Genomic DNA, 57144 nt, shown 5'->3' on the forward strand with positions numbered 1-57144 from the left:
GTGTCCGCACAGGTGTCATCCCAGGACTCGGGGAGGTACAGGCGCCAGTTCAACGGACAGGATGCCGCATCGGTGGCAGCGTGCAGGGACACAGCGATCTGGCAGTTGCCGATCTTCCCCAACGTCCCCGAATATTGGCGTGCGACCCCGGGCGAGGAAGTGCCTTCCTTGGCGAACCCGGTATCGTCAATGACCCACGCCTGAGGGGCGATCAAAGGGATCGCCAGGCCCGCGATCTTGGCTCGGACCGGCTCCACCTCCCACGTCGAGGAAGCCGTGAACTGCTGAAGCTGTTGATGGTCGATGCCCAGGCGCTCGGCCATGGGCTGCAAGGACTTGCGCTGTCCATCGAGCATCAACCCGCGCAGGTACAGACTGGATTTCTCCCGCTGGTCCTTCCTCAACAGGGAAGCAAACATCTCGGCGACAAAGCCCTCAAGCTCCTCTCGCAGCGCCGCGACCTGATCCTGCCTCATACAACAAAATTAACAGATCCCACACAAAATTAAAAGGCCCCCGCACAAGACCTAACAAAGTACTACTAGGCCTCTAACAGCCTCAACCACCGCTTAAACTACGACGGCGGCACCCAATTTGGGTGCCGCCGTCGTACGTTAATCCGTGGCCTGGTTAGTGGGCCAGGGAGCCGCCTCGTCCGCGGCTCAGCGGGAAGCCGCCGGAGTTTTTCACAATGTCAGACTCGTCGCCGACGATGTGCGCCTTGACAAGGTTGGTGGTGCCGGCCTTTCCGGGAGGGGAACCGGCTGCGATGACAACCATGTCGCCCTCGGAAACCAGGCCCTTCTCCAGCAGCGTCAGGTCAACCTGTGCGGTCATGGCGTCAGTGTGCTCCACCATGGGCACCAGCACGGGGATGATGCCCCAAGTCAGCGCCAGCTGGTTGCGCACACTCTCATCCGGGGTGAACGCAAAGACCGTCTTGGACGGGCGCAGTCGCGAGAGGCGCCGTGCCGAGTCACCGGACTGGGTGAACGTGGCGATGTACTTCGCGTCCAGCTGCTGGGCAATCTGCACAGCTGCCGCCGTAATGACGCCGCCGCGGGTCTTCGGCTCCGTGCCGAGGCCGGGAATGCGTGTGAGGCCGTCCTTTTCGGTGGCCTCGATGATGCGGGCCATGGTCTGGACCGTCTCGATCGGGAATGCGCCGACGCTGGTCTCGCCGGAGAGCATGACGGCGTCCGCACCGTCGAGCACGGCGTTGGCGCAGTCGGAGGCCTCGGCGCGCGTGGGGCGCGGGCTTTCGATCATCGATTCGAGCACCTGCGTTGCCACGATGACGGGCTTGGCCCAGCGGCGTGCCATTTCAACACAACGCTTCTGCACCAGCGGCACATCTTCCAAGGGCAGTTCCACGCCGAGGTCGCCACGGGCCACCATGATGGCGTCGAATGCGTTGACAATGGCTTCGAGGTTCTCCACAGCCTGCGGCTTCTCGATCTTGGCGATGACGGGCGCGCGGCGTCCTTCCTCGTCCATGATCTGGTGCACGCGCTCAATATCTGCTGCGTCACGCACAAACGACAGGGCAATCAGGTCCGCGCCACAGGCTAGGGCCCAGCGCAGGTCATCTTCGTCTTTTTCGCTCAGTGCAGGCACGTTCACGGCAACACCAGGCAGGTTGATGCCCTTGTTGTTGGACACCCTGCCCGGAACCGTCACGACCGTGACAACCTTCACGTCGTCAACAGCCGTGGCCTGAACTGAAACCTTGCCGTCGTCGATCAGCATGATGTCGCCAACCTTGACGTCCTCGGTCAGTGACTTCAGCGTGGTGGAGCAGATGTCCTTGGTGCCGGGGACGTCTTCGGTGGTGATGGTGAAGACATCGCCCACGGCCAGGTCGTAACCTTCGCCATTGGCGAAGCGGCCCAAGCGGATCTTCGGGCCCTGCAGGTCCGCCATAATGGCGACCGGCTGGCCCAGTTCAGCAGCGGCACGGCGAACGTTGTCATACGTGTTCTGGTGCACGGTGTAGTCGCCGTGGCTCATGTTCATGCGGGCAACGTTCACACCCGCTTCCAGTACAGCCAAAGTCTTCTCATAGCTGGCGATTGCCGGGCCGAAAGTCGCAACGATTTTTGCGCGTCTCAAAGTACCTACCTCATGTGTGTTTAACAGTAGAAATGTCTAGGGTCTGCCCCCAGCTTATCGTCTTGGCGCTAAACACTGATAGCTGAGTCGCTGGGTGAGACGGGCGCCGGCAGGAACGTCTCCCCCATCAGGAACTTGTCCACCGCCGCAGCACACGCCCGCCCTTCCGCTATGGCCCATACAATCAACGACTGTCCACGCCCGGCATCCCCTGCCGCAAACACGCCGGCACGCCTCGTCATGTAATACCCGTCACGCTCAACATTGGCGCGCGCGTCCCGCTTGACGGGCAGCTGATGCGTCAACTCGGCAGTCTCCGGACCCGTGAAGCCCAGCGCCAGCAGCACCAGATCCGCAGGAATGATCCGCTCCGTCCCTTCCCGCGGCACACGGCGCCCGTCAACGTACTCCGTCTCGGCAATCTTCAGCCCGGTCAGCACGCCGTTCTCGCCCAGGAACTCCACGGTGGAGGCAAGGTAGGTGCGCTCACCGCCTTCCTCATGTGCGCTGGCCACCTCAAACAGGTTCGGGAACGTGGGCCACGGCTGGCCCGCCGTGCGTTCCACCGGCGGCTGCATGCCAATGGCCAGCGTGGTGACGGACGCCGCCTTGTGGCGGTGCGCCGTGCCGAGGCAGTCGGCGCCGGTGTCGCCGCCGCCCAGGATGACCACGTGCTTGCCGCGGGCATCGATCTGCCCCTCTGCTCCACCCACCAGAGCATCGCCGGCCACCGCCTTGTTCGACTGCACCAAGTAATCCATGGCGAAGTGCACCCCGCTCAGCGAGCGGCCGGGGATGGGCAAATCACGCGGCACAGTCGCCCCCGTGCACACCACGACGGCGTCATAGCGCCTGCGCAGCTCCTCCCACCCGATGTCCTTGCCCACTTCGACGCCGGTGCGGAATCGCGTGCCCTCGGCCGTCATTTGCTCCACGCGCCGGTCCACACTCTCCTTCTCCAGCTTGAAATCGGGGATGCCGTAGCGCAGCAGCCCGCCAATCCTGTCCGCGCGCTCATACACGGCCACCGTGTGCCCGGTGCGGGTGAGCTGCTGGGCCGCTGCCAGCCCGGCCGGGCCTGAACCGACGATGGCGACCGTCTTGCCGGTGAGCCTGGCTGGCGGCAGCGGGTGGACCCAATCCTGATCGAAGGCCTCATCGATGATGGAGACCTCCACCTGCTTGATGGTCACGGCGGGCTGATTGATGCCCAGCACGCACGCCGTTTCACAGGGCGCCGGGCAGAGCCGCCCGGTCCACTCGGGGAAGTTATTCGTGGAGTGCAGGCGCTCAATGGCCTCCTGGCCCTTGTCCCGCCACGTGAGGTCGTTCCACTCGGGGATGAGATTTCCCAACGGGCAGCCCTGGTGGCAGAACGGCACGCCACAGTCCATGCAGCGTCCAGCCTGGCCCTGGAGCACGCCCTTGTCCTGGCGCTCATAGACTTCCTTCCAGTCCATGATGCGCACCGGCACGGGGCGCCGGGTCTGCGTGATGCGTTCGCGGTTCTTCAAGAAACCCTGCGGATCAGCCACCGGTGACCTCCAAAATCTTCTGCCAGACGGTTGCCCCGTCCGGATCCTCGCCCAACTCGGCTGCTGCCAAGCGGGTTTCCAAAACTGCTGCATAGTCGCGCGGCAAAACCTTCGTGAACCGTTCCATCGCTGCGGGGAAGTCGGCCAGCAGGGCACCCGCAACCTCCGAGCCCGTCTCTTCGGCGTGCAGGCGCAAAAGCGCGTTGATCATGTCCGTGTCGACGTCGTCGGGCTTCAACAAGGACAGCTCGCCGGATTCCAGGGCACCCTTGTTGACCAGGGTGGGGTCGAGGTCCAGGACGTAGGCTGTGCCACCGGACATGCCGGCGCCGAAGTTGCGGCCGGTGGGCCCTAGAATCAAAGCTTGCCCGCCGGTCATGTACTCGCAGCCGTGATCGCCGATGCCTTCGACGACGGCCGTGGCGCCGGAGTTGCGCACCAGGAACCGCTCCCCCACGAGGCCGCGCAGGAACATTTCCCCGCTGGTGGCGCCGTAGCCGATCACGTTGCCGGCGATGACGTTTTCCGCGGCGGCGAAGCTGTTCTGCCGATCCGGGCGCACCGTGATCCGGCCGCCGGACAGTCCCTTGCCCACGTAGTCGTTGGCGTCGCCGAGCAGGCGCAACGTGATGCCGGCCGGTAGGAACGCGCCGAGCGACTGCCCGGCCTGGCCGGTCAGGGTCACGTCGATGGTGTCCGGGCCGAGCACGTCGATGCCGAATTTCTTCGTCACATGGTGACCCAACATGGTGCCCACCGACCGGTCCGTGTTGACCACGGGAACGCTGATGATGACCGGTGTGCGGTCGCTGAACGCGTCGGCGCTCATGGTGATCAGCTGCTGGTCGAAGTGCTTTTCGAGCTCGTGGTTCTGCGCCTTCATGTTCCGCACGGGAGCGGTAGCCGGAACGCCGGCATCGGACAGGATCGGGGACAGGTCTAGGCCCGCCGTCTTCCAATGGTTCACCGCATCGTGGACATCGAGCAATTGCGACTGCCCCACCGCCTCCTCCAGCGACCTGAAGCCAAGCTGTGCAAGAATTTCGCGTACCTCCTCTGCCAGGAATTCGAAGAAGTTCACCACAAATTCCGGCTTGCCGCTGAAGCGCTGGCGCAGTTCCGGGTTCTGCGTGGCGACACCCACCGGGCACGTGTCCAGATGGCACACGCGCATCATGACGCAGCCGGACACCACCAGCGGGGCCGTGGCGAAACCGTATTCCTCGGCGCCGAGCAGCGCGGCAATAACCACGTCGCGGCCCGTCTTCAGCTGCCCATCCACCTGCACCACCACCCGCTCGCGGAGCCCGTTCAGGCGCAGCGTCTGCTGGGTTTCGGCCAGTCCCAGCTCCCATGGCATGCCGGCATGCTTGAGCGAGTTCAGCGGGCTGGCGCCGGTGCCGCCGTCGTGCCCGGAAACCAGTACGACGTCGGCCTTGGCCTTGGTCACGCCGGCGGCCACTGTGCCGATGCCCATCTCGGAGACGAGCTTGACGTGGACGCGGGCGCTGGGGTTGGCCCGCTTGCAGTCGTAGATGAGCTGGGCCAGGTCCTCGATGGAGTAGATGTCATGGTGCGGCGGCGGGGAGATCAGGCCCACGCCCGGGGTGGAGTGCCGGGTTTCTGCGATCCACGGATAGACCTTCTTGGCCAGCAGCTGGCCGCCCTCCCCCGGTTTGGCGCCCTGGGCCATCTTGATCTGGATGTCCTGCGCCTTCGTCAGGTACAGGCTGGTGACGCCGAAGCGGCCCGAGGCCACCTGCTTGATGGCGCTGCACCGCTCCGGGTCAAGGAGGCGTTCAACGTCCTCGCCACCCTCACCCGTGTTGGACTTGGCACCGAGCCGGTTCATGGCGATGGCGAGCGTCTGGTGGGCTTCGGCCGAGATGGAGCCGTAGCTCATGGCGCCGGTGGAGAAGCGCTTGACGATGCTGCTGACAGGCTCCACCTCCTCCAGCGGGACGGGTGGGCGCTGGCCATCCTTGAATGCGAGCAGGCCGCGGAACGTCATGAGCTTGTTGGCCTGGTCGTCGATCCCCTGCGTGTACTTCTTGAAGATGTCGTAGCGGCGTTCCCGGGTGGCGTGCTGGAGGCGGAAGACGGTGTCCGGGTTGAACAGATGAGGTTCGCCGTCGCGGCGCCACTGGTATTCGCCGCCGCCCAGCAGGGGGCGGTGCGGAACGTCCACGCCGTCCACGGGGTAGGCCAGGATGTGCCGTGCCGAGACCTCCTTGGCGATGACCTCCAGCCCCACGCCGCCGAGCTGGCTGACGGTGCCTGAGAAGTACTCATCCACCAAGTCCTGGGATAGTCCCAACGCTTCGAACGTTTGCGCGCCGCAGTAGGAGGACACGGTGGAGATGCCCATCTTGGACATGATCTTCAAAACGCCCTTGCCCAGGCCCTTGATGAGGTGGTGGACACCCTCCTCGGGGGTGACGCCGGTGACGTCGCCGTTGCGGATCAGTTCCTCCACGCTCTCCATGGCCAGGTAGGGGTTGATGGCTGCCGCGCCGTAGCCCACCAGCACGGCGACATGATGGACTTCGCGGACGTCTCCGGCCTCCACTACGAGGGAGACCTTCGTGCGGTTGGCGCTGCGCAGCAGGTGGTGGTGCACGGCGCTCAGGAGCAACAGCGACGGGATGGGCGCCCACACGGCTGAGGAGTCCCTGTCGGAGAGCACCACGTACTGGACGCCACGGTTGATGGCTCCGGAAACCTGCTCACAGATTTCGGTGAGGCGGGAGCGCAAGGCGCCCTCTCCGCCGTCGACCTTGTATAAGCCGCGCACCTTCATGGCGATGTGATTGCCCTCGGAATCCTCCATGTTGGCGATCTTGGCGAGGTCGTCGTTGTCGATCACGGGGAAGGTCAGTGCGAGCTGCGGGGCCTTGACTTTGCTGCGTGAGAGCAGGTTGCCCTGGGGGCCGATGGTGGTGTTGAGCGAGGTGACGAGTTCCTCGCGGATGGCGTCCAACGGAGGGTTGGTGACCTGGGCGAACTGCTGTACGAAGTAGTCAAAGAGCAGGCGCGGGCGCTTGGACAACACGGCGACGGGCGTGTCGGTTCCCATGGCGCCGATGGGTTCGGCACCGGTTTTGGCCATCGGGCCGAGCAGGATCCGCAGTTCTTCGGTGGTGTAGCCGAAGGTGCGCTGGCGGTGGACCACCGAGGCACTGGTGTGGACCACGTGCTCACGCTCGGGCAGCTCCGCGAGCCGGATGGTGTTTTCCTTCGCCCACGACGCGTAGGGGTTGGCTGCTGCCGCCTGGTTCTTGACGTCCTCGTCGCTGACGATCACACCCTTGTCCGTGTCCACCAGGAACATGGTGCCGGGGGCCACGCGCCCCTTCTGCACGATGCTGACAGGGTCCAGTTCCAGCACGCCGACCTCCGAGGCCAGCACCACCAGGCCGTCGTCGGCCACCCAGTAGCGGGCCGGGCGCAGGCCGTTGCGGTCCAGGGTTGCCCCGACGAGTGTGCCGTCGGTGAAGGAGACGGCGGCCGGACCATCCCACGGCTCCATGAGCAGGGAGTTGTATTCGTAAAAGGCCTTGCGTGCCGGGTCCATGGTGGCGTGGTTTTCCCAGGCTTCCGGGATCATCATCATGACGGCTTCGGTGATGGGGCGCCCGGAGATCCACAGCAGCTCGGCAACCTCGTCGAAGGACGCCGAATCCGAGGCGCCCGGCGTGCAGATCGGGAACAGCTCCTCCGGTGTGTCGCCGAGGAGGCGGTGCGCCATGGTGGACTGGCGGGCGCGCATCCAGTTGCGGTTGCCCTTGACGGTATTTATTTCACCGTTGTGGGCAATGGCGCGGAACGGCTGGGCCAGCGGCCAGGACGGGAACGTGTTCGTGGAGAAGCGGGAGTGGACCACGGCCAGCTTGGTGGCAAAGCGCGGGTCTGAGAGGTCCGGGTAGAACGGTTCCAGCTGCGCAGTGGTCAGCATGCCCTTGTAGACGATGGTCTTGGAGGAGAACGACGGGAAGTACACGCCGAACTTTTGCTGGGCGCGCTTGCGGAGCCTGAAGGCCTTGGCGTCAAGCTCATTGGCCTGGGTTGGTTCCAAGGGCGTTTCCGGCTCGGTTGCCAAAGCCACGAACAGTTGGCTGAAGTGCGGCATGCAGGCCCGTGCACTGGCGCCCACCAACTCGGCAACCACGGGAACCTCGCGCCAACCGAGGACCATCAGGCCCTCTGCTTCGGCAAGTGCTTCCAGGCCGGCTTTTGCCGTGGCGAGTCCTGGCTTGTCTGCGGGCAGGAACGCCGTGCCCGTGGCGTAGGTGCCTAGCGCGGGAAGATCAAAGGCAGTGGCGGCGCGGAAGAACTCATCCGGGAGCTGGGTCAGGATGCCTGCGCCGTCTCCTGTTCCCTCGTCGGCTCCGACGGCGCCACGGTGTTCGAGGTTGCGCAGTGCCACGAGGGCCTTTTGCACAATGTCATGCCCTGGGGTACCGCGCAGTGTGGCCACGACGGCCAGGCCACAGGCGTCCTTTTCGTTTTCGGGACGGTACAGGCCGGCCTGTGCAGGCATTGAGGCAAAGCGGGTGAAGGGCGAGATGGCCTGCGGCTGGTGTGGGTCGCTTGCATGTGTTCCAGTCACGACTGTGAGGTCCTTCCCCTGGTGGATGAATTGAGTGGGGACGGCGTCGGCCCGTGATGGTTGGGACAGAGGTCCGTCTCAACCGAATGATTGCTGCTTGCCTTCGTTTCTAGAACTGTTCCCCAGTAGTGCATCTGCACAATGACAGTAACTTTCACTGGAGGAACGTCTTTCAAGGCGTGCTTTACTCTATAACCACGGCTCGGAGTGGAGTGCGCGAATCTTACAATATGAACTGATATGAATGATCAGTAATAAATTCACATATATGAGCGCCTCAACCTCCCTATCTACCGGCTTCTAGGCGCCGCTTCCATGGTCCTCCTACCCATAAACGCACTTTGTCCGCTCATGCGTAGGCTGGGAAGCACGCATAAGGAGCCAAGATGCGGTTATGCGGCAGGGTGCAAGAAAAGGGTGGTCCCGGATATCCGGGACCACCCTTTTCTTGCGCCTCAACGCACTTCTTGAACCGAGGAGTCAGGCCTGTGTGTCGTTGGTATCCTTCGTGCCGTGATCGACCGTCGTGGTGCCTTTATTGTGGGATTTCGAATGCTTGCTGTCCGCGTCTCCGGCGGAAGCGGCATCCTCGGAAACTGCAACCACGGGAGCGGGTTCGGGCCCGGCCAGGTACACCGATTCGTCATCCTTGCCGCGGCGGGCGTAGGTGATGACTAGGAACAGGATCAAGGCTGCTACAAATACGATGATGCTAGTCCACACGTTCAGGCGGGTAGTGATGCCAAAGAACGTGATCTGCTCGGCGGCGTCGATCCGCAGCATTTCGATCCAGACGCGCCCTGCCGTATAAATCATGGCGTAGAGCAGGAACAGGCGGCCGCTGCGTAGGCGGAACTTCCGGTCAATGAGCAACAGGGCTGCCACTCCGAGCAGATTCCAGACGCACTCGTAGAGGAAGGTGGGGTGGAACAACGTGTCGGGGCTGAACCCTGTCGGCACAAACTGGGGTGAAACACTCAGGCCCCATGGCAGTGTGGTTGGCCCACCAAAGAGTTCCTGGTTGAAGTAGTTGCCCCAGCGGCCAATGGCCTGGGCCAGCAAGATGCCCGGTGCTGCGGCGTCGATAAATGCTGAAATCTTCACACCCGCGCGTCGGCAGCCAATCCAGGCGCCGACGACGCCGAGCACCACGGCACCCCAAATCCCCAATCCACCGAGCCAAATTTGCGGGATGAGGGCCAGGTTGCCCGTGCCGTCATATCCCGGACCGAAGTACAGATCGGGCGAGGAGAACACGTGATACAGACGGCCGCCAATGATGCCAAAGGGAATGGCCCAGATGGCGATGTCCCAGATGGACCCTTCGGGCCCGCCCCGACGCTTCCAACGGCGGTCCGTCAGCCAGATCGCGGCGATGATGCCCAACAGTATGCACAGCGCATAGGCGTGAATGCGCAGAGGCCCAATGTCAAAGCCGGACCAGGTTGGCGCCGGAATGGCAGCCCCCAAAGCCCCGACTAGGGCTTGTGGTGCGAGTGCAGAAATCACAGAGTGGCCTCTGCATCCGCCGGAGCGTCAAAGCCCGAGCTCAGTTCCTTGGCCAGGGCACCAACTGCTTCAACTCCGCCGTCGCGCAACGCAGCAACAAGCGCCGTACCAACAATGACACCGTCGGCGTAGGCAGCAATTTCGCGCACATGCTTGGCCTGTGAAACACCCAGGCCAACGCACGCACGTTCCGCTCCCGCGGCATGAGCTGCCGCCACGACCGATTCAGCCGCACTCGAAACAGATGAACGCGCGCCCGTGACGCCCATGACGGACACGGCATAGACAAAACCGCGGGTAGCCCTGACAGTCATGTCCACACGTTCCGGCGTTGACGACGGCGCCACCAGGAATACCCGGTCCAGGCCATACTTATCAGATGCGGCGAACCACTCGGCTGCCTCGTCCGGAATCAAGTCCGGAGTGATCAGGCCAGCGCCGCCAGCCTCGGCAAGCCTGCGGGCAAACTCATCCACGCCCAGGCGCATCACAGGGTTCCAGTACGTCATCACCATGACGGCGGCATCCGTTTCAGCCGTGATGGCAGCCACGATATCAAAGACGTCGGTCACGTGAAACCCATTGGCCAGCGCCTCGACTGTGGCCGCTTGGATGACCGCGCCGTCCATGACCGGATCAGAATAGGGAATCCCGATCTCAATAATGTCGGCACCGTTGCGGGCCACCGCGATGGCTGCATCAATGGAGGCCTGCTTGTTCGGGAAACCGGCAGGCAGGTAGGCTATCAGGGCTTTGCGCCCCGCGGCCTTGGCTTTGTCAATGGCAGCGGCCGACTTGCTTTCAAAAACTGCCGGTGCGGCGCCGACTTTAGTGCTCTCACTCATGGCTGGAATCCTTCGTGTTGCTGTCTGCACTGTCGACGCCCGCACTACCGGCGCCCGCTGCGTGGGCATGGCCCTTGGCGTTTCGGGTGGAAAGGGTGGTGCCCTTCACGTGCCCGTCTTCATCCAACATGCCAAACCAGTCGGCGGCGGTTTCCACGTCCTTGTCACCGCGACCGGAAAGGTTCACGATGATGACCACATCTTCCGGCTTCTCGGCGTCAGCCACGAGCCGGTGGCCAACCTTCAAGGCGCCAGCCAAAGCGTGCGAGGACTCGATGGCTGGAATGATGCCTTCGGTGCGGCACAGCAGTTTGAACGCATCCATGGCTTCAGTGTCGGTAATGGGCTCATAGGTGACCCGCCCGATGTCATGCAGGTAGGAGTGCTCCGGGCCGACGCCCGGGTAGTCAAGCCCTGCCGAGATGGAGTGCGACTCGATGGTCTGCCCATCCTCGTCCTGCATCAGGTAGGAGCGCGCGCCGTGCAGCACGCCGGGGCGGCCCAGGGTGATGGTGGCTGCGTGGCGGCCGGTGTCGACGCCGTCGCCGCCTGCCTCAAAGCCGTACATCTTCACTGAGGCGTCATCGAGAAAACCGTGGAACAGGCCGATGGCGTTAGAGCCACCGCCAATGCAGGCGCATACGGCGTCGGGCAGGCGGCCTACCTGGTCAAGGATCTGGCCGCGGGCTTCCTGTCCAATGACTTCGTGGAAGAACCGCACCATGGCCGGGAACGGGTGTGCCCCAGACACGGTTCCCAGCATGTAGTGGGTGTTTTCCACGTTCGCCACCCAGTCGCGCAGGGCGTCATTGATGGCGTCCTTAAGCGTCTGTGAACCGTTTGTCACGGGCACCACGGTGGCACCGAGAAGTTGCATGCGCGCCACATTCAAAGCTTGGCGGCGGCAGTCCTCAGCACCCATGTACACAACGCACTCCAGGCCCAGCAGGGCTGCTGCGGTGGCACTGGCCACGCCGTGCTGCCCGGCTCCGGTCTCGGCGATGATGCGGGTCTTGCCCATGCGCTTGGCCAGCAGGGCCTGGCCCAGGACGTTGTTGATTTTGTGGGACCCGGTGTGGTTCAGGTCCTCGCGTTTGAGGAAGATGCGGGCTCCGCCGGCGTGCTCACTGAAACGCTTGGCCTCCGTCAACAGGGAAGGCCGGCCCGAGTAATTCGTGTTCAGATCAGCGATCTCGGCGAGGAAATCCGGGTCGAGCTTCGCCTTTTCAAAGGTCTCTTCAAGCTCATCCAGCGCCGCAATGAGCGACTCCGGCATCCACCGCCCTCCGTAGCTGCCAAAATACGGCCCGGGGGCGTGCCGCAGCGAATGCTCCGGTGCCGAGCCGGCTGGGACGCCGCCCTGCAGGAATGCTGTTGCCGGATCCACCATGTCGGCGGGATCCTGAGACGAAGCTGCTGGCACATGGGCCATCAGTTCCACCGTCCTGTTCTTCAATAGTTGTGCACTAATTTATCTGTGGGCGAGCCGTCTCGGGGCAGAAACGCCTCTTGCGATGAAAAAAAGCTTGCACGCTGACGTGCAAGCCCTTCTTTAGCGCGGGTTGTTTTCCAGCGCCCCAGCTGCCTTGAATTCGCCAATCCGCTCCTGCGGCGTTGAGTCCTTCACCAGAGCTTCGCCCACCAAGATGGCGTGGGCCCCATGACTGCTGTAATGCCGAACGTCGTCGACGTCCCGGACGCCGGACTCCGCCACCACAATGGGCCCGGCGGGAATGCCTCCAGCCAACGCAGCAAACACGCCCCGGTCCACGTCGAGTGTTTTCAAGTTGCGCACGTTGATGCCGATGATTTTGGCGCCAACGGCCACGGCACGCCCAATTTCCTCCGCGGTGTGGGTTTCAACGATCGCGTTCATGCCCAGCTGGTGGGTCAAGTCAAGAAAGCTGCGCAACTGCTCGTCATCCAACGCGGCGACGATCAGCAGGACCACGTCCGCACCGTGGGCACGGGCTTCCCAGATCATGTACTCGTCGCACGTGAAATCCTTACGCAGCACGGGGATGTCCACGGCTGCCCGCACAGCGTCCAAGTCCGCCAGGGAACCACTGAAGCGCCGTTCCTCGGTCAGGACGCTGATAACGGAAGCTCCGCCGTCGCGGTATTGCACTGCAAGAGCTGCAGGATCGGTGATCCCGGCAAGATCCCCCTTGGAGGGGCTGCGGCGCTTCACCTCGGCGATGACCTTCAGGTCCCCGCGCACGGCGGCATCCCCGCCCAGAGCCGCCCAAGCGTCGAGCGCCGGAGCTGCCAGACGGGCACGGTCCTGAACTTCAGCCAAGCTCACCAGTTGCTGGCGCGCATGCATGTCCTCCCGGACACCGGCAATGATGTCCAGCAAAACACTCATTATTAGTGGCCGTCGTTCTTCAGCTTGCTGCCGCCCACGCCGTAGCCTGCGTACTTCATGATGCCGCCGAGGATGAGGCCGATCGCAATGATGCCCACACCGCCGATCCAGAACAACAGGGTTGCACTTTCGCCGATGAGGAAGGCGATGCAACCGACGATGGTTCCAACCAGCATGACTGCCACGGCGGTCCATGCTGCCGGGCTGTTGCCGTGACCCAATTCAATGCTGTGGTCGACGGGCCCTTGCACGGTAACGTCTACGGACGACTTGTTGCTCATGGTGAATCTCCCTATTAAACGCGGATACTGAAATACATTCTGCCATTAGTTGCCCAAGTACGCGTAAAGCCATTGCACTCCTTGGACTCGTGCCGTGATTAAGCCGTGGGGTCTTCCCCGCGGCTGAGCTGGTCCCAGCGGTCAATCTCGTCCACCGGCTCGGCCGGGCCGCCCACCTGGGCCTCTTTGGCGGCGTCGTACTTGGTGCGCACATTCCAGGACCGGCCGAAGAACAGGACCAGTAGCGACACCACTGCCAACACGAGTGCGGCCACCACGGCCAGCACTGGAAAGCCCGTGGTGGTGGCGTTGGAGCCTTGGCCTTCGATGCCTGTTGCGGCACCCACCTCGGACATGGCCGCCGCCACCGGATTGGTCAGCACTCCGAGGACGACGGCGACAATCCCCGCTGCGCTCAGGAACATGATCAACGCTGTGACTACTCGGGCGATTTTCCCGGCGATGCTCGTGGCCAGGGCGCCTGCCAGGGCCACCAGTGCCAGCGCGGAGACAGCCACGGCGGCCTTGCTGCCGGGAATGTTGAGTTCGTTTTGGCCCACCTCGCCCTGAGCGATGGACACGTGGATCCAGGTTTGAGTCGTGGTGCCAAAAACGGCCAGCGCAGCCAGGACGGACAGCAGGATCAACGTGGACTTGCGTTGCCAGAACGGCACGGTCTTGGCCATGGTGTGCGGCGCGTCGGGTGTGTTGGGGATCAGCGTGCTCATGCCGTGCCACCAGCGTTCTCTGCCAGGGCGCGCAACGAGGCCGCTGCATACACTGCCCGAAGCGGGGCTGCCGCCTTGTTGACTGTTTCAAGTGCCTCAGATTCATTGACAGAATCGGCCACAATGCCGCCGCCAGCTTGAACGTAGGCTTTGCCTTCGCGCAGCAGTGCCGAGCGGATGGCAATGGCCATGTCCATGTCACCGGCAAAATCCAGGTAGCCGACCACTCCGCCGTAGATGCCGCGGCGGTGCGGTTCAAGCTCATCCAACAGGCGTAGCGCGCGGGGCTTGGGTGCACCGGACAACGTGCCTGCTGGAAAGGTTGCCGCCAGGACGTCGTAGGCGCTCTTGCCGGGGCTGAGCGTGCCCACCACTGTGGAGACAAGGTGCATGATGTGGCTGAAGCGCTCAACCTCCATGAACTGGGTGACGTCCACCGTGCCCGGTTCGCACACCTTGGAGATGTCGTTGCGGGAAAGGTCAACGAGCATGAGGTGCTCCGAGCGTTCCTTGCTATCTGCCAGCAGGTCCTTGGCTAGCAGTTTGTCTTCCTCCGTGGTGGCACCGCGCGGGCGCGATCCTGCAATGGGGTGCGTAATGACTTCATTGCCCAGGACTGTGACAAGTGCTTCCGGGGAGGAACCCACAATGGAGTACGGCTGGCCGGCCGCGTCCTCGAAGCTGTACAGATACATGTAGGGGCTGGGATTCGTGTTGCGCAGTACCCGGTACACGTCCAGGGCCGTGGCCTCGCACGCCATTTCAAAGCGACGTGAGACCACCACCTGGAACACTTCGCCGTCAACAATGGCCACCTTGGCAAGGTCAATGGCCTTCAAGTATTCGTCGCGGTCCCAGCGTTCCTCGACGCTGTCGGCAAAACTGGCGGCCGGAACGTCAAGGACGGACATGGGCTGCGCCACCGGTGTGCGCAGCTTCTCCACCATGGCGTGTACCCTGGCCACCGCGTCATACCAGGCACCGTCGATGTTCTCATCCGTGCCGTTGGCGTTGATGGCGTTGGCGATCAGCAACACCGTGCCTTCGTTGTTGTCATGCACGGCCATGTCCGCCACCAGATTCAACGCCAGTTCAGGCAGCTTCAAGTCATCAACAGGAGGGGATGGCAACTTCTCCCAGTGCCGCACCGACTCCCAACCAACGAAGCCCACCAGGCCGGAGGTGAAGGGCGGCAGGCCCTCGAAACGTTCGGTGGCCAGCAGCTTCAGCGTGGCCTCCATCGCATCCACCGGGTTGCCTGCCAAGGGAACGCCCACAGGAGGCTCCCCCTGCCAGAACGCCCCGCCGTCGTCCGTGGTCAACGTGGCGCTGGAGCGCACGCCGATGAACGAGTAGCGTGACCAGACGCCGCCCACGGCCGCGGATTCCATCAAAAACGTGCCGGGGGCCTCGGCGGCCAGGCAGCGGTACAGGCCGATGGGGGTTTGCGCGTCGGCGAGGACCTTCAGGTGGACGGGGACCACGCGGCGGGTGCGGGCCAATTCCCGGAATTCCGCCAGCGTGGGGGTGATGACACCTAGATCTTGCATGGAATGTGTGGCCTTCTTCAGTCAAGCGGGTGAACAAGTCTTGGGGGTGGGGCGGGGGCGGGGCTTATTCTCCGCGGCTGCCCACGACCGCTGCGAGCTCGCGGTCATCGAAGCACGTGTGGGTGCCGGTGTGGCAGGCGGCGCCGACTTGGTCCACGGTGATCAGCAGGGCGTCGCCGTCGCAGTCGAGGGCCACCGATTTCACGAACTGGAAGTGGCCGGAGGTGTCTCCCTTGCGCCAATATTCCTGCCGTGATCGCGAGTAGAACGTCACCCGGCCGGAGGTGAGTGTCCGGCGCAACGATTCGTTGTCCATCCATCCGAGCATGAGGACTTCCTTGGAGTCGAACTGCTGGATGATGGCGGCCACGAGGCCTGCCCCGTCGTGTTTGAGCATCGCCAAGACATCCGCCGGCAACTCTAGGGACGGCTGGGGGCTGAAAATTTCGGGCACTGGCTGGGGTTCTGGGCTTTGCTGCATCACTGCCAATTCTAGTGCCAGATGCCGCCGTGACGGGCATTCGTAGTGGGTGTGTGGGGCAAATCGCGCGGCTGTTGCGAAGATCGCGTGCCTTTGCGGCGGTTCCGGCTCCCGTCCGCGGCCAATACATGCTAATTTCACAAGTGATGCAATTTGTAGAACCATCCCGTGAAGTACTCGCCGAGACCCTGCTGGCAGCCGGTCCCGGTGCTCCCACATTGTGCGAAGGATGGCGCACCCAGGAACTGGCCGCGCACCTTTACCTGCGCGAACACAACCCCCGCGTCGGCTTGGGCATGGTCCTGAAGCCCTGGCGCAAGGCGACCGATAAGGCCATCGCTGCCCTCGCCGCTGAGTCAAGCACACCCGCGGCGTTCGCCGAACTTGTGGAGAAGTTCCGTGCAGGCCCGCCCAAGATGTCGCTGTTTGCCTGGAAGCCGATCGACCGCACAGCAAACCTCATCGAATTCTTCGTCCACACCGAGGACGTCCGCCGCGCCACCGACCGCTGGGCGCCCCGGGCACTGGATGCCGACTACTCCGAGGCTCTCTGGGCTGAACTGGTCAAGCGCGCAGCTATTTTGTACCGCAGCGTCGACTTGGGCATCGTGCTGGTCGATCCCCAAGGGCCCCGCCACGTGGCCAAGCGCGCACCCGTCTCGGTGGCCATCATCGGCGAACCCGGGGAGCTGGCCATGCACGCCAACGGCCGCACCGGCCAAGCCCTCGTGACGTTCGAAGGCCAACCCGACGCCGTCGCACTGCTGCAAACCGCAGTGGTCGGCCTCTGAGCACCCTCTCCTACCGACGCTCCCGCACGTTCGGGGTCTCTCTGCCACACCCTCCCGCACCTTTCGGCCACCGGTGTTACACGCTCCTGCAGTTTCAGGGCACCAAACATAAACGCTCCTGCGCTTCCCATTGGATGACCCTTCAGAGCGCAAAAGCGTCGCGAGAATCACCCCAGAAAGTGCAGGAGCGTCGGTAGGTAAAGGCCCGAAAGTGCAGGAGCGTTGGGCTAGCGGACTTCGTAACCGGCGTCGCGGATGGCCTTCTTGACGTCGGCGATGGCGCTGTCCGGGCCAAAGTGGAACACTGACGCAGCCAGCACCGCGTTGGCGCCTGCTGCTACGGCCGGCGGGAAGTGCTCGGGCTTGCCGGCTCCTCCCGAGGCGATGATGGGGATGTGCACGGCCGCGCGGACAAGGCGGATCAGCTCTAGGTCGAAGCCTTCCTTCGTCCCGTCCGCGTCGATCGAATTCAACAGGATCTCCCCCACACCACGGTCGGCCGCTTCCTTGGCCCACTCAATGGCGTCCATTCCGGTGCCTTTGCGCCCGCCGTGCGTGGTCACTTCAAAGCCCGACGGCGTCACAGCACCCTGGGTGCGCCGCGCGTCAACGCTGAGCACGAGAACCTGGGAACCGAAACGCCGGGTGATCTCGTCGATGACGGCAGGGCGCGCGATCGCTGCCGTATTAATGGAAGCCTTGTCGGCACCATAGCGCAGCAGCTTGTCGACGTCGGACACCTCGCGCACTCCCCCGCCCACCGTAAGCGGGATGAAGATCTGCTCGGCTGCCCGGGAGACGACGTCGAAGGTGGTCTCCCGGTTTCCGGACGACGCCGTCACGTCAAGGAACGTCAGCTCATCCGCCCCGGCACGGTCGTAACGCTGTGCCAGCTCAACTGGATCACCGGCGTCGCGCAGGTTCTGGAATTTGACGCCCTTGACCACGCGGCCGGCATCGACGTCAAGGCAGGGGATGACCCTAATGGCAACACTCATGGCTGGCCCTAGATCCTGCAGGCGTGGATGCTGCTGACGAGGATGGCGCGGGCGCCGAGCTCATACAGTTCATCCATGATCCGGTTGGTGTCCTTGGCCGAGACCATGGAGCGCACGGCGACCCAGTCCGAGTCGCGCAACGGGGAAACGGTGGGCGATTCCAGCCCCGGGGTGAGCGCGGTGGCCTGGTCCATGAGCGACTTCGGCACGTCGTAGTCCAGCAGCACGTACTGGCGGGCGACGAGGACACTGTGCAGGCGGCGGATCAGAACTTCGACGCCGGCGGGCGGGGTCACGCCGCGGCGACCAATGAGCAGGGCCTCAGATTTCAAGATGGGCTCGCCAAAAATCTCCATACCAGCGGCCTTGAGTGTGCTGCCGGTTTCCACGACGTCGGCAATGGCGTCTGCGACACCGAGGCGGACCGAGGATTCCACGGCCCCGTCAAGACGGACAACTTGGGCATTGATGCCCAACTCAGTCAGGTATTCGCGCAGCAGCACGTCGTAGCTGGTGGCCAGGCGCTTGCCTTCCAACTCGGCGGCGCTGCTGAAGTGGCCCACCGGGCCGGCGAAGCGGAAGGTGGAGATGGCAAAACCGAGCGGCAGCAGCTCGTCGGCGTCGACCTTTGCATCGAGCAGCAGGTCGCGGCCGGTGATTCCGACGTCGAGCGTGCCAGCACCGACGTAGACGGCGATGTCACGGGGACGGAGGAAAAAGAATTCGACATTGTTTTCAGGGTCTACCATGACCAGCTCGCGGGAATCGCGGCGCTGGCGGTAGCCGGCCTCCGCCAACATCGCTGAAGCGGCTTCGGACAGGGCACCCTTGTTGGGGACGGCAACACGCAGCATAAGGAAAAGTTCTTTCAGATCGTATATAGCAATAGGTTTGGGCATTTTGTGCAATGCCAGTTCAGGGTTGGTCAAGCAGCCACGGCGTGTGGCTAGAGATGCTTGTAGACGTCCTGAAGGGTCAAACCCTTGGCGATCATCATGACCTGCAGGTGGTAGAACAGCTGGGAAATCTCCTCGGCGCAGGCCTCGTCCGACTCATACTCGGCGGCCATCCACACCTCGGCGGCTTCCTCAACCACTTTCTTGCCGATGCCGTGAATGCCGGATTCAAGTTCGATCACGGTACGGGAGCCAGCGGGCCGGGCTGCGGCTTTCTCGCTGAGCTCATCAAAAAGGGATTCGAAGGTCTTCACGCTGACCACCTTACTTGCTTCGACACTGCTTTGAGGATTTTGAGACAAGGCGTGTCCAGCATGTGAACAGATCTGGGAAGCAGATTTAGGGCCCGGGCGCCTGAAACCGCGCATGCGCCACATGCCCGCGCCCGCCCCTTAAGACCGCCGTTGCGCATCAGCTGGATTGCGGTCGAGGGACGTGAACGAGGTCGAAGCGCGGGCACTCGGCTAGCACCCAAGCCAGTCGTTGTTGTTCCGGACACTGCGCCATTCAGGCACAAACGCATCTTGCCTGCTCGTGCGCCTATGCTGGCGTGCAAGCAGACAAGATGCGCCGGATCGTTAGAGATAAATGCCCGGAACATGCAGGAGCGTCCGGTTGTAACGGCCGGAAGCTGCAGGAGCGTTGGTAGGTGGGGGCGGTATATTCCCTCCCCTGGCCTTCAATCAGGGTTTAGACGTCCAGTGCTGCCAGGGTCAGGGCTGTGGACAGGGCTGCCGTGATGGCTTCGTGGCCCTTGTCTTCAACCGAACCCGGCAGGCCGGCGCGGGCGATGCCCTGCTCCTCGGTGTCGCACGTCAGCACGCCAAAGCCGATCGGCTTGCCGCTGCGCACACTGACGTCGGTCAGGCCCATGGTTGCCGCCTGGCACACGTACTCAAAGTGGGGTGTGCCGCCGCGAATGACCACGCCCAGTGCCACCACCACATCGAACTTCGCGGACAATCGGGCTGCCGCCACGGGAAGCTCAAAACTGCCGGGGACACGCACCACCACAGGATTCTCAACACCCGCGTCAGCCGCGCCGCGCATGGCTCCGGCCAGCAGTCCGTCCATGATTTGGGTGTGCCAGCTGGCCGCCACGATGGCAACCTTCATACCGGCTGCCCGTGACTTTTCTTCCGTGCCAAATCCAATGCCTGGTGCTCCGTGGCCGCTCATGCTGTGTGTCCTTTCGTCGATGATGGAGTGGTGTCAGTTTTCGGCGCTGTGTTCGTCGGCGCGGTGTCCGACGGCGTTGTGATGGAGAGCGCATGGTGCATGCGGTCCCGCTTGGTTTTCAGGTAGCGCAGGTTTTCGGCCCGGGCAGGAACCTCGGTGGGGACCACCTTGACCACGTCAATGCCATGGCCCAGAAGTTGTTCCTGTTTCAACGGGTTGTTGCTCAGCAGCGCAATGCGCAGCAGGCCCAGCGAACGCAGGATTCCGGCTGCGGCCGCGTAGTCGCGCCCGTCAACGGGCAGCCCCAATTGTTCATTGGCTTCGACGGTGTCCGCGCCGGCTTCCTGCAGGCTGTAGGCGCGCATCTTATTGGCCAAGCCGATACCGCGGCCTTCGTGACCGCGTAGGTACACCAAGGTTCCGCCGCGGCGGTGGATCACTTCTAGTGCGAAGTCCAGCTGTTCGCCGCAATCGCAGCGGTAGGAACCGAAGACGTCCCCTGTCAGGCACTCCGAGTGCAGACGCACCAGCGGAACGTATTCCTCCCCTGCCAGCCCAGTCTCCCCCGCAACGGCAGCAGCATCTGCTGACTCACCGGGTGCGCTGAGGCTCAAATGTTCTGCACCCGTGGCAGAGACCACCCACGCCTGGGCTTCGAAGGTGCCAAAGCGGGTGGGCAACTGCACCACGGGGCCGCCCGTCACGGCAGGCTGCTCACCGCTCATGCCGACATCCCGTCCAGCCCAGTGGCTTCCGGCCCGGCAGCGTCTAACCCGGCAGCGTCCAGCCCAGCCACGTGCGCTACGAGATCAGCGATGGAAACCAGTACCAAACCATGTTCGTTAGCGAAGTCGCGCAGGCTGTGGAGGCGCATCATCTCCCCGGAGTCATCGACGACTTCGGCGATCACCGCAACAGGTTCACAGCCTGCCAATCTGCACAGTTCAACTGACGCTTCGGTGTGACCCGGGCGTTGGCGCACTCCCCCGGCCACCGCGCGAAGGGGGAATATGTGCCCGGGGCGGGTGACGGCGTCGGGCATGGACAACGGGTTGGCCAAGATGGTGGCAGTCAGCGAGCGATCGGTGGCGCTGATGCCGGTGCTGACCCCGAACGCCGCATCGCAGCTGACGGTGTAGGCGGTGCCTTTAGCGTCCTGGTTGTGCGCGACCATGGGCGGCAAGGCCAGGCGATCGGCGTGGGCGTCATCCATGGGGATGCAGACCACCCCGGAGCTGTGCCGGATGGTCCAGCCCATGAGTGCGGGGGTGCTATATTGGGCGGCGAAGATGATGTCGCCCTCGTTCTCGCGGTCTTCGTCGTCGACCACAAGCACGGCCTCCCCGCGCCCCATGGCGGCAATGGCCATGTTGATGGGGTCCAGGAGCGTTTCGGGGATGATGGTTTCACTCATGTCCGGCATCCTTCAATGTGGAGAATTCCAGCAGGCGCTCAGCGTATTTGGCCAGCACGTCAACCTCCAGGTTCACCGCGCCGCCCACCGCCTTCGCGCCCAAACCGGTCTTGGCCAGGGTGACGGGGATGAGCCCCACCTCAAACCACTGCTGCGCTTCGGCGGCCGGGCTGACGGCGGTGACCGTGAGCGAGACGCCGTCAATGGCGATGGAGCCCTTTTCGGCGATGTAGCGTGACAGTTCCGTGGGGACGGCAAAACGCAGCCGCTCCCACTTGCTCTGGTTTTCACGCTCCAACAGCGAGCCTGTGCCGTCCACATGTCCCTGTACAACGTGCCCGTCAAGGCGCCCGCCGGCAGGAACGCAGCGTTCAAGGTTCACCGTGTCCCCGCTGGAAAGTTCGCCGGTGGTGGTGCGCACAAGGGTCTCGCCCATGACGTCAACTTCCACCGTGCCGCGCTCGAGCCGCACTGCTGTGAGGCACACGCCATTGACCGCCAGCGAGCCGCCCAGCTCAAGGCCGCCCAGTACGTCTCCGGCGTTGAGCACCAGCACGGCGCTGTCGGACTCCGGGTGCAGGTCAACGCGCTGCACTGTGCCGCGTCCTTCAATGATTCCGGTAAACATTTCTATCCTCTTTCTGTGCTGGCGGCGGCAGCGGAACCGGCAGCATCGCCGGCATCCTTCGCTGCGGCCTTGGCCGGCATAAGCGTCAATTTCAAGTCCGGCCCCAGCACTTCAACTGGTCCGGTGGTGGTCCCGTCCCACTCCCAGCGCTGCGCCTCGGCAAGCGTGCCGATGCCCAGGTCCGTCAGCGCAGGGATGCCGGCGCCGAGCAGTGTGGGGGCCAAATACACCACAAGTTCATCCACGAGGCCCTTCGCCAGGAACGCTCCGCTGATCATCGACCCACCTTCGATCATCAGGTGGCCCACTCCGCGCTCCTGCAGTTCACGCACGACGGCGGCAGGGTCGTGGGTGTGCAGGGCCAGGAAGTCTTCGTCCCCCAGGCGGTCTGGGCTGCTCGGGGTGCCTGATGCGCCGCGGACAGCCGCATCGGCAGCAATTTCGCGCAAGCCCATGACCACCCGCAAGGGTTGGTGGTGTGTGTCAGAACCGTCGGCGGCACGCGCGGTAAGGCGCGGGTTGTCCGCCATGACGGTTCCGGTGCCCACCACAATGGCATCTACGCGGGCACGCAGGTCGTGAGAGTCCTGGCGGGATTCCTTCGAGGTGATCCATTGGCTGGTGCCATCCACGGCAGCAATCCTGCCGTCCACTGTTTGCGCCAGGCGGGCGGTGATGAAAGGACGTTTTTCACGCACGGCCACAAACCACTGCCGGTTCAGGTCTTCGGCTTCTGCAGCCATGAGTCCCATGCGGACATTGATGCCTTCATTGTGGAGGACTTCGGCGCCTCCTGAGGCCGGCTGATGCGGGTCCCTGACAGCAAACACCACATTGCCAATACCGGCGTCAAGAATGGCCTGCGTGCAGGGACCTGTGCGGCCCACATGGTTGCACGGTTCGAGTGTCACAATGAGCGTGGCGGCGGAAAGGTCCCGTTTGACTCCGGTCCCCAGCAGGCGGTTGATAACGTCCGTTTCTGCGTGGGGAGTGCCTGCGCCACGGTGGTAGCCGATGGCAAGGAACGTGCCGTCGGCGTCGATAATGGCAGCACCCACCAGCGGGTTGGCCCCGCGAACACCCTGCCTGGCGGCAGATAATGCCGTTTCCATGCCGAGAGTTTCGGCTGCGGTGAAGTGCCCTAAGTCATGGCCGAAGGGTCCGGAATTCATGAAGCCTGAGTCCATGGAATTGAATTTCACAGTTTTGCCTCTTTCTTGCCCGCAGTGGTGTGAGTGCCCACTGTTTCAGTGCCCACGGTGCCAGTTCCCACGGTGATATCGGGGAAGGTGGTGTCCACTGACACAGTGCGGGCTTGGACGTCGCTAGTGTGCCGCACCCTCCACCAGACGAAGAATCCGGTCAGCGTGAAGGCCCCGTAGAAGATGTACATGAAGGCGGAGGCGTAGTAGCCGGCGCTAAACAGCAACGGCACGCCCACCAAGTCCACAGCGACCCAGATCAGCCAGAACTCAACCCAACCCTTGGCCATGCCATAGGTGGCCAGCAACGAGCCCATGAAGATCCAGGCGTCAGCCCAGACAGGTTCGTAGGAGCCCATGAGCCGGAAAATGGGGGTGAGGATGGCGGTGCCACCCACCATGGCTGCGAGTAGGAGCCAGCGTGCCTTGGCCCCGGCCCACTGAGGTTCGACCGCCTGGCCCACGTGCGCGCCGTCGTCGTCCTTCTTGTGCCGGGTCTGGTTCCAGCGCTGCCAACCATAGATGGAGACGGCGATGAACATGATTTGGCGGCCGGCCTGGCCCAGCAGGTTCACACGGTCCGGGGAGCCGAAGACGGTGCCCATGAAGACGGTGAAAAGCAGGAGGTTGCCGACTATGCCCACCGGCCAAGCCCAGATTTTGCGGCGCATGCCGCCGAGGGCGCTGGCGAGCCCAAAAAGATTGCCTATGACTTCTCGCCATAAAATGAATCCGCCACCGGCGAATTCAAGTTTGGCTTCAAAGAGCCATCGCAGAACGTCCATCGTTACCCTTGCCCTTTCGAGACCGCGATGGCTCCGGGGGTAACGTACAGCGGCGCGCAGGGTACAAGGACGGGCGAAAAGCAGGAACGCTTCTGCCACACCCCTGACCTGGCGGCCAAGACTGTTCGTGCTTCTCCCATCCAGACTTTAACTGTCGGTTCCGGAATTTCACCAGATCAACCGAACGCGTCCTGCTGTTGCCAGCTGGCTGCGTGCGGGTCGCGGACTATAACCGCCGGTTCGGAATTACACCGACCCCGGAGCACGTAAAAAAACATTTTTGGATCCGACGATTGCCGGAACCACTTTCATTATGGCACCCAATGCGCCGGCATGCTAAATCTTATCGGCACTGCCCTCAAGTAGATGCTGAATCCGGCGCGTCTCAGGCGCTGCGGTGAGATCCGAAATCCGCCGTACCCGCATTTTCAGCTCCATGGAAAAAAGCTTCAACGGCCAGATCCACAACCCTACATCTGGGCCACACCACCAGACGCCAGCGAGTTCCCATCCGCAGAGGGGCCCGCCGCTGCCTAGTGTGTTTTACTAGCCTGCAGGTTATCAAAAGTGACTGTCGCGGGGTTTGGTGCCCCGCTGGTGCTGAGGTAGGTGTATATACCAATGGCTCCTGGCGCTTGCAAGGCCGCAGTAGAATCGGTGGAATTGAGCTGCCAAGTGGCCGGTTCTACCGTGCCGGTCTTCCAAACTTTGGCTGAGATGGTAGTCGGAGAGCTGCCGGTGACTTGGAGACGCAGCTGGAGCTTGTCCCCGCTGACCAAGCTCAAACCTGGGACGGTGACAGTCTTCAGCAAAGTATCGGTGTTCAACTGTAAGTGCAACTGCACGTATCCCGTTGAGCTGGCGACAACCCGGGCCCCGTATGAGGACGTACCGACCCGCCGTCCGATCAGCCCAGCGTAGACACTGCTGACCGTGGGCCGGTTGACACCGACGGTGGCTTGGACGTCCGTGTCACTGGAAGAAACCGCATTGAGATAGGCGTAATTGTTCTTTTTGGCCAAGCCTGTAATCGCAGCGGCACCGCCGTTGACGGAGTAGCTGTTGGTCGCTCCGGTAACACTCCACGCCCCTCCAATCTCGGCGCTGCCGAAGCCGGAGGCAACGGAACGACTAAAGCTGTCTGTCGCTAAAATCTTGCCATCCGGGGGCGTGATGGCAGCCACCGTTACCTGGTGGGTGATAGTGCCTTTGGCTCCCTGGTCGTCGGTGACGGTCAATGCGACGTTGTAGCTACCGGCTTTAGCATAGGCGTGAGAGACTGTCGGGCCGGATCCGGTGCCCCCGTCACCAAACGTCCATGCGTAGGAAACAATCGTCCCGTCCGGATCTTTTGACGCTGAACCGTCAAAATCAGCAACCAGCGCGTCTGTGCTGTTCGTGAAAGCAGCCACTGGAGACAAGTTGGGCACTTGGCCGCCACCGCCTCCGGACGTGGTTGCAGTGGCCGTAAGGTCGAAGCTGATGTCCTTAGTTCCGTGGTAATTCAGGTGTGATTCAGCTGCGATAGTATTGGTTCCATTTACCAAGAGTGACACTGGGACCTCAAACACCGCTGGGTTCGCGAGGGCGACCGGATTTTTTGTGGACGAAGTGGCGTAGGTGTTGATCGTCACAGGACCCGCCGGCATATTGCTCCGGCCCACTTCAGAGCCGTTGACGAAGACGACGACTCCATCATCGGCGAGGACGCTGAAGGATAGTTTCGTCACGGCGGAAACCGATTCCACAGTAAATTTTTTCACGAAGTAGGCGGCTAGAGGCCGACTACTGGTGGCCCCACTGACGTCAATATTTGTGCCAAGCCCGGTGGAACCGAATCCGAGCACACCGGGGCCTGACCCCCAAGTCGACACGTCATACCCGGGATTTTTCCACGCCAGATCCGGAGCGGATTGGGCAAAGCGCCAACTCCAACTCGACTTCGCAGGGACGACGACACTTTCCACTCCCGGAACGGAGGTGACTGTCACAGAAGCAGTTTTCGACGCCGTACCACCCTGACTATCGGTGACCAGGAGAGTGACCGAATAAGTACCGGCGGCTGCATACTCATGCGACGGCGCGATTCCGCTGCCCGCCGTTCCGTCTCCAAAAGTCCATTTGTATCCAGCTACACCCCCAGCTCCTGAGGACCCAGCGGCGTTAAACGTTCCAGAGAGACCCTTGGTCGTGGCGGTAAACGCTGCCACTGGCGCTACGACGCTCCCGAACGTTACCCGTTGAACGGAAAGAACTTCGGCAGAACTAACGACCTTCACCTTCAGCCATTCGGCCCCGTTAGGACCGCCCCGGACGGTGAATCGAGAAAGGTTGGGGACCGCAGCCGTGATGCCGTAGTACGCCAACCATTTTGAGGCGGCCAGAGGCTTATCGCTGGCGAAAGTGTGGGTATCTCCGTTGAACAAGTACACGGGCTTGCCATATGCCAAAGCTTCAGCGGCAATAACCTTCACCAACTGGCCGTAGGCAGTGATATTCGGTGTCCCGGTGAACATGTCTGCCTGCGTCATCAGAACCACGGCCCTGCTGTTGTTCGTCTTCGCTGTGGCAAAAACGCTGCGGATGAGTGAAATATCCGCGGCGGTTCTGGCAACCACTTCTGCCTTCTGTTCAGGTGTGACAGCAGTGTTGCCGCTCCACCATCCCAGCCCATTCGACGGGCCAACAATATGGACCATGCCAACAGTGATGTCTTGCTGTTGCAACAGTACGTTTTCCGGATAGCCTGGCTGTGCAGTGACGTCCACCGGGTTCTGACCAAGACTGCGGCCCGGTTGGGGGAAGAAAACTTGGCGTATAGCGGCCAGACGGTTCAAGGGATTAGCCGCCCCAACGGATGCATCAGAGCAATCACTCCACTCATTGTCACCGGGCGTATAAAGGAGTGGATCCGAAAATAGGTCGAAGTTGGACTTGATGGTGGAATAGTACGAATCGGAGCAGTTGGGCGGTCCGCCGATATCCCCCAGATGACCCACCATCTGCACATCGGGATCGGCATTGATCTGCCCAATGCGCTGCGGAAACACGGACAACTGTGCGGCTCCGTACGGCATATCACCGATTACGGCAAAGCTGAACGGTGAAGCAGCCGCGACCGGTGCAGCCAGCACGGGTGTGAGGGCCAAAGCAAATATTGCCCCCGTGAGGACCGAAGCAAGCCTGCGTTTCACGCTGTCTCCTAAAAGTTGGTTGGCCAACCTATGAGACCTGCTTGCCAGGGAACGAATCTATGCCAACCGTGCCGCACACCCTCCCAAAGCCAATTCCTACCACACGCCGGTAACGGAACTCTACTAGCCACTCGAATATCTGTCCACGGATGTCACCGCTCAAATATCTTCGAGGCTTTTCTATCAAGGCCATGGGCGATTCAACGGAAGGCCAGCTGCCCCTTGGCGCGCAGCGCATCGATGGCCTCGGCCGGAGACGGCTTGCCGTACACGGCGGAGCCCGCCACGAAAACGTTGGCCCCGGCTTCTGCCGCGCGGGTGATGGTCTCCTCCGTGATGCCGCCATCCACCTGAATGGCCACGTTGATGCCGCTGCCTTCTATGGCGGCGAGGGCGCGGCGGATCTTGGGCAGCGTGACGTCCAGGAACGCCTGGCCGCCGAAGCCGGGCTCAACCGTCATGATCAACAGCATGTCCAGTTCGGTGAGCATGTCCAGGTACGGTTCCACCGGCGTGGCCGGGCGCAGTGCCATGCCGGCCTTGGATCCCCTGGCCCGCAATTCCCTGGCCAGCTTGATGGGAGCGTCGGAAGCCTCCACATGGAACGTCACCGAAGCGAGCCCGGCGTCCGCGTAGAGCGGCGCCCAGCGGTCGACGTCGGCAATCATCAGGTGCGCGTCCAACGGCACGGCGCTGACTTGCTGAATCCGCTCCACCACCGGCAGCCCAATCGTCAAATTGGGCACAAAGTGGTTATCCATGACGTCGACGTGCACTGCGTCGGCATTCGCAATGCGGTCCAGTTCAGCCTCAAGGTTGACGAAGTCCGCCGACAGGATGCTGGGGTTGATGCAACAGGCAAGTGAAGAGCTGGTCATGGTGAACCTCATCTTTGTGCTTGGGGTTGGGTACTGGGAGTTGCGGCTAAGTGCTAAAGCATCAGTTCTTGCGGATCAGGGCCAGGAACATGGCGTCGCTATGGTGGATGTGTGGCCACAGCTGCGCCATTTTCTCGTGTCCGGGAATGGTCGAGGTGGCGTTGCCGGCGTGCAGGTTGCCACTGAGGCTGACAGAATCCAGGACGCTTCCGGCGTCGAGCAGTTCCACGTCGTCGCGTTTACGCAGCGAGTCATCGACGACGGCGATCGTCTCAGCGACGTGGGGCGAGCACGTCACATACGCCACCACTCCCCCGGGTTTGACGGCGGCCAAGGCTGAGTCGAGCAGTTCACGCTGCAACCGGCCCAGTTCGCCCACGTCGGAGAGTTGGCGGCGCCACCGGGACTCGGGACGACGGCGCAAGGCTCCCAGTCCGGTGCAGGGCGCATCGACCAGAATCCGGTCAAAAGCGTCGGGGTGCTCGCGGCCAATGTCGCGGCCGTCGCCGGTGCGCACGGTCCAAGTGTCTTCCGGCACGGCGCCGAGGGCTTGCGAGACCAGCTTCGCACGGTGCGCAGAGGGCTCGTTGGCAAGAATCCAGGCACCCTTTTGCGCGGCCAGTGCTGCCAGCAGGGCAGCCTTGCCACCGGGGCCGGCGCACAGATCAAGCCAGCGCTCTTCGCCCTCGTCCCCGTCGGTGGCACCCAGGTCGGTGGCAATTTCGACGGCGGCCAGTGCGCGGGCCACCAGCTGGGAGCCTGCGTCCTGAACGCGGACGGAACCGTCACGCACGCTCTCCAGCCGGCTCAGGTCCCCGCCGGAGGACAGCGCTGAGTCAGCCACCAGTTCGCCAGGGGTGAAGCCGGCCTCGAAGGCCTCGGACAAGTCGCCCAGGCCGGGCAGCGCCACCAAGTTCACCACGGGAGCCTGGTTGTCAGCCTCCAGCAGCGCGGTGATTTCGGAAATATCACGGCCGTGGGCCACCAGCGCCTGGCGCATGGCACGCACAATCCACTCGGGATGAGAGTGCTCGATCGAGGCAATCTTCACCTCGTCGGTCAGGCCCTCCGTCAGTTCCTCGAGCCACTGCGGAAGTTCCTTCGCCGCCACCTTGCGCAGCACGGCGTTGACAAGCCCGGAGGGTCCGGCACCGATGACGGCACGCGCCAGCCCCACCGTCTGGTCCAAGGCGGCGTGTGTTGGCACGCGCATGGCCATCAGCTGGTGCGCGCCAATGCGCAATGCATCCAGGATGGCCGGATCCAACTCGCTCAGCGGGCGGTCCACGCACTTGGCCAAGATTGCGTCGTAAGTGCCCTGGGCTCGCAGCGCACCGTAGGTCAGTTCCGTGGCAAAGCCTGCGTCGCGGCGGTCAAGACCGTGGCGCCGGATGCGGGTGGGCAGCACGAGGTTCGCGTAGGCATCATCGCCGGAGACGGCGCGCAACACCTCAAAGGCGACTAGGCGTGCCGGGTCGGCAACGCGTGTGCGTTGGCCGGGGGCCGTATCCGTCCTGTTCCGGCCGGTACTTCGATTGCGTTCACGCCCCGCAGCGTCCCGGCGCTTCACACCGCCGGAGTTCCCCGGCTGGCCCGACTGGTCCCGCTGTCCCGACTGCTGGTTTTGGTGGCTCGAACGTCCGCCTTGCTCGCTGGTCATTCAAACACCACATCTTCCTTGTTGGCCAGGCCGCGGGCCCAGTCCGTTGCTTTCATAAGTTTTTTGCCGGCTGGCTGGACATCCACCAGTTCAACGGAGTGTGAGCCGGTCCCCACCAGAACGGCTTTCCCGTCGACGCGAAGGCGGGCCGGTTCAAGGTCCATGACGTCGGTACGCAGCTGCACTGGTCCCAGCTTGAAACGCTGCCCGCCGAGCATGGTCCATGCTCCGGGCTCGGTGGTGACGCCGCGGATGCGCCGGGAAATGGCCAGCGCGGGGTTGTCCCAGTGCACGTGGCCGTCCTCAAGAGTCAGTTTGGGCGCCAGGGAGACTTCCCCTTGCTGCGGCACTCCGCTGAGGGCGCCGGCGGCAAGGCCGTCAATGGTCTGCACCAGCAGCATGGCGCCGCTGTGCGACAGCCGTTCTAGCAGCACGGCACCGGTGTCCGTGGGGCGGATGCTCTCCGTCAAAGTGCCGAAGACGGGTCCCGTGTCGAGGCCCTGTTCCAGCAGGAACGTGGACGCACCGGTGATTTCATCGCCGTTGATCACCGAATGTTGCACAGGCGCGGCGCCACGCCAGGCTGGCAGCAGCGAGAAGTGCAGGTTGATCCAACCGTGCGCCGGAATGCGCAGCGCGCTTTCGGGGACGAGCGCCCCGTACGCTACGATCGCCGCTACATCAGGTGCCGCTGCGGCAATGGCGGCGGCAGCCTCGGCGTCGACCTTGTTTGCCTTGATTACGGGCAGTCCCAGCTCGGCGGCGCGCGCAGCCACGGGCGACGGCGTGAGGATGCGTTTACGGCCCAGCGGCGCGTCGGGGCGGGTCAGCACAGCGACGATCTGGTGCCCGGCAGCCCGCAACGCTTCAAGGGAGGGCAGCGCAACAGCTGGTGTCCCGGCAAACAGCACCCTCATTGGGCGGCCCCTGCACCAAAGGCCGAGCCGACGGTGAGGGCGCGCTTGGCCACGGTTCCGGCCGTCACGTCCTGATAGTTCGCCATGCGGATGGCACGCAGGGCTTCCTTGCGGTCTTCGCCTTCCAACCGGTCAACGTACAACGTGCCGTTCAGGTGGTCTGTTTCATGCTGGAAGCATTTGGCCAAGGTGCCGGCGGCTTCCATGTCGATGGGGTTATTGTCCATGTCGACTCCGGTGATTCGCACCCAGCGGTGCCGCGCAACGTGGAAGCCCAGGCCGGGAACCGACAGGCAGCCCTCGGGCTCGGCCGGGGCGAAGTCGTCGCTGGCGACTAGGACGGGGTTGATGATATGCCCTTGCGCACCGTCCACGGAGTACGTGAAGATGCGTTTGTTCACCCCGATTTGCGGTGCTGCCAAGCCGGCACCGCGGACATCGACCATGGTTTCGCGCATGTCCTCAATGAGCTTGGCCAGTTCAGGGCCAAAAACCGTCACCTCTTCGGCGACGGTTCTCAGGACAGGGTCGCCAATGATGCGAATGCTCAGGATGGCCATGGGTGGGCACCTCACTTTGGTGTTGTTACTCGAGTGTCATTGCTTGGGTGTTGTTGCGGACCGGTTCCGGTGCGCTAAAACAACTGGTTCTTCAAGTCTAGTTGGCTGCCGGTGCGGCCGGTGGCGCAATATCGAGCAATGGCGCTCCTGCAGCCGAGGCATCCAATGAGGTTTGCCACACCCGCCGCAGCGACGCGAACTTAAACCAGTGCGCCTTCAGGACCTGCGGGTTGGCCCGGAGCGTGCGCACTTCAGTCTCCCCGATGGCCACACCCAGCAGGATGGGGTCCTGACCGTACTTCCATGCTTCCCATGTGCCAGCTGCTTCGTCCACGATGGACTCCTCGGCCTTCATTCCCGCCACCAGTTGCATGACTACCTTGGCGTCGAGGCTTTTCACCTGGCCGTTGCGGTCCGTGCCCTTGGTCTTGTAGTCGATGATGCACAGTTTCCCGCCAATGGTCGCCACCAGGTCAAGCGTGCCGGCATAGCCCACGGATTCATTCCACACAGTGATTTCAGGGGCCAGCGGCTGGACGTCGTACTGCTTCCACCAGTCATCGAAGCGCAGCGCAAAGTCACCTTCACGGTTTTCATTAAGCGCTTCGAGCGCTTCGGGCACTTGGTGCGGCCGGCCCAGGGCCCGCAAAGCCACCTGTTCGCAGTAGTTATGGACTCTATCGCCGCGGGCGGCCGCGGCGTCCCTGAACTGTTCGGCAGCGTTGGAGCTGTCGCGCACCACGGTGCGTAGTTGGCCGGGGTTGCCAATGGCAGCACCCAGGTCGGGGTGGTTCGCCACGGCCGTCGCCGCCATGTAGCCGATCCAGCCGTCCAGGGAGTTGGCCTGCTGACCAATGACGGTGGTGATGGAAGGAACCTTGGGCGGGTCTTGGAGGGAACGGGCGTACATGCGCCCCAATTCGGTGCTGTGTGCCAATGCTGGTGCGCTCATGCCTCCACTATTCCACTACCGTCGGACGCGGCGCAGCAGCGCCGCGGTGAACTGTGGATAAGCACCCCAATACGCTGCGTCGGGGTCCCTCAAGTCGTGTTAACGTCCAAAGGCACCCTTCAAGGGTGCCTTTGTCATGGTGGGCGATACTGGGATCGAACCAGTGACCTCTTCCGTGTCAGGGAAGCGCGCTACCGCTGCGCCAATCGCCCAATGCCTAGCTGGCTAATTTTTCTTGCCTGCGTAAGTATTGCACAAAACTGCCGGAATCCGTGGTGGATTCCGGCAGTTCGTGTTGTTCGGAGCGGTCGACGAGATTCGAACTCGCGACATCCACCTTGGCAAGGTGGTGCTCTACCAGCTGAGCTACGACCGCAATGTGATGCTGTACTACAGTAACTGACTTTCATCAGTTGAATGAACTGCCAAGTTCATTCGTGGGCGATACTGGGATCGAACCAGTGACCTCTTCCGTGTCAGGGAAGCGCGCTACCGCTGCGCCAATCGCCCAAAGGCACTCTGCTGAATAACAGCACAATACTTTTGGTTCAGTCAAAATGGAGGTGGGAACGGGATTCGAACCCGTGTGCACGGATTTGCAGTCCGTTGCCTCGCCTCTCGGCCACCCCACCGTGAATGCTGAACGGTGTCCTACGAGCGGTTGACGAGATTCGAACTCGCGACATCCACCTTGGCAAGGTGGTGCTCTACCAGCTGAGCTACAACCGCAGAAGTAACATTTTCCTAGCCGTTCGCGTTTCCGCTTCGGTAGTCCGTGTTGCTGCGGTGAAAACATTACCTGAGCTTTTTCCCAAACACCAAATCGGCCACGTCTCGGCGTGGTTTGCCTGGCTTCCGGAGGGCCGAAATCATTGAATTGACAAGGATTTCACGTTTACCCTTCGAATTACATCGCTGTCATTTAGAGCTCGTTTCGTGCCGTTTTCTCGACTTTCGGCAGAAACTGATGCTGAGGCGCTCGTCACATTCCCCATTTTGATGCACGACGCCGGCCACTCCCCGGGCATTTTTCGGCACCTTGACTCTCGGCCGGGTCATACTCAAAAGGGGCGATTATGAGTGGACGGCAGTTTGGGCTATTGTTTTGAACGCACCAAGGAACTGACATGGTCTGCGAAGCGGATCGTATGGAGTGACAGTTGGGCGATTGGCGCAGTGGTAGCGCGTTCCGTTCACACCGGAGAGGTCACTGGTTCGAACCCAGTATCGCCCACCAAGAGGAAAGCCCCTTTGATCAGCACAAACGCTGGCCAGAGGGGCTTTTTTTGTTTTCGTGCACAGGGCCCGTCAGCTGGGCCTGTCAACGGCCGGCGAGGTTTCTGGCGATGTGTTGGGCGAAGGCTGCCATCCAGTGACGAAAGAACTCAGCCGTGTGCGGATCTGCCACGGCCCCATCGTCGGCGATGAGCCCGTCCGTGAACTTGATGTACCCCTCCGGCTGTCCCATCGATGGTGCGTCCAGGAAAGCGAGAATATTTTTCAGGTGCTGCTGTGCCATGGCCGTTCCCAGCCCTCGGGAGGCGCCGATCGTTGCTACGGGCTTTCCCTTGAAAATGTTCTCTCCCGCTGGCCTGCTCCCCCAGTCAATGGCATTCTTCAGTGCACCCGGAATGGACCTGTTGTACTCGGGCGTGACAAAAAGTACGGCGTCCACGTTGGCTATGGATGCCTTGAAGGCAGCCGCCTCCGAACGATACGCGGTGTCAAGGTCTCGGTTGTAGAGGGGAAGGTTGGCGTACTCAATTTCAACCAGTTCAAGTTCTGTCGGTGCTAAAGCCACAAGGGCGTTGGCGAGTTTGCGGTTGATTGATTGCTTTGACAGGCTTCCCACGAAGTATCCAACACGGTAAGTCATGGCAGGACCCGTCCCTTCTCTAGCTGGCCCGCTGGGGCCGGTGTATGCATCTACAAGAACAGCAGCCGCGGGGCAGGAATTCCCGGGTGGATGTTGATGCAACTGCCACGCAGATCGCCGACACGATTCGTGGAAACGCCACGTGTCGACACCCCTGAACCCGCTCAGTATGCTTAGGGCCGTGACCGACGGGCAGAGAACACCGAATTACACCCCCGATCCGCGTCGCTGGCGGGTCCTGATGGTCCTCGTCGTCGCGCTTTTTATGTCATTGATCGACGTGAGTATTGTCAACGTGGCACTGCCCTCGATCCAGACAGGGCTCAACGCCTCCCATTCCGAGTTGCAGTGGGTGCTTTCCGGCTACGCGCTGACGTTCGGAATAGGCCTGGTCTCCGCAGGCCGGGCAGGGGATCTGTTTGGGCGCGGCCCCTTGTTCATCATCGGTGTTGCATTATTTACACTCAGTTCCGCCGCAGCAGGAATTTCGCCCGACGCCCTCTGGCTGAACATCTCCCGTGCCGTGCAGGGCATAGCTGCGGGTCTTTTCAACCCGCAGACGATCGGCATGATCCAACAGTATTTCCGCGGGGCAGAGCGGGGTCGCGCTTTCGGTGTCTTCGGTGGCGTGGTAGGTGTCTCGGTAGCCGCGGGGCCAATCCTTGGTGGTCTGCTCATCCACTCGTTTGGGGTGGCCGAAGGCTGGCGGTGGGTGTTCTTCGTGAACCTCCCGGTGGGCGCCCTCGCCGTCGTGCTTGCCTTCCTGTGGCTTCCCAAACCGTTGCTGAACAGCAACCGGCAACGCGATCCCGCGCTGCCGGAACCCGCGCTGGCCGACCCAAGCATTCCAAAGCAGAGCCGGGACCTGGACATGGTGGGCGCGGTCCTTTTGGGGCTGGCGGTGGTTGCTGTTCTCTTCCCCTTCCTTCAGCCGCGGGAATCGCCATTGGTCTGGGCGGTCCTCTTGGCCGGCGTCGCGCTCCTGGGAGTGTGGCTGTGGTGGGAGCGCCGTTACAAACGTGTCGGCAAGAGCCCCATGGTTGATCTGGCGATCTTTCAGGTGAAGAGCTTCGCCAATGGAACACTGCTCGTGAGCTTGTACTTTCTTGGCATGACAAGTGTTTGGGTGCTGGTCGCGCTGTACTTTCAGGAGGGGCTCGGCCACACCGCGTTGGCCAGTGGGATGGTCGGGTTGCCAAGTGCCATCGCCTCGGGCATCGCGGCACTGTGGGGCGGACGCAAGGTCGCCACCTATGGACGGAAGGTCGTCATCGGCGGCTTGTATGTAGGTTTGTTCGGACTCGCCGCCAGCATTCTCGTGGTGTGGCTGCATGCCGTCGGCGCGGCCAGTGAATGGTGGCTGCTGCTGAGCCTTTCCTTCGTTGGGGTGGCACAGGGTTCTGTGATCAGCCCCAACCAGGCACTCACCTTGGCTGAGGTACCGCTGGAATACGCGGGCAGCTCTGGCGGGATCATGCAGACCGGGCAGCGCATCGGAACCTCAGTGGGCATCGCCGTGATCACTGCGCTGGCCTTCACAGTGTTGGGCTTCAGTAGTTGGGCTGTCGCTTTGATCGCCGGGTTCACGGCAATCTTTGTGGTGCTGATCCTTGCACTGGTTGTGGGCTATGCGGACATGCGCTCACGCCACGTGGGCGACACCCCCCTGCCGTGACGGCGGACCGCATGTGCCGGCTGACCACACCAAGTCAGTGGGCGATCTTCAGCCCAACAATGCAGCCCACCAGGCCCAGCAGAAGCAGGATCTTCACCAGTGAAACCGTTTCCGTGCCCGTGAACATGGCATAGCCAACTGTCAACGCCGCCCCAACTCCCACCCACACGGCGTAGGAGGTTCCAACTGGCAGGGTTCGCATGGCCCAGGCCAAGCCGAGCATGCTGGCCACAATGGCGACGACGAACACGATGCTGGGACCAACTTTGGTCAAGCCCTCACTTCTTCCCAATGCCGTGGCCCACACGGCCTCCACCATGCCCGAAAGAATCAAAACGACCCACGCCATGAAAACCATCTCCTTGACGCCGTCTTGTCGCTGACCGGGTACGGCGCACCTCGTCCGGGTGCCATGTGGCAATGAATAGTGTCCCACATGGGAACTAACCTGCGGCAGACTCACAGAGAATTTGCCTTGACAATAAAGACGCGGCAACTATGCTGTAAAAAGTTGGGGCGCACAGACCCCAGGAGTGAAGGGAGGTGCCTGTTGTCTATTTTTGACGATATCAAGGGCAAGGCCGAAGGATTGATCGACGGACATGAAGACGCCATCAAGGGTGGTGTTGAAAAGGCCGGTGACTTTGTTGATTCAAAGACCGGTGACAAGTTCAAGGATCAGATCGATGGAGCTCAAAAAGCTGCGTCCGACTATGTAGACGGCGCACGAAAGTAGTTCCCCTTCGCTCTTGTCCAGAGCGTCAAAGAAGGCGCCGGTCCCGTCGTGAAGACGGCACCGGCGCCTTTTCGCTTTAACCTCGCCTTGGCTGTGGCAACTGTGGCCGGGAGTTAATCAGCCCACGGGCTGCGCAGCGGCCGCTTCCGCCGCTTCCTGTGCTTCACGGGCCAGGGCGGTCAGCCGCGACACAGCGCGGAAGTACTTCTTTTGATAGCCGCCGGTCATCATCTCATCGGTGAACAGTTGGTCAAGCGGCGCTCCACTGGCCAGAATCGGCACATCCCTGTCGTAGAGCCTGTCAGCAAGCACCACAAAGCGCAGGGCAACGGCCTGCTCGGTGATGGTGGCAACGTTGCGCCACACCACGGCGTCGATCCCGTCAAGCATCTGCCGATAGCGTGAGGGGTGGACGCCGGCCAGGTGGTCCACCAGTGTGCCAAAGTCGTCCACGGCCACCGTCTGGTTCCCAAAGTCGGCTCGCATGCGCGCATCGAGGTCGCTATTGGCCACAGGTTTCGGCGGGGTGGGCAATCCACGGTGGCGGAAGTCTTCACCGTCAATGTGCAAAATCTCGAACTGGTCTGCCAGGACCTGAATTTCACGCTGGAAGTCGACGGCGGCAAAACGCCCGTCTCCCAAGGAGCCCGGCAACGTGTTGGAGGTCGCCGCCAGCTTCACACCGGCGTCGGCCAATTCACGCATCAACCGCGACATCAGCACCGTGTCACCCGGATCATCGAGTTCAAACTCGTCGATGCACACCAGCTTGTACTGGCTCAAAGCCTCCACCGTCTTGCGGAAGGACAGTGCGCCAACCAGGTTGGTGTACTCCACGAACGTGCCAATGGCCTTGGGCCCCTCCACCTCATGCCACAGTGAGGACAGCAGGTGGGTCTTGCCCACGCCAAACCCGCCATCAAGATAAACCCCGGCCCGTTTGCCTGCCGCGGAGCCCTTAGCCGATCCCTTGGATTTGCCGCCAAAGAACCGACGCAGCCCGCCTGCCGGTTTCGCCGCCGTGCCAGCGGCAAAGTCCTGCAACAAAGTCACTGCTTGGGCTTGTGAGGGCTGGTTCGGGTCCGGCCGGTACGTGTCAAAGGAAACTTCGCCAAAGCGCGGGGAGGGGACAAAACCCTGCAGCAGTTCCTCCACCGAGACTGCCGGGCGGCGGGTGGACAATTGTTCAACTTGTACCAAGGACGATTCCGATCATAAAAATTCTTCTAGCAGTGCATGCCGGGCACAGCACGCGGCTCATGGAGACAACAATACCCACGCCATATTGCGTTGCGTTAACGCCGAAGGAAGTAAACAGGTGCCCAACTCGTTACGCTGATAGATAAGGAATAGCTGCTGCACCCTGTATTTTCGCGGCGGCACGCCATTCTGCACCTCACGGTCACGGAACAGTCCCGGAATTACCCGGGATGGCCCCAGCCTGAGCAGTTTACGAGAAAGGGCATCATGCCTGTTGCAGTTGAATCGAATGAAAAGTTTGCAGCCTACGCCCACCCGGAGCGGTTGGTTTCCACCCAGTGGCTCGCCGAGGCCATTGCCAGCGGCGCCACTTCCAACGGCAGCCTCGTTGTCGTGGAATCCGATGAGGACGTGTTGCTCTACGAGACCGGCCACATCCCTGGGGCGGTAAAAATCGACTGGCACACAGACCTGAACGACGACGTTACCCGGGACTACATTGACGGCGCCGCTTTCGCGTTGCTCGCCGCGGCCAAGGGCATCTCCCGCGACACCACCGTTGTGGTTTACGGAGACAAGTCCAACTGGTGGGCTGCCTACGCGCTGTGGGTGTTCACGTTGTTCGGCCACGAAGATGTTCGCCTGCTCGACGGCGGCCGCGACAAGTGGATTGCCGAGGGCCGCGAGCTGACCACCGACGCCACGGCCGTCACTCCCTCCGCCGGCTACCCGGTGGTGGAGCGCAATGACGCCCCCATCCGCGCCTACAAGGAAGACGTCCTTGCCCACTTCGGCAAGCCGCTGATCGACGTGCGCTCCACCGAGGAGTACACCGGGGAACGCACCCACATGCCCGCCTACCCCCAGGAAGGCACGCTTCGCGGCGGCCACATTCCCACAGCTGCTTCCATCCCGTGGGCCCGGGCGGCAGCCGACGACGGCACCTACCGCACACGTGAAGAACTCGAAGCCCTGTACCTGGGTGAAGCCGGACTGGTTGAAGGGGACGACGTCGTGGCCTACTGCCGCATTGGCGAGCGTTCCAGCCACACGTGGTTCGCGCTGAAGTACCTGCTCGGCTTCGACACCGTCCGCAACTACGACGGCTCATGGACCGAATGGGGCAACGCAGTACGTGTCCCCATCGCCGTCGGCACCGAACGCGGCGAAGTACCCGGCAAGAACTAGTCCCCACGCCCTCCCCATGGGCGCGTGGGCCCAACAGCTTCCGGGGCCCTCGAAGCTGTGGGCCCACCACGCCCGGGGCCCAAATTTTCCTCTGTTTTACCTTCCATCGAAAAGAAACGTACGCTTTAGCTGATGACTACTTCACAAGCACTTCCCCCCACATTGGCTGAGATCGTCAACGATTTCCAAGAACTGGAAGAACGCGACCGCCTGACGCTGCTGCTGGAATTTTCCCGTTCCCTTCCACCGCTGCCTGAGCGGCTCACCAATCATCCCGAGTTGCTCGAACGCGTGCTGGAATGCCAGTCGCCGTTGTTCCTGACAGTCGAATCGGAAAAGACGGAGAACGGCGAAGTCGTTCGGCTCTACTTCCAAGCGCCCCCCGAGGCACCCACCACGCGCGGCTTCGCATCGGTATTGTTCGAAGGCCTTGACGGATTGACGGCGGAGGAAATCCTCGCCGTCCCCGATGACATGCCGAACCAATTGGGCCTGACCCGGGCCATCTCGCCCCTGCGCATGCGCGGCATGAGTGCCATGCTTGGCCGCGTGAAGCGCAAGATCAATAGCGGCCTCCGCCCGGCTGCGTAGTTCGTCCGATGGCTAAGAAACCAGCAGCGGGGGCAAGCACCCCTGCAACTGTTGCGCTGACAGCCGCCAACGTTGCCTTTACACCCCACAGCTATGCGCACGACCCCGCCGCCACGAGCTATGGCATGGAGGCGGCCACGGTTTTGGGCATCGACCCTGAACGTGTGTTCAAGACACTTGTGGCGGACGTTGGAGGCTCGCTGGCGGTGGCGATCGTGCCTGTCAACGGCACCCTGGACCTCAAAGCACTCGCCCACGCGCTGGGACACAAAAAAGCTGCCATGGCCGATCCTGCCCTGGCGCAGCGGCGCACCGGCTACGTGCTCGGCGGCATCTCCCCGCTGGGCCAGCGCCAGCAATCCCCCACTGTCCTAGACGCATCGGCACTGGATCACGAGACCATCTTTGTCTCCGGCGGGCGGAGGGGATTCGACGTCGAACTGTCCCCCACCGACCTCATTGCCCTGACCCAGGCCACGACGGCGAAGATCGGCCACCCTGCCTGAGTCCGCAGGGGTGGCCCCGCCCGCTACTCCCTTGGCAGCCCGTGCCTGCCGAGCCGTGGCCGCAGCCAGCACTCCACCACGTTCTCCCAGCGCACCGGATCAACGTTCCATTCCTTGGTGTGGCCGGCCTTGCTGAACGGTTCAAACGTGACCATCTCGGGATTGCGCTTCGCCAGTTCAGCCGTCGGCTCGTAGGGGACAAAGTCGTCGTCAATGCTGTGCAGGATCAACGACGGCGTGCGCAGCTCGACAGCGCGGGACACCCAGTCCATGCTCTTGAAGTTGACCGGAGCCGCCAGTCCGGTGATCCGCTGCCCCAGCGGGTGCGTCAGCATGAGCTGGGCGTAGCGGCCAATGTAGTCCGGCATGCGGTTCAGCTGTGCCTGGTGGGCCAGCACATTCACCCAGTTGATGACGGGCGCATCCAACACCAGCGCCAGCACGTGCTTGCGGTTGCGGGCCTGATCAGCCGTCTGCAGGCTGATGGCCCCACCCATGGAGAAGCCAAACAGCACCACGTCCTTGGCGCCGCGGGCAATGGCGAAATCGATGGCGGCTTCCACATCGGCCCACTCAGTGACCCCCAACCCATACCGGCCGTCGGGCGCGGCGGGGGCGTCGCCGTCGTTCCTGTAGGACATCAACAGCGCGTTCATGCCCAGACGGTGTGCCGTGGGGACGGCGCGCAGGCCCTCGGTGCGGGTGGCGCCGCGGCCGTGGACCATGATGGCCCACGTGTGTCCGGGATTCCGGGCCGGCAGCAGCCAGGCAGGCGCCGGGCCCACGGGCAGATCCAACGTGACATCTTCGTAGCGCAGGCCTGCTTCTTCCGGGTTCGCGTACAGGCTCCCGGTCCACCAGCCGGACGTGGCGGTGCGCAGGTCCCCGCCGTGGACGGCCACCACTTCACGGGTGACGCTGCCTTCGCGGGGGACGTAGGAAATGATGGGGCCAATGATGGCATGGGCGCGGCTGTCATTGAAGTACAGCCCGTAGGTGCCGTCAATGATGGTGTCGGCGGTGGCTTCCAGCACTACCTGGAGCCTGGGCCCGTCGGGGATGACCGCCAGAATAGCGAGGTCGTCCACGCGCTGTTTCTCCGGTGTGACCACGCGCCGGGCAAAGTATGCGGCGAGCCCCGCGGTGGCCGTCACCACCGCAAGTGAGCCCACTCCTGCTGCTGCGGCGCCCAAGACACCCCACTTGAGCCAAACATTTGACGGTTGTTCAGAGGTAGCCATGCTCCTATTCTGCCCACCAGCGTGGGGCCACGTCGAGCGGCACACCGGCGGAACCTGCAACATTCTTTGCACAACTTTTCCAGCACATCGCGCCGCGCCGCAGTGCTTCCGGCGTGTTGGAGCTTATGCTGGTGCCATGAGCGACGCCATCATCATTTTGACCGAAGAACCGCTAACCGCCGTTGACGTGGCTAACATCACCGATCTGTACGGCCCTGACGACGACGTTGAGCTGGTGCTGTTGGTTCCTGCCGACACGAAGCGCAACCTCTTTGTCGACGTCATTGACCAGTTGACGATGCTTGACCTGCCAGGAGCGCTGCGCGAAATGCGCGAGAAGCCCGACGCCGAGACCGTCCGCGCCGAGGCGAGCGAGATTTTGGCGACGTCCTTGGCCGTGCTTGAGTCCGTCGGGGCGAACGCCACAGGGGCAGTTGCCGAGGGCAACGCCGTTGCCTCCCTCGTGGCAAAGGTCGGGGAGATGGAGGCACGCCAGGCTGTGGTGGTGACCCGCCCGCACGCTGTTGCCGACACGTTCCGCCAGGACTGGGCACATCAGGCGCAACGCAAGCTGGGGCTTCCCGTTTTGCATTTGTACTCCGATTCGGGATTTATTGGCGACTCCTGAGCGTTGTGGAAAGTATGACAACTTCTGAAACCCCTGCTGCCCCGTCCGTCGTCAAGCCCGATGCCCAATGGCGTGAAGAGCTCAGTGCCGCCGAGTACAAGGTGCTGCGCAAGGCCGGCACCGAAAGGCCCTTCACCGGCGAATATTGGGACTCCACCCAGGAAGGCGTGTACGAGTGCCGGGCCTGCGGCGCCGAATTGTTCAGTTCACGGGAAAAGTTCTCCTCCCATTGCGGCTGGCCCTCCTTCTTTGCCCCGCTTGCGGACGGTACCGTGCGCTACCTGCATGACAACACGATGGGCATGAAGCGCGTAGAGGTGCGCTGCACCGCGTGTGACTCCCACTTGGGTCACCTCTTCGAAGGCGAAGGCTATGACACTCCCACGGATGAGCGCTTTTGCATCAACTCCATCTGTCTGACACTGCGGGAAGGCCCACGGGAACTGTCGTCCGAGGCTCCTGACAAGCACTGAGCACGAGAGTTTCTTATGCTCAACCGTCTTTGACATTAGTTTTCCTTTCTCATTGCTACGCTGAAATCAAGGCCGCAGGCATGCCCTGCCGGCTCAACGAAGCAAGGAGGACGCAATGAGCATCACCATGGAAAACACTGGCACGGCCAGCACCTTTGACTACACCACTCTGGCCCAGGACCCCGCATGGTTGGGGTTGAAGAACGCTGCGACACTCCTGTCGGAGCTGCAGGTCAAGGACGGTTCCGTGCCCGAACCCGCTGACCACTCCGCGGCCACCGCTTATATTGAGACCATTCAAGCCTCCATCATGGAACTGGCCCAGTATTTCGAGCATGACCGCGGGTATCTGGATCTGCTGGTTGCCGACTTCAGCAAATGGGTTGGCGCCGGGTTGGGCGTGCCGGACTTCCTTGACTCGCTCATGGCCTTCACCCCGCAGCAACACCGCGTCGACGGACTGGGCCACTTGGTGGTCTTCCCCATGTATACGCAGAACGGATCCACCTCCCGCCACGTCGAAGCAGTTCTGGTGGAGGCTATCTGGCCCGAGTTCATCGGTGAACTCGAAGCGGGAAGCTACTCCAACAAGCTGTTCGTGCCGCTGCGCTTCATCGATTTCACCCCCGGATATCACAGCAACTCCGCGGTTTTGTTCCCGGAGAGCGTGGCCGTGCGTGAAACACCCAGCTTCACGTGGGGCGCCATCTTCCAAGACCGCGAAGCCGCCAGGTTCCGCCGCGTGGTCCGGGAGGCGGCCAAAGTGACCCGGCTCGACTTGCCGGCAGACGCACTCGAACTGCTGGACAGCCAGGCCTTGGCCGAGGAAACCTTTGTCATGTGGGATCTGATCCACGACCGCACACACATGCGCGGGGACCTGCCCTTTGACCCGTTCATGATCAAGCAGCGCATGCCGTACTTCCTGTACTCGCTGGAGGAGTTGCGGTGTGATCTGACCGCGTTCCGCGAATCCGTCGCCGTCGAGAAGGACGAAAAGGCCTCCCCCGACGCCCGCAAGCACGCGAAGCTCGTCCAGTACGCCGTCATCTTTGACCGGATCTTCCGCTTTGCCATCACCGGTACCCGGGTGCGCAACTACGACGGCCTGGGCGGTCAGCTGCTGTTCGCCTGGCTGCACCAGCACCACGTCCTGCACTGGACGGACACCAAGCTGAGCATTGACTGGGCCAACGTGCCGGAAGTTGTGATTGCGCTCGGCCACGAGATTGAGGACCTCTACTGGCGCTCCATCGACCGTCCCAAGCTGGCGCACTGGCTGGCTGCCTATGATCTGGTCTCCGCCACGCTCACGCCCAACCCCGCATCCACCTGGGCCAAGGGGTCTGACGCCCTGCCGTTGATGGGACCGATGCGTGAAATCACGGATCAGGTCATGGATGACGAATTCCCGCTCTCCATGTTCTACGAGGCGCTGAACAAGAAGATGACGGCAGTGATTGAGTCCACGGCCGGAATCACCGGTGCCAGCGCATCCGTAAATTAGGACGGCAACTGGAAGTGGGTACTGTAGGGAACATGACTGATTCTTCCTTGGCAGCTCCCCTGGTGCTGGTGGCCGGCGGCAGCAGTGCCGCCGGCATTGCCGTGGCCCGCGAGCTGCTTTCTACTGGCATGCGTGTGCTCACCGTAGGGTCCGACGCCGGACGCATCACGGCGGCGGCGCAGTCCACCGGCGGTGCCGTCCCCCTGGTGTGCGACTTGGCGGACCGCGAGGCGGTTGGGGAGCTCGCCGCGAAGATCCGCACAGACTTTGGGCCCCTTGACGGGCTCATCCATCTGGTGGGCGGCTGGCGCGGAGGTACTGGCATCACTGGGCAGAGCGACGCCGACTGGGATTTCCTGCACACCTTGGGGATGACCACGCTGCGCAACACGAGCCGGGAGTTCTACGACGATTTAGCAGCCTCGCCCGTGGGCCGGCTGGCGATCGTCTCCTCGGCCGCCGTCACGGCACCCACTGCGGACAACGCCAACTACGCCAGCGTGAAAGCCGCTGCCGAAAGCTGGGTCCAGTCCGTGGCCCAAGGGTTCGGGGGCCAGGCTGGGAGTTCCAGTGCCGCCGTCGTCCTCGTGGTGAAGGCACTGGTGGATCCGGCGATGCGCGAACGCTCTCCCGAACGCCGCTTCCCCGGCTTCACGGACGTGGCGGAGCTGGGACGTTCTGCGGCGGGCTTGTTTGCCCGGCCAGCCAGTGAACTCAACGGCGCTCGGCTCATACTTGACCAACTACCAAAGAAGCAAGGCGAACAGTGACCAACGGCAGCACCCCCACCACACAGGACACCGCACCCAACTCGGCACTCGACTCGGCGCAGCACTCGATCACGTTGCACGACCCCACACTGATCAGCTTTGCCTCGGACAACTATTCCGGCGTGCATCCGGAAGTCCTCGCAGCCCTGGCTGCGGCCAATGGCGGGCACCAGGTGGCATACGGCGGCGACGACTACACGGCCCACTTGCAGCAGGAGATGTGCCAGCTGTTCGGCAAGGACGTGGAGGTGTTTCCCGTCTTCAACGGCACGGGTGCGAACGTACTGGCCCTGCAGTCGCTACTGCCGCGCTGGGGGGCTGTGGTGTGTGCCGGGACCGCTCACATCAACATGGACGAAAATGGCGCGCCCGAGCGGGTGGGCGGCATGAAGCTGCTGCCGGTCGCCACGCCGAATGGGAAATTGACGCCGGAGCTCATTGACAAGGAGGCCTGGGGTTTCGGCGATGAACACCGCGCCCAGCCGCTGGCCGTCTCCATCACCCAGACCACCGAGTTGGGCACCTGCTACACACCGGAGGAAGTGCGCGCCATCTGCGATCACGCGCATTCGCTCGGCATGAAAGTGCACATGGACGGCGCGCGGCTGGCCAATGCCGCCGCGTTCCTGGGTGTTCCGGTGCGGGAGTTCACCTCCGACGCCGGTGTGGACGTGTTGTCCTTTGGCGGCACGAAGAACGGGGTCATCTTTGGTGAGGCGGTGGTGGCGCTGAATCCGGCCGCCACGGATGGCTTGATCTTCCTGCGCAAGATGAACATGCAGCTGTCCTCGAAGATGCGTTTCATCTCCGCCCAGCTGCTGGCCTTACTGTCGGACGGGCTGTGGCTGCGCTCGGCCGGGCACGCGAATGCGATGGCCGCCACGCTGCGCGCCGCCGTGGAGTCCCTGCCCGGTGTCCATTGCACGCAGCCCACCGAATCCAACGGTGTTTTTGCCGTGCTGCCCGAGGGCGTCGCGGAGCGGTTGCGCACGAAGTTTCGCTTCTACGACTGGGATGAGGCAGCACGCGAGGTGCGTTGGATGTGCTCTTTCGACACGCAGGAGTCGGACATTTCCGCGTTTGTGGCAGCCTTGCAGGCCGAGCTGGCGGCTTAGGCCCGTCAGCGGGTGCGGCGCGCCTGCCACGCTTTGTCCCGGCGGAGTCATAGCCTGCCAGTGTGACTGTCATGCAGCAGCTTCCCGCTGAATTCCAACTGGCCTTGGCCTCGCTGCGTGCTGCCAGTGTCCGCAGCGAGATCATGCTGGCGGAAGTTCCGGCCCCAGCCAGGCTTGCCCCCTATGGTGTGGCGTTGGGTGCGGAAATCATGGTTGACGGCGAAGAAGTGGCCACTGGACGCTTCATTCTGCTCCACGATCCGCATGGGTCCCCACTCTGGGACGGCACGTTCCGCATCGTAACCTACGTCCGTGCACAGCTGGAAGCTGACATGGGCAACGACTCCCTACTGGGCAACGTCGCCTGGGCGTGGCTCGTTGAGGCGCTGGAGGAACAGCGCGCCGGCTATACGAGCGCCGGCGGAACGGCCACCCGGGTCCTATCGGAAAGTTACGGCACGCTCGCCGCCCGCCCCGACGCCATCGACATTGAGCTGCGCGCCTCCTGGACTCCCACGGACACCTCGGTCCGCCCACACTTGGAGGCGTGGGCCAACATTGTGTGCACTTTTGCCGGGTTACCACCCGTGCCAGACGGCGTGACCTTGCTTCCGCATCGGCGCACCAGGGGCCATTGAGGCTTTTGCCTACTTCCATTCACGACGGCGCTGCTGGCTGTTCGGTAGACTAGGGGCATCATGACCAATGCAGAAACAAGCTCACACAGCCGCGTCAGGGACAAAATGTCCACCCAGTACAGCGGCCACAGCCCGGCCTCCAGCACCGCGAACAGTGCCGCACCAGGCAATTCAGCCGGCAGTTCAGCGGGCACCACCACCGATGTGGCCTCCACCCCGCTGACGTCCGTGGTCATTGACGGCCAGCACGTGGAACTGGGAGATCTGCCCGAAATCGTCGAGCTGAACATGCCCCAGGACGGGATCCCCGCCGTCGTGGAAACCGAGCCTGCCCTCAAACGGTGTGCGGCCGCTCTTGCAGAGGGCAGCGGCCCGGCAGCTGTGGACACTGAGCGGGCATCCGGCTTCCGCTACGGCCAGCGCGCCATGCTGGTGCAAATCCGCCGCGAAGGTGCCGGCACGTGGCTCATCGACCCCGAAGCGTTTTCCGACCTGAAGATCATTGATGATGCCCTGCGCGGAGTCGAATGGATTTTGCACGCAGCCAGCCAGGACCTGCCCTGCCTAGCCGGCGTCGGCATGTGGCCCGACAAGCTTTTTGACACGGAACTTGCTGCCCGCTTGGCCGGCCTGCCGCGTGTTGGTTTGGGCGCCGTCGTGGAGTCCCTGCTGGGCTACCACTTGGCCAAGGAGCATTCCGCGGCCGACTGGTCCACCCGCCCTCTGCCCGAGCCGTGGCTGCGCTACGCCGCCCTGGATGTTGAAGTCCTGGTGGATCTGGAAGAAGAACTCGTGGCCCTGCTGCACAACGATGGAAAGCTTGACTACGCAGCGCAGGAGTTCCAGCATCTTGTCGATTCAGGGGTACCGGCGCCGCGCGTTGACCCCTGGCGGCGCACCTCCGGCTCACACACCATCCGCAACCGCACCCAGTTGGCGGCCGTGCGGGAACTGTGGCAGACCCGCGAAAAGCTGGCTGAACACCGAGACATCGCCCCGGGCCGGCTCATCCCGGACTCCGCGATCGTGGCCGCAGCCAAGGGCATGCCATCCACTGTTCCGGCTCTGCTGGCGCTCTCCGGTTTCCATGGCCGCTCCGCCAAGCGCGACGCCCCCAAGTGGCTGCACGCCATACAAACGGCCAAGAACGTCACCGAACCGCCGCCGCTGCAGGTTGCCAGCAATGCCCCGCCGCCGCCACGCGTCTGGGCCGAGCGGGACGTCGAAGCTGCCGCCCGCTATGCCACCGCGCGTGCGCGTTTGGGCGAGCTGGCCGAGGAACTCAATATCCCCGGGGAAAACATCCTCACGCCGGACTTCCTGCGCCGCGTGTGCTGGCGGCCGCCGTCGGACATCACCAAGGAAACGGTGTCCGCCCAGCTGGCCGAACTGGGCGCACGCTCGTGGCAGATCGAAATCACCGCTCCCATGCTGACCGAGGCACTGGCACATCCTGATCCGCTGCCGCCGAAGGAGCCCAAGGAGCCCAAGGGATAGCAGCACAGCCGTGCGATGAGGGAAGATGCAAGGAAGCACTCTGCTTTTGACCTCTAAGTTACTCATGAGTAACATGAGGTGTGACACAGTCGTCCGCCGAGCCCTTGGGCGCAACGACACCGGTTGTTTGCACTTGAGGAGCGTAACGTGAGTCAGAATCGCCAAGTTAGGGACGTCGTCTTCGTGGACGGCGTCCGCACACCGTTTGGACGGGCCGGGGAAAAAGGCATCTATGCCGACACCCGCGCCGACGACCTTGTGGTCAAATGCATCCGTGAGCTCATGCGCCGCAACCCGCAGCTTCCGGCCGAACGCATTGATGAGGTGGCCATCGCCGCCACCACCCAGACCGGTGACCAGGGCTTGACCATTGGACGCACCGCAGCACTTCTGGCGGGACTCCCCCAGTCGGTCCCCGGCTTCGCGATCGACCGGATGTGTGCCGGCGCCATGACTGCCGTGACCACCACGGCGTCGGGCATCGGCTTTGGCGCGTACGACGTCGTCATCGCTGGCGGTGTGGAGCACATGGGTCACCATCCCATGGGATCAGGTGCCGATCCCAACCCGCGCTTCATGTCCGAACGTATTGTGGACCCGGCCGCCCTCAATATGGGCAACACGGCCGAGAATCTGCACGACCGCTTTCCGGCCATCACGAAGGACCGCACCGACGCGTACGCCGTCGCGAGCCAGGCCAAACTGGCCGCTGCCTACCAGAACGGGCAGATCCAGCCCGATCTGGTCCCCATCGCCACACTGAAGCCTGGCCACGGATGGACCGTGAACACGGTGGATGAGCCGCCGCGTCCCGGCACTTCGCTGGACGACCTGACCGCACTGCGCACCCCTTTCCGCGCCCACGGGCGGGTCACAGCGGGCAATGCTGCCGGCTTGAACGACGGCGCAACTGTGGCACTTTTGGCTTCAGCCGACGCTGCCGCCGAGCTGGGACTGCCCGTCAAGATGCGCCTCGTCAGCTACGCGTTCGCCGGTGTGGCACCCGAAGTCATGGGTATCGGTCCGGTTCCGGCCACTGAAAAGGCGCTCAAGAACGCTGGGTTGAGCATTGCGGACATTGGCCTGTTCGAGATCAACGAGGCCTTTGCCGTTCAGGTGCTGAGTTTTCTTGACCACTTCAACATGGCCGACGATGACCCCCGCGTCAACCGCTACGGCGGCGCCATCGCCGTGGGCCACCCGCTGGCCTCCTCGGGCGTCCGGCTCATGAACCAGCTGGCCCGCCAGTTCGCCGAAGACCCTTCCGTGCAATACGGCATGACGACCATGTGCGTCGGGCTCGGCATGGGCGGCACCGTCATCTGGGAGAACCCGCACTTCATCCCCAGCGGCTCCCCCGCCTCGCAAGCTCGGCCGGGGACCCCTGCCGCCGTGGCCCCTGACTCGGCCGCCGCCTCGAACACCGCAACCACGGAAGGGGACGCATCATGAGCGCCCAGGACTTCAACAAGCTTGCCGTACTTTTCCCTGACGAAGTGGTGACGCACTCCTACGTCCAGGACATTATCCTGCCCGGCGTCGACGGCGCCCCGAGCGCGGGCACCTTTGCCCTCGCCACGCTCGACAACGGCCTTGACCACCGCCGGCCCACCACCTTGGGTCCCAACTCCCTCGTGGAGTTTGGCACGGTGTTGGAAGCCCAACGTGGGCGCGCAGCCAAGGGTGAGATCGTCGGCGTCGGCGTCACCGGAAAGCCGTTCTTCCTGGCGGCTGGGGCGGACCTTTCCGCTGTCAAGGGGCTCAAGGACAAGGAGGCCGGGCTGTGGATGGCACAGCTGGGCCATGACGTGTACTCCACGCTGAACAACCTTGGCGTGCCCAGCTTTGTGTTCATCAACGGGGTGGCGCTGGGCGGTGGGCTGGAAATTGCGCTCAATGCCAACTACCGTACCGTCTCCACCGGCGCCGGCGCGCTGGCCCTGCCCGAGGCGTTCCTGGGCTTGGTGCCCGGCTGGGGCGGCGTGTACCTGCTCCCCCGCCTGATCGGCCCGGCCAACGCCGTGCAGGTCATGATTGAGAACCCGCTCTCCAACAACCGCACGCTCAGCGGTGCCGCCGCCTACAAGCTCGGGATTGCCGACGCCCTGTTTGAGCCCGCCGACTTCCTTGAGCAGTCGCTGAACTGGGCCGCCCGTGTCCTAGCCGGGGCAGAGACTCCCGCACGGCCCAACGCCGTGGCCGAACCGCTCAGCGAGGAAAACAGCGCTGCCTGGGATGCAGCCGTCGTGCGTGCCAAGGAGTTTGTCGAAGCCAAGACCTCCAATGCGGCGCCTGCCCCGGCGCGCGTCATTGAGCTGTTGGAGAAGGGCAAGCAGTTCAGCAAGGCGGAGTCCTTTGCCGCGGAGGACCAGGCGCTGGCGGAGCTCATGCAAACCCCGCAGTTCCGCGACACCGTCTATGCGTTTCTGGATTTGGTGCAGAAGCGGGCCAAACGTCCAGCCGGGGCACCGGATCCCAAGCTGGCGCGGCCGGTGACTAAAGTCGGCGTGGTGGGTGCAGGGCTCATGGCCGGGCAGTTTGCGCTGCTGTTTGCGCGTCTGCTGAAGGTGCCGGTCGTGATGACGGACATCGACCAGGAGCGCGTGGACCGCGGCGTTGGCCACGTGCATGCCGAGGTGGACAAGATGTTGGGCAAGGGCCGGCTCAGCCAGGATGCGGCTAACCGGACCAAGGCGCTCGTAACTGGTTCCGTGTCCAAGCAGGCGTTTGCGGATGCCGACTTCGTCATCGAGGCAGTGTTTGAGGAACTCAACGTCAAGAAGGCCGTGTTTGCCGAGGTGGAGGCTATTGTCTCCCCCGAGTGCATCCTGGCCACGAACACGTCCTCGCTGTCCGTGACGGCCATGGCCGAGGACCTGATGCACCCCGAACGCGTGGTGGGCTTCCACTTCTTCAACCCCGTGGCACTCATGCCGCTGCTGGAGATTGTGCGGGCTCCGAAGACCGACGACGCCGTGCTGGCCACCGCATTCACCACGGCCAAGGCGCTGCGCAAGAGTGCGGTACTGGTAAAGGATGCGGCGGCATTTGTGGTGAACCGGGTGCTGCTGCGCCTCATGGCGGAGGTGTCCAAGGCCTTTGACGAGGGCACTGACGCGGCCGTCGCAGACAACGCGCTGCGCCCCCTGGGCCTGCCCATGACGCCGTTCAACCTGCTGGCCATGGTCGGCATCCCCGTAGCACAGCATGTGACGGAGTCTCTGCATGCTGCTTTTGGCGACCGCTTCCACGTCTCCGCGAACCAGCAGGCACTCATCGACGCCGGGCTGAAGGGATTGTGGGAAACTGCCGAGGACGGAACCCAGCACATTCCCGCAAGCACGCTGGCACTGCTGGACTTTGGCAACTCCCCGTCCACCAGTGCCGAACTGCTGCGCAAAACCCAGGATGCCCTGGCCGAGGAGATTGGCCTCATGCTGGACGAAGGTGTGGTGGCCGGGCCGCAAGACATCGACCTGTGCATGATCCTGGGCGCCGGCTGGCCCATGCACCTGGGCGGGATCACCCCCTACCTTGACCGCGTCGGGGCTTCCGAGCGGGTCAACGGGAAACTGTTCCACCCCGCCGCCTAGTATTTCCGGCACAGCATTCCCGTTCCAACGGCATTCCCAGCACGACGCCGGGCCCGCACCTTGACACAAAAGGTGCGGGCCCGGCGTCGTTCTTGGCACGCCTATTCGCGTGTGAGCGTGAGTGTAAGGCTGGGAATGAAGAAGGACAGGAGAAAGACCGGAAGGATGCTTTTTCCGCCGCACCGGAATCTTGCAACGTCACCGTCGGCGAGGATGAAAGTCTTGATGCGGCTGGATTTTCGGCCGTCCCGAACTTGAAGAGTGTGTTCGCCCGCAGCCAGGGGTATTTCTATACTTTTGTTCATTTCGACGGATCCGGCCGGATCTCCGTCGACGAAGACCTGATAGGGGTAACGACGTACCTCGACCCCAATGGTGTGGTGCCGCAGTCTCAGCGTTGCGCTCATGACGGTTCTCCTGCCTGTTCAATAGCCTGTCGCCTGCAACCCCACCTGCTGTGAAATGTACCACCGTTCCCGTTTCGCCATACCGCCGTCCGGGCTGGAAGAATGGGGGCATGACTGTTGAGCCTTCCCTGACCCGTCGATCGACCCTGCGTATCACTACGGCAGCCAGCGGAGCCGCCTGTGCACTGGCCCTCGCAGGCTGTGCACCCTCCGCGAACGATATCCGTGCCAAGGGCAAGGCACCGGCCGAAATCCCCGCCACTGGAACCCCGCACCAGGTGGGAAAAATTTCCGAACTTCCGGTGGGCAGCACTGCTGCCGCTACGGCCGGGGACGTCGAAGTGATGCTCTTTCGCCCCGATGAAACCACAGTGCTGGCCTATAGCGACATCTGCACGCACGCCGGCTGCAAGGTTGCCCCCAACGGCGCCGACTTCAAGTGCCCCTGCCATGGGAGCGTGTTCAAGGGCAGTGACGGAACCGTGCAATCCGGACCGGCCAAGTCCCCGCTGCCGCGCTACGCCGCCGCCATTGACGGCGAATGGATTACAGTCAGTGTCTGAGCCGGTCGCCGGACCGGCACGGCTCTTGCAGGGAGCTGTCTGGATCCGGCCACTTTCCACGCACGACGCCGGACCTCTCGCCACTGCCTATGCCCGCAACCGTGCGTATCTGCAACCGTGGGAGCCTGTGCGTCCTAGGCAGGATTTCGCTCACTGACATGGTGCATGGGGCATTTCTGAACGGACATGTGGGCTACTGGGTGGATGAAGAATTCCAGCGGCGCGGCCGAGCAATACCTGAAGATCAATGCGAGCTGGCAGGACCACGTATTGTTTCAACGCATCTTGACCCCTGCAGCCGCATAGGCACCCGCCTAAAACTTGCTAATAGCTGCTAAAACAAAGCGACCCGCGGCTGCTTCGGGAAGATTTCATCCAGGACGGCGAGGTCTTCCGTTGTTGGATTCCATGAGGCGGCGACGGCGTTTTCACGCACTTGTTCCGGCTTCGTGGCGCCGGCGATGACGCTGGCAACCGACGGCTGGGCCGCGAGCCATGAGAAGGCCACCTGCACTTCGCTCAAGCCTCGTTCTGCGGCAAATTCTCCAAATGACTTCAGCTGGTCGAGATCTGCACCCTCTACCATGTACTGCCGTGTGTGGCTGAGTCGGCTGCCCGCCGGAGCCTTCCCGGAACTGTATTTGCCTGTGAGCAGCCCGTTGGCGAGCGGGTAGTAGGGCATGACACCCAGGCCGAAAGCCTCAGCCGCCGGGGTCACTTCAAGTTCTGCGCGCCGATCCATCAGGTTGTAGTGGTTTTGGCTCGCAGTGAACCGCGTGCCACCGGACAGGCGAGCGGTGAACTCCGCTTCGGCAATTTGCCAGCCAGCCATGTTCGAGTGGCCCAGGTACAGAACTTTTCCCTGCTTGACCAGGTCGTCGAGCGCATCGAGTGTCTCGCTGATAGGCGTCAGCGGATCTGGGGAATGGTAGTAGTACAGGTCGATATAGTCGGTGTTCAGTCTGCGCAGCGACGCCTCGACCGACTGCATGATGTACTTGCGCGATCCGCGCCTGCCCCAGTCAACTCCGTTAGCGCCGGAGGCGTCGAGGCCAAACTTCGTGGCCACGACCGCGTTCTTGCGCTCTCTGCCCAGCGCCTTTCCCAACATGATTTCGCCCTGGCCCGCATACGCGCCGTACATATCAGCCATGTCGAAGAGCGTGATGCCCGCATTCAGTGCCGCATGCACCACGGCATCGCTGCCCTCCTGGGTTTCGGTAACAGATCCAGTGCGGCCCAGATTGTTGCACCCGAGCCCCACTGTTGAAACAGTCAGGCCCGAAAGGCCCACCTGGCGGTATTCAATGCTGTGCTCAGTCATGCTTCCACCATAGCGAATCCGTCGGGCGTACACACGGCCTCCCCAAATTCGCCGGGTCAACACTGGTCGCGGGGGCTGTTGTGGTGATCGGACGCTGCTAGAGCAGCGTCCGATCACCACAACAGCCCCCGGATCGCATTTACAAGCTGAAAGCGGTGCCGCCTGTCGCGCTGTGCTTGGCGCGGAGGGCAGATGGGTCGTTGATGGGGCCGGTGGCAACTGTCAGCTTGGTGAAGTCGAGCTTCTCCTCGCGGATGCAGACCTTGATGTTTGCCACCGCGCGCGGGGCATCCGGTGCCACGATGTACACGTTCAACTTGCCCAGGCCGTGCCCGGCGGACGTGAATTCGAACTTCTCCAAGACTCCGCTGCCACGCCAAGCCAGGTGCGGGGTGAGCGTGTCCTTCACGCGCTGGGCCAGGTGCTTGTCCCGGTCGCTGACACGGTCGCTCTTCAGCGCGAACTGGGCCACCACCAGCGTCTGCTCATCACGGGTGAGAACGGCATAGCCATCCTCAACACACTGTTCGGCGAAGGCGGCCAGCATCCCTTCAGCCTCCTCAAGCGTCTTCACGGGAGCGTCCTTCGACGTGCTGATGTGCCCCACCGTGCCATGGTTGAGCACGAAGAAAACCTCCGGCGCTTCTGCGGCAACCGCGGCGGACGCGTTACCCTCAACCCCGCTGCCGTCATCTTCGGCTTCGTCCGTCTCCCCGGCTCCCCCGGCGTCAACCCACGCTTCGCGGAAGACGAGTACGCCGTCGTCGTTCTTCTTGTACATGCGCACAATGTTGGGGTCAAGGCCGTCAAGGACGGTCTGGTTGATGGTTTCGGAGCTGCTCATGGCAGGGTCCTTCCTAGGGTAAACCAGGCCGCTTCGCGACCGTCGAATGGTGGGAGACCTGCTTTTACGGCCTCGGTGAGCGCTTCGCAGGCGGCCTCCATGCGGGCAACCAGCGGCTCGGGGTAGGACATCTGCAGGCTGTGCTCGGCGAATTCGTCGCGGTCGTCCACGAACAAACCCGCACTTTTGGTGCGGACCACGTCAAGGTCCATGTCGATCATGTGGAACTCCATGACGCCGGGCCGGATGCGCCGCCACGCCAGCTCGATGGCCAAGTCAATGTAGAGTTCGACGCCGTTCGGGTGCGCTTCGTCGAAGAATGTCGCCACCCAGTCCCCCGAATACGGGATGAGAAAAATGGCATCCGATTCTGTGTAGGAGGCGGCGCCGGGCCGGGAAATGAATTCGTGCGTGCCCTGAAAAACCCAATGCCCATATTCATCCGAGCCCAGGTAGCGCCCGGGCACCACCCAGTGGGCGGTGCCGTCATACTTGCGGTTGCGGGCCACCACAAGGTCCCCGATCTCAGGGAGGTCCGCAGCGCTGGGGAGATCCATGCTGACCGGCAGCAGTTCAGGATGCGCGGTCACAGGATCGGCATCTGCCCTGTGCGGGGGGAAGCATGGCCAGGTAGCGGGCGGGCAAAGGGCACCTTGGTGCCAAGGACCTGCTCCACAGTGTCCTGCGCCACGCGCTGGGCGGTCAGGCCCACGCGTTCCATCACTTCGGCACGGGTACCGTGGCTCAGGAACTCCACGGGCAGGCCCACCTCGTTCAAAGCCGTGTCAATGCCGGCAGCACGCAGTTCCTGGCGAATCCTCGAGCCCACCCCGCCTGCCCGCACCCCGTCCTCCACAACAACCACAATGCGGTGCTGCGAGGCCAGTTGCACAACGGAGCGCGGCACGGGCATCACCCAGCGCGGATCCACGACGGTGGCTGTAATGCCCTGCGCCCCAATGCGCTTCGCCACGTCAAGGCACATTTCACTCATGGCGCCGACACTGACAATCAATACGTCCGTCTGCGGCTCACCTGCTTCCACCGGCATGTGGTGGCTCGGGCGTGCCAGGACGTCCACCCCGTCGTACATGCGCTCAATGGCCACCACTTCCGGCCCCACCTTGCCCTTGGAGTAGCGAACCACGCTGGGAGCGTTTTCAATGGCCACGGCCTCACGCAGTTCCTCGCGCAGCCGCACCTCGTCGCGCGGGGCGGCTAGGTGCAGACCGGGAACAATCTGCAGCATGGCCAAGTCCCACATGCCATGGTGGCTTGGGCCGTCGGGACCGGTGACGCCAGCCCGGTCCAGCACAATTGTGACCCCGGCCTTGTGGAGGGCAACGTCCATGAGTAGCTGGTCGAAACCGCGGTTTAGGAACGTGGCATACATGGCAACGACGGGGTGCAGACCGCCGAAGGCCATGCCCGCCGCCATGGTCAGGGCGTGCTGCTCCGCAATGCCGACATCCACCACGCGGTCCGGGAACTTCTTGGCGAACGCCGCTAGGCCCAGGGGCAGCAGCATGGCGCCGGTGACGGCCACAATGTCATCGCGTTCTTCAGCGATCTTCGTGATTTCCTCACCAAAGACGGAGGTCCAGGACTTGCCGCCGGAGGCTTCCACCGAGACACCCGTTTCGGGGTTGATGACGCCCACGGCATGGAACTGGTCGTTGACATCGGCCCGTGCCGGGGCATACCCGCGGCCCTTTTCGGTGAAGGCATGGACAATGACAGGACCGCCGTAGTTCTTGGCAGCCGTCAGCGCCGCTTCCATCGCCTTTTCGTCGTGGCCGTCCACCGGGCCCAGGTACTTCATGCCCAGATCGTCAAACAATCCTTGCGGAGCCCACCAGTCCTTCATGCCCGTCTTGGCAGCGTGCAGGCTCTTGTACACAAAGCGGCCTGCTGCGTTGCCGTCCTGCAGGCGCTTCTTGCCCCAGGTCATGGATGCTTCATAGCTCTTACGGGTCCGGACATGGTCAATGGCCGGACGCAGCGACGCCAGGTATTCCGCCACGCCGCCCACCGTGGGCGCGTAGGAACGTCCGTTGTCGTTGACAACGATGACCACGCGACGGTCCTTGTCGGCGGCAATGTTGTTGATCGCCTCCCACGTCATGCCGCCGGTCAACGCTCCGTCACCAACGACGGCGACGACGAACCGGTCACCTTCCCCTGTTAACTTCCTCGCGCGGGAGATTCCGTCGGCCCAGGACAGGGAGGAGGAGGCGTGGGAGCTTTCAACGATGTCGTGCTCGGATTCGCCGCGGTCGGGGTATCCGGAGAGCCCGCCTGTCTGGCGCAGGGTGGAAAAGTCCTGCCGGCCGGTCACCAGCTTGTGCACATAGGACTGGTGCCCCGTGTCAAACACGATGCTGTCCCGAGGGGAGTCAAACACCCTGTGGATGGCAAGGGTGAGCTCGACAACGCCCAGGTTGGGGCCCAGATGGCCACCCGTCTGGGACACGTTCGCAATGAGGAAGTCGCGGATTTCCTGGGCCAGCGACACCATTTGGGCATCACTGAGCCTGCTCAGGTCATGCGGATCCTTGATGGTTTCTAGTAGTCCCATTGCTTACCTCCAGGTGCACAGTCAACGTCTAAGGGTATCGCGGTCTTTAATGTGCCGGGGCG

The 57144-nt window shown here is 62.9% G+C and carries 52 protein-coding genes, 6 tRNA genes and 2 riboswitches; of the genes, 17 read left to right on the forward strand and 41 right to left on the reverse strand.

All coding sequences use genetic code 11. The features are described 5' to 3' along the window. The 12 genes from JMA46_RS09660 to hisI all read right to left on the reverse strand — a co-directional run. A partial coding sequence (locus JMA46_RS09660) for a transposase (RefSeq protein ID WP_207345132.1) occupies positions 1–476 on the reverse strand: 476 nt, incomplete at its 3' end. A gap of 154 nt (positions 477–630) precedes the next feature. Beyond that, entirely contained in the window at positions 631–2112 is a 1482-nt protein-coding gene (gene pyk, locus JMA46_RS09665) for a pyruvate kinase (protein WP_207345133.1), read from the reverse strand. A 68-nt stretch (positions 2113–2180) separates the two neighbouring features. Then, on the reverse strand, positions 2181–3647 hold the full coding sequence (locus JMA46_RS09670) for a glutamate synthase small subunit (protein ID WP_207345134.1): 1467 nt from the start codon (positions 3645–3647) through the stop codon (positions 2181–2183). Then, positions 3640–8187 (reverse strand): glutamate synthase large subunit, encoded by a 4548-nt coding sequence (gene gltB, locus JMA46_RS09675; RefSeq protein WP_207345181.1) that lies wholly within the window; start codon positions 8185–8187, stop codon positions 3640–3642. Before gltB ends, JMA46_RS09670 begins: the two co-directional genes overlap by 8 nt. Before the next feature lie 549 nt (positions 8188–8736). Beyond that, positions 8737–9765 (reverse strand): prolipoprotein diacylglyceryl transferase, encoded by a 1029-nt coding sequence (gene lgt, locus JMA46_RS09680; protein ID WP_207345135.1) that lies wholly within the window; start codon positions 9763–9765, stop codon positions 8737–8739. Next, entirely contained in the window at positions 9762–10610 is an 849-nt protein-coding gene (gene trpA, locus JMA46_RS09685) for a tryptophan synthase subunit alpha (protein ID WP_207345136.1), read from the reverse strand. Before trpA ends, lgt begins: the two co-directional genes overlap by 4 nt. Further along, complete coding sequence (trpB, locus tag JMA46_RS09690; RefSeq protein WP_207345182.1) at positions 10603–12042, reverse strand: tryptophan synthase subunit beta; 1440 nt, start codon at positions 12040–12042, stop codon at positions 10603–10605. Before trpB ends, trpA begins: the two co-directional genes overlap by 8 nt. Positions 12043–12162: 120 nt before the next feature. Next, positions 12163–12978 carry an indole-3-glycerol phosphate synthase TrpC gene (gene trpC / locus JMA46_RS09695; protein WP_207345137.1) on the reverse strand — a complete coding sequence of 272 codons (816 nt, stop codon included), beginning with the start codon at positions 12976–12978 and terminating at the stop codon, positions 12163–12165. Between the two features lie 2 nt (positions 12979–12980). Continuing rightward, positions 12981–13259 carry an HGxxPAAW family protein gene (locus tag JMA46_RS09700; RefSeq protein WP_207345138.1) on the reverse strand — a complete coding sequence of 93 codons (279 nt, stop codon included), beginning with the start codon at positions 13257–13259 and terminating at the stop codon, positions 12981–12983. Between the two features lie 98 nt (positions 13260–13357). Continuing rightward, a complete protein-coding gene (locus JMA46_RS09705) occupies positions 13358–13987 on the reverse strand; it encodes a Trp biosynthesis-associated membrane protein (RefSeq protein ID WP_247647212.1) in 630 nt (209 codons plus the stop codon). Further along, positions 13984–15537, reverse strand: a complete 1554-nt coding sequence (locus tag JMA46_RS09710) for an anthranilate synthase component I (RefSeq protein WP_207345139.1) — start codon at positions 15535–15537, stop codon at positions 13984–13986. Before JMA46_RS09710 ends, JMA46_RS09705 begins: the two co-directional genes overlap by 4 nt. 64 nt (positions 15538–15601) lie before the next feature. Further along, positions 15602–16018, reverse strand: a complete 417-nt coding sequence (gene hisI / locus JMA46_RS09715; RefSeq protein ID WP_207345140.1) for a phosphoribosyl-AMP cyclohydrolase — start codon at positions 16016–16018, stop codon at positions 15602–15604. Positions 16019–16164: 146 nt separating this feature from the next. Between hisI and JMA46_RS09720 the strand changes: the two genes are divergently transcribed. Further along, on the forward strand, positions 16165–16809 hold the full coding sequence (locus JMA46_RS09720) for a TIGR03085 family metal-binding protein (RefSeq protein WP_207345184.1): 645 nt from the start codon (positions 16165–16167) through the stop codon (positions 16807–16809). A 227-nt stretch (positions 16810–17036) separates the two neighbouring features. On the opposite strand, the gene hisF is transcribed toward JMA46_RS09720, so the two are convergent. From hisF to JMA46_RS09820, 20 genes are all read right to left on the reverse strand, one after another. Then, on the reverse strand, positions 17037–17807 hold the full coding sequence (hisF, locus tag JMA46_RS09725; RefSeq protein WP_207345141.1) for an imidazole glycerol phosphate synthase subunit HisF: 771 nt from the start codon (positions 17805–17807) through the stop codon (positions 17037–17039). A gap of 8 nt (positions 17808–17815) precedes the next feature. Next, a complete protein-coding gene (gene hisG, locus JMA46_RS09730; protein ID WP_207345185.1) occupies positions 17816–18661 on the reverse strand; it encodes an ATP phosphoribosyltransferase in 846 nt (281 codons plus the stop codon). A gap of 92 nt (positions 18662–18753) precedes the next feature. Continuing rightward, positions 18754–19017, reverse strand: coding sequence for a phosphoribosyl-ATP diphosphatase (locus JMA46_RS09735; protein ID WP_207345142.1), 264 nt, complete (start codon positions 19015–19017; stop codon positions 18754–18756). 436 nt (positions 19018–19453) lie between these two features. After that, complete coding sequence (gene ribH, locus JMA46_RS09740; protein WP_207345143.1) at positions 19454–19942, reverse strand: 6,7-dimethyl-8-ribityllumazine synthase; 489 nt, start codon at positions 19940–19942, stop codon at positions 19454–19456. After that, positions 19939–20667: a GTP cyclohydrolase II gene (locus JMA46_RS09745; protein WP_207345144.1), complete on the reverse strand. Its 729-nt coding sequence runs from the start codon at positions 20665–20667 to the stop codon at positions 19939–19941. Before JMA46_RS09745 ends, ribH begins: the two co-directional genes overlap by 4 nt. Then, on the reverse strand, positions 20664–21356 hold the full coding sequence (ribB, locus tag JMA46_RS09750; RefSeq protein WP_247647213.1) for a 3,4-dihydroxy-2-butanone-4-phosphate synthase: 693 nt from the start codon (positions 21354–21356) through the stop codon (positions 20664–20666). Before ribB ends, JMA46_RS09745 begins: the two co-directional genes overlap by 4 nt. Continuing rightward, a complete protein-coding gene (locus tag JMA46_RS09755) occupies positions 21349–21984 on the reverse strand; it encodes a riboflavin synthase (protein ID WP_207345146.1) in 636 nt (211 codons plus the stop codon). Before JMA46_RS09755 ends, ribB begins: the two co-directional genes overlap by 8 nt. Positions 21985–21986: 2 nt before the next feature. Next, a complete protein-coding gene (gene ribD, locus JMA46_RS09760) occupies positions 21987–23156 on the reverse strand; it encodes a bifunctional diaminohydroxyphosphoribosylaminopyrimidine deaminase/5-amino-6-(5-phosphoribosylamino)uracil reductase RibD (RefSeq protein WP_207345147.1) in 1170 nt (389 codons plus the stop codon). A 26-nt stretch (positions 23157–23182) separates the two neighbouring features. Further along, on the reverse strand, positions 23183–23971 hold the full coding sequence (pnuC, locus tag JMA46_RS09765) for a nicotinamide riboside transporter PnuC (protein ID WP_207345148.1): 789 nt from the start codon (positions 23969–23971) through the stop codon (positions 23183–23185). 124 nt (positions 23972–24095) lie between these two features. After that, a riboswitch (FMN riboswitch) is annotated at positions 24096–24240 on the reverse strand. Between the two features lie 264 nt (positions 24241–24504). Further along, on the reverse strand, positions 24505–27165 hold the full coding sequence (locus JMA46_RS09770; RefSeq protein ID WP_207345149.1) for a PKD domain-containing protein: 2661 nt from the start codon (positions 27163–27165) through the stop codon (positions 24505–24507). A gap of 200 nt (positions 27166–27365) precedes the next feature. Beyond that, positions 27366–28043, reverse strand: a complete 678-nt coding sequence (rpe, locus tag JMA46_RS09775; protein WP_207345150.1) for a ribulose-phosphate 3-epimerase — start codon at positions 28041–28043, stop codon at positions 27366–27368. 61 nt (positions 28044–28104) lie between these two features. Continuing rightward, positions 28105–29703, reverse strand: a complete 1599-nt coding sequence (locus JMA46_RS09780; protein ID WP_207345151.1) for a transcription antitermination factor NusB — start codon at positions 29701–29703, stop codon at positions 28105–28107. Further along, positions 29700–30620, reverse strand: coding sequence for a methionyl-tRNA formyltransferase (gene fmt, locus JMA46_RS09785; RefSeq protein ID WP_207345152.1), 921 nt, complete (start codon positions 30618–30620; stop codon positions 29700–29702). The genes JMA46_RS09780 and fmt overlap by 4 nt, the downstream gene beginning before the upstream one ends. Further along, a complete protein-coding gene (gene def, locus JMA46_RS09790) occupies positions 30617–31180 on the reverse strand; it encodes a peptide deformylase (protein ID WP_207345153.1) in 564 nt (187 codons plus the stop codon). Before def ends, fmt begins: the two co-directional genes overlap by 4 nt. Before the next feature lie 97 nt (positions 31181–31277). Beyond that, on the reverse strand, positions 31278–32132 hold the full coding sequence (locus tag JMA46_RS09795; RefSeq protein ID WP_207345154.1) for a cytochrome: 855 nt from the start codon (positions 32130–32132) through the stop codon (positions 31278–31280). 137 nt (positions 32133–32269) lie between these two features. Then, a tRNA-Val gene (locus tag JMA46_RS09800) sits at positions 32270–32344 on the reverse strand. A gap of 91 nt (positions 32345–32435) precedes the next feature. Next, a tRNA-Gly gene (locus JMA46_RS09805) sits at positions 32436–32508 on the reverse strand. Between the two features lie 62 nt (positions 32509–32570). After that, a tRNA-Val gene (locus tag JMA46_RS09810) sits at positions 32571–32642 on the reverse strand. A 48-nt stretch (positions 32643–32690) separates the two neighbouring features. After that, positions 32691–32764 (reverse strand) — tRNA-Cys (locus JMA46_RS09815). 24 nt (positions 32765–32788) lie between these two features. Further along, positions 32789–32861: transfer RNA gene (locus JMA46_RS09820), tRNA-Gly, on the reverse strand. Between the two features lie 433 nt (positions 32862–33294). On the opposite strand from JMA46_RS09820, the gene JMA46_RS09825 reads away from it, so the two are divergent. Then, positions 33295–33369: transfer RNA gene (locus JMA46_RS09825), tRNA-Val, on the forward strand. Positions 33370–33453: 84 nt separating this feature from the next. Here JMA46_RS09825 and JMA46_RS09830 read toward each other — a convergent pair. Beyond that, entirely contained in the window at positions 33454–34008 is a 555-nt protein-coding gene (locus tag JMA46_RS09830; protein WP_207345155.1) for an NADPH-dependent FMN reductase, read from the reverse strand. A 181-nt stretch (positions 34009–34189) separates the two neighbouring features. Here JMA46_RS09830 and JMA46_RS09835 point away from each other — a divergent pair, with 181 nt between their 5' ends. Next, positions 34190–35683 (forward strand): MFS transporter, encoded by a 1494-nt coding sequence (locus JMA46_RS09835; protein WP_348770110.1) that lies wholly within the window; start codon positions 34190–34192, stop codon positions 35681–35683. 34 nt (positions 35684–35717) lie between these two features. On the opposite strand, the gene JMA46_RS09840 is transcribed toward JMA46_RS09835, so the two are convergent. Then, positions 35718–36032 carry an SMR family transporter gene (locus tag JMA46_RS09840; RefSeq protein ID WP_207345156.1) on the reverse strand — a complete coding sequence of 105 codons (315 nt, stop codon included), beginning with the start codon at positions 36030–36032 and terminating at the stop codon, positions 35718–35720. Between the two features lie 13 nt (positions 36033–36045). Next, positions 36046–36107: riboswitch (guanidine-III (ykkC-III) riboswitch) on the reverse strand. 126 nt (positions 36108–36233) lie between these two features. Here JMA46_RS09840 and JMA46_RS17220 point away from each other — a divergent pair. Beyond that, the gene (locus JMA46_RS17220; RefSeq protein WP_247647214.1) at positions 36234–36419 is read left to right on the forward strand and encodes an antitoxin; all 186 of its coding nucleotides are present in this window, start codon (positions 36234–36236) and stop codon (positions 36417–36419) included. A gap of 117 nt (positions 36420–36536) precedes the next feature. Here the strand turns inward: JMA46_RS17220 and zapE are convergent, their stop codons facing one another. Next, complete coding sequence (zapE, locus tag JMA46_RS09850) at positions 36537–37619, reverse strand: cell division protein ZapE (protein WP_207345158.1); 1083 nt, start codon at positions 37617–37619, stop codon at positions 36537–36539. 267 nt (positions 37620–37886) lie between these two features. Here zapE and JMA46_RS09855 point away from each other — a divergent pair, with 267 nt between their 5' ends. From JMA46_RS09855 to ybaK, 3 genes are all read left to right on the forward strand, one after another. Beyond that, positions 37887–38807: a sulfurtransferase gene (locus JMA46_RS09855; protein WP_207345159.1), complete on the forward strand. Its 921-nt coding sequence runs from the start codon at positions 37887–37889 to the stop codon at positions 38805–38807. A 132-nt stretch (positions 38808–38939) separates the two neighbouring features. Next, the gene (locus tag JMA46_RS09860) at positions 38940–39398 is read left to right on the forward strand and encodes a SufE family protein (protein ID WP_207345160.1); all 459 of its coding nucleotides are present in this window, start codon (positions 38940–38942) and stop codon (positions 39396–39398) included. An 8-nt stretch (positions 39399–39406) separates the two neighbouring features. Continuing rightward, positions 39407–39904, forward strand: a complete 498-nt coding sequence (gene ybaK / locus JMA46_RS09865; protein WP_207345161.1) for a Cys-tRNA(Pro) deacylase — start codon at positions 39407–39409, stop codon at positions 39902–39904. 23 nt (positions 39905–39927) lie between these two features. Here the strand turns inward: ybaK and JMA46_RS09870 are convergent, their stop codons facing one another. Next, positions 39928–41145 carry an alpha/beta fold hydrolase gene (locus tag JMA46_RS09870; protein ID WP_207345162.1) on the reverse strand — a complete coding sequence of 406 codons (1218 nt, stop codon included), beginning with the start codon at positions 41143–41145 and terminating at the stop codon, positions 39928–39930. A 136-nt stretch (positions 41146–41281) separates the two neighbouring features. Here JMA46_RS09870 and JMA46_RS09875 point away from each other — a divergent pair, with 136 nt between their 5' ends. The 9 genes from JMA46_RS09875 (at position 41282) to JMA46_RS09915 (ending at position 51366) form a co-directional block, all read left to right on the forward strand. Continuing rightward, positions 41282–41773 carry a hypothetical protein gene (locus JMA46_RS09875; protein ID WP_207345163.1) on the forward strand — a complete coding sequence of 164 codons (492 nt, stop codon included), beginning with the start codon at positions 41282–41284 and terminating at the stop codon, positions 41771–41773. 14 nt (positions 41774–41787) lie between these two features. Beyond that, positions 41788–42246 (forward strand): peptide-methionine (R)-S-oxide reductase MsrB, encoded by a 459-nt coding sequence (gene msrB, locus JMA46_RS09880; RefSeq protein WP_207345164.1) that lies wholly within the window; start codon positions 41788–41790, stop codon positions 42244–42246. A 127-nt stretch (positions 42247–42373) separates the two neighbouring features. Beyond that, a complete protein-coding gene (locus JMA46_RS09885) occupies positions 42374–43753 on the forward strand; it encodes a DUF6421 family protein (RefSeq protein WP_207345187.1) in 1380 nt (459 codons plus the stop codon). 32 nt (positions 43754–43785) lie between these two features. Beyond that, on the forward strand, positions 43786–44523 hold the full coding sequence (locus JMA46_RS09890; protein WP_207345165.1) for an SDR family oxidoreductase: 738 nt from the start codon (positions 43786–43788) through the stop codon (positions 44521–44523). A gap of 68 nt (positions 44524–44591) precedes the next feature. Continuing rightward, positions 44592–45638, forward strand: coding sequence for a low specificity L-threonine aldolase (locus JMA46_RS09895; protein ID WP_348770113.1), 1047 nt, complete (start codon positions 44592–44594; stop codon positions 45636–45638). 71 nt (positions 45639–45709) lie between these two features. Next, positions 45710–46276: a DUF3000 domain-containing protein gene (locus tag JMA46_RS09900; protein WP_207345188.1), complete on the forward strand. Its 567-nt coding sequence runs from the start codon at positions 45710–45712 to the stop codon at positions 46274–46276. 60 nt (positions 46277–46336) lie between these two features. Next, positions 46337–47773, forward strand: a complete 1437-nt coding sequence (locus tag JMA46_RS09905; RefSeq protein ID WP_247647215.1) for a ribonuclease D — start codon at positions 46337–46339, stop codon at positions 47771–47773. A gap of 147 nt (positions 47774–47920) precedes the next feature. After that, positions 47921–49225 (forward strand): acetyl-CoA C-acyltransferase, encoded by a 1305-nt coding sequence (locus tag JMA46_RS09910; RefSeq protein WP_207345167.1) that lies wholly within the window; start codon positions 47921–47923, stop codon positions 49223–49225. Next, positions 49222–51366, forward strand: a complete 2145-nt coding sequence (locus tag JMA46_RS09915; protein ID WP_207345168.1) for a 3-hydroxyacyl-CoA dehydrogenase NAD-binding domain-containing protein — start codon at positions 49222–49224, stop codon at positions 51364–51366. Before JMA46_RS09910 ends, JMA46_RS09915 begins: the two co-directional genes overlap by 4 nt. Before the next feature lie 101 nt (positions 51367–51467). Here JMA46_RS09915 and JMA46_RS09920 read toward each other — a convergent pair whose 3' ends face one another. Next, a complete protein-coding gene (locus JMA46_RS09920) occupies positions 51468–51773 on the reverse strand; it encodes a hypothetical protein (protein WP_207345169.1) in 306 nt (101 codons plus the stop codon). Between the two features lie 110 nt (positions 51774–51883). Between JMA46_RS09920 and JMA46_RS09925 the strand changes: the two genes are divergently transcribed. After that, positions 51884–52336, forward strand: a complete 453-nt coding sequence (locus JMA46_RS09925; protein WP_207345170.1) for a Rieske (2Fe-2S) protein — start codon at positions 51884–51886, stop codon at positions 52334–52336. A gap of 334 nt (positions 52337–52670) precedes the next feature. Here JMA46_RS09925 and JMA46_RS09935 read toward each other — a convergent pair whose 3' ends face one another. The 4 genes from JMA46_RS09935 to dxs form a co-directional block, all read right to left on the reverse strand. Further along, positions 52671–53660 carry an aldo/keto reductase gene (locus tag JMA46_RS09935; protein ID WP_207345171.1) on the reverse strand — a complete coding sequence of 330 codons (990 nt, stop codon included), beginning with the start codon at positions 53658–53660 and terminating at the stop codon, positions 52671–52673. A 139-nt stretch (positions 53661–53799) separates the two neighbouring features. Next, positions 53800–54504, reverse strand: coding sequence for a hypothetical protein (locus JMA46_RS09940; protein WP_207345172.1), 705 nt, complete (start codon positions 54502–54504; stop codon positions 53800–53802). Next, a complete protein-coding gene (locus JMA46_RS09945; protein ID WP_348770111.1) occupies positions 54501–55094 on the reverse strand; it encodes a DUF402 domain-containing protein in 594 nt (197 codons plus the stop codon). The genes JMA46_RS09940 and JMA46_RS09945 overlap by 4 nt, the downstream gene beginning before the upstream one ends. Further along, positions 55091–57082: a 1-deoxy-D-xylulose-5-phosphate synthase gene (gene dxs / locus JMA46_RS09950; RefSeq protein WP_207345173.1), complete on the reverse strand. Its 1992-nt coding sequence runs from the start codon at positions 57080–57082 to the stop codon at positions 55091–55093. The genes JMA46_RS09945 and dxs overlap by 4 nt, the downstream gene beginning before the upstream one ends. Positions 57083–57144: the final 62 nt, after the last annotated feature.

Source organism: Arthrobacter sp. E3, assembly GCF_017353415.1.
Taxonomy (GTDB): Bacteria; Actinomycetota; Actinomycetes; order Actinomycetales; family Micrococcaceae; genus Specibacter.

Excerpts from the sequence above, each read along its gene's own strand:
- gltB (WP_207345181.1), bottom strand. The coding sequence starts at position 8,187 with ATGCCTGCACAGGCCGGCCTGTACCGTCCCGAAAACGAAAAGGACGCC.
- trpA (WP_207345136.1), bottom strand. The coding sequence starts at position 10,610 with ATGAGTGAGAGCACTAAAGTCGGCGCCGCACCGGCAGTTTTTGAAAGC.
- trpB (WP_207345182.1), bottom strand. The coding sequence starts at position 12,042 with ATGGCCCATGTGCCAGCAGCTTCGTCTCAGGATCCCGCCGACATGGTG.
- trpC (WP_207345137.1), bottom strand. The coding sequence starts at position 12,978 with ATGAGTGTTTTGCTGGACATCATTGCCGGTGTCCGGGAGGACATGCAT.
- JMA46_RS09700 (WP_207345138.1), bottom strand. The coding sequence starts at position 13,259 with ATGAGCAACAAGTCGTCCGTAGACGTTACCGTGCAAGGGCCCGTCGAC.
- JMA46_RS09705 (WP_247647212.1), bottom strand. The coding sequence starts at position 13,987 with ATGAGCACGCTGATCCCCAACACACCCGACGCGCCGCACACCATGGCC.
- JMA46_RS09710 (WP_207345139.1), bottom strand. The coding sequence starts at position 15,537 with ATGCAAGATCTAGGTGTCATCACCCCCACGCTGGCGGAATTCCGGGAA.
- hisI (WP_207345140.1), bottom strand. The coding sequence starts at position 16,018 with ATGCAGCAAAGCCCAGAACCCCAGCCAGTGCCCGAAATTTTCAGCCCC.
- JMA46_RS09720 (WP_207345184.1), top strand. The coding sequence starts at position 16,165 with ATGCAATTTGTAGAACCATCCCGTGAAGTACTCGCCGAGACCCTGCTG.
- hisF (WP_207345141.1), bottom strand. The coding sequence starts at position 17,807 with ATGAGTGTTGCCATTAGGGTCATCCCCTGCCTTGACGTCGATGCCGGC.
- hisG (WP_207345185.1), bottom strand. The coding sequence starts at position 18,661 with ATGCTGCGTGTTGCCGTCCCCAACAAGGGTGCCCTGTCCGAAGCCGCT.
- ribH (WP_207345143.1), bottom strand. The coding sequence starts at position 19,942 with ATGAGCGGCCACGGAGCACCAGGCATTGGATTTGGCACGGAAGAAAAG.
- JMA46_RS09745 (WP_207345144.1), bottom strand. The coding sequence starts at position 20,667 with ATGAGCGGTGAGCAGCCTGCCGTGACGGGCGGCCCCGTGGTGCAGTTG.
- ribB (WP_247647213.1), bottom strand. The coding sequence starts at position 21,356 with ATGAGTGAAACCATCATCCCCGAAACGCTCCTGGACCCCATCAACATG.
- JMA46_RS09755 (WP_207345146.1), bottom strand. The coding sequence starts at position 21,984 with ATGTTTACCGGAATCATTGAAGGACGCGGCACAGTGCAGCGCGTTGAC.
- ribD (WP_207345147.1), bottom strand. The coding sequence starts at position 23,156 with ATGAATTCCGGACCCTTCGGCCATGACTTAGGGCACTTCACCGCAGCC.
- pnuC (WP_207345148.1), bottom strand. The coding sequence starts at position 23,971 with ATGGACGTTCTGCGATGGCTCTTTGAAGCCAAACTTGAATTCGCCGGT.
- rpe (WP_207345150.1), bottom strand. The coding sequence starts at position 28,043 with ATGACCAGCTCTTCACTTGCCTGTTGCATCAACCCCAGCATCCTGTCG.
- JMA46_RS09780 (WP_207345151.1), bottom strand. The coding sequence starts at position 29,703 with ATGACCAGCGAGCAAGGCGGACGTTCGAGCCACCAAAACCAGCAGTCG.
- fmt (WP_207345152.1), bottom strand. The coding sequence starts at position 30,620 with ATGAGGGTGCTGTTTGCCGGGACACCAGCTGTTGCGCTGCCCTCCCTT.
- def (WP_207345153.1), bottom strand. The coding sequence starts at position 31,180 with ATGGCCATCCTGAGCATTCGCATCATTGGCGACCCTGTCCTGAGAACC.
- JMA46_RS09795 (WP_207345154.1), bottom strand. The coding sequence starts at position 32,132 with ATGAGCGCACCAGCATTGGCACACAGCACCGAATTGGGGCGCATGTAC.
- JMA46_RS09830 (WP_207345155.1), bottom strand. The coding sequence starts at position 34,008 with ATGACTTACCGTGTTGGATACTTCGTGGGAAGCCTGTCAAAGCAATCA.
- JMA46_RS09840 (WP_207345156.1), bottom strand. The coding sequence starts at position 36,032 with ATGGCGTGGGTCGTTTTGATTCTTTCGGGCATGGTGGAGGCCGTGTGG.
- JMA46_RS09855 (WP_207345159.1), top strand. The coding sequence starts at position 37,887 with ATGCCTGTTGCAGTTGAATCGAATGAAAAGTTTGCAGCCTACGCCCAC.
- JMA46_RS09860 (WP_207345160.1), top strand. The coding sequence starts at position 38,940 with ATGACTACTTCACAAGCACTTCCCCCCACATTGGCTGAGATCGTCAAC.
- ybaK (WP_207345161.1), top strand. The coding sequence starts at position 39,407 with ATGGCTAAGAAACCAGCAGCGGGGGCAAGCACCCCTGCAACTGTTGCG.
- JMA46_RS09870 (WP_207345162.1), bottom strand. The coding sequence starts at position 41,145 with ATGGCTACCTCTGAACAACCGTCAAATGTTTGGCTCAAGTGGGGTGTC.
- JMA46_RS09875 (WP_207345163.1), top strand. The coding sequence starts at position 41,282 with ATGAGCGACGCCATCATCATTTTGACCGAAGAACCGCTAACCGCCGTT.
- msrB (WP_207345164.1), top strand. The coding sequence starts at position 41,788 with ATGACAACTTCTGAAACCCCTGCTGCCCCGTCCGTCGTCAAGCCCGAT.
- JMA46_RS09885 (WP_207345187.1), top strand. The coding sequence starts at position 42,374 with ATGGAAAACACTGGCACGGCCAGCACCTTTGACTACACCACTCTGGCC.
- JMA46_RS09890 (WP_207345165.1), top strand. The coding sequence starts at position 43,786 with ATGACTGATTCTTCCTTGGCAGCTCCCCTGGTGCTGGTGGCCGGCGGC.
- JMA46_RS09900 (WP_207345188.1), top strand. The coding sequence starts at position 45,710 with ATGCAGCAGCTTCCCGCTGAATTCCAACTGGCCTTGGCCTCGCTGCGT.
- JMA46_RS09905 (WP_247647215.1), top strand. The coding sequence starts at position 46,337 with ATGACCAATGCAGAAACAAGCTCACACAGCCGCGTCAGGGACAAAATG.
- JMA46_RS09915 (WP_207345168.1), top strand. The coding sequence starts at position 49,222 with ATGAGCGCCCAGGACTTCAACAAGCTTGCCGTACTTTTCCCTGACGAA.
- JMA46_RS09920 (WP_207345169.1), bottom strand. The coding sequence starts at position 51,773 with ATGAGCGCAACGCTGAGACTGCGGCACCACACCATTGGGGTCGAGGTA.
- JMA46_RS09925 (WP_207345170.1), top strand. The coding sequence starts at position 51,884 with ATGACTGTTGAGCCTTCCCTGACCCGTCGATCGACCCTGCGTATCACT.
- JMA46_RS09935 (WP_207345171.1), bottom strand. The coding sequence starts at position 53,660 with ATGACTGAGCACAGCATTGAATACCGCCAGGTGGGCCTTTCGGGCCTG.
- JMA46_RS09940 (WP_207345172.1), bottom strand. The coding sequence starts at position 54,504 with ATGAGCAGCTCCGAAACCATCAACCAGACCGTCCTTGACGGCCTTGAC.
- dxs (WP_207345173.1), bottom strand. The coding sequence starts at position 57,082 with ATGGGACTACTAGAAACCATCAAGGATCCGCATGACCTGAGCAGGCTC.